Source organism: Streptomyces sp. NBC_00341 (assembly GCF_041435055.1).
In the GTDB taxonomy this organism is placed as follows: Bacteria; Actinomycetota; Actinomycetes; order Streptomycetales; family Streptomycetaceae; genus Streptomyces.
The window spans coordinates 4,969,971-5,024,372 of sequence record NZ_CP108002.1; the positions used below are offsets into that span (position 1 = coordinate 4,969,971).

General features: G+C 71.1%; 56 protein-coding genes and 1 riboswitch (2 of these 57 running past the window's edge). Of the genes, 27 read left to right on the forward strand and 29 right to left on the reverse strand.

All coding sequences use genetic code 11. The features are described from left to right. Positions 1-456 carry the 3' portion of an N-acetyltransferase family protein gene (locus OG892_RS22315; RefSeq protein WP_371630082.1) on the forward strand. The gene continues 21 nt to the left of window position 1, outside the view, so the window shows 456 of its 477 coding nt (coding positions 22-477); the start codon falls outside the window, past its left edge; the stop codon is at positions 454-456. 58 nt (positions 457-514) lie between these two features. Here the strand turns inward: OG892_RS22315 and OG892_RS22320 are convergent, their stop codons facing one another. Together OG892_RS22320 and OG892_RS22325 are read right to left on the reverse strand one after the other, a co-directional pair. Next, positions 515-1,516: a zinc-binding dehydrogenase gene (locus OG892_RS22320; protein ID WP_371630083.1), complete on the reverse strand. Its 1,002-nt coding sequence runs from the start codon at positions 1,514-1,516 to the stop codon at positions 515-517. Between the two features lie 64 nt (positions 1,517-1,580). Beyond that, the gene (locus OG892_RS22325; RefSeq protein ID WP_371630084.1) at positions 1,581-2,819 is read right to left on the reverse strand and encodes an NAD(P)-binding protein; all 1,239 of its coding nucleotides are present in this window, start codon (positions 2,817-2,819) and stop codon (positions 1,581-1,583) included. A 126-nt stretch (positions 2,820-2,945) separates the two neighbouring features. Between OG892_RS22325 and OG892_RS22330 the strand changes: the two genes are divergently transcribed. Then, positions 2,946-3,653: a pentapeptide repeat-containing protein gene (locus OG892_RS22330; RefSeq protein ID WP_073733004.1), complete on the forward strand. Its 708-nt coding sequence runs from the start codon at positions 2,946-2,948 to the stop codon at positions 3,651-3,653. A gap of 28 nt (positions 3,654-3,681) precedes the next feature. Here the strand turns inward: OG892_RS22330 and OG892_RS22335 are convergent, their stop codons facing one another. Both OG892_RS22335 and OG892_RS22340 read right to left on the reverse strand, forming a co-directional pair. Beyond that, positions 3,682-4,179 (reverse strand): hypothetical protein, encoded by a 498-nt coding sequence (locus tag OG892_RS22335; RefSeq protein ID WP_073733003.1) that lies wholly within the window; start codon positions 4,177-4,179, stop codon positions 3,682-3,684. Between the two features lie 54 nt (positions 4,180-4,233). Further along, positions 4,234-4,869, reverse strand: coding sequence for a TetR family transcriptional regulator (locus OG892_RS22340; RefSeq protein ID WP_371630085.1), 636 nt, complete (start codon positions 4,867-4,869; stop codon positions 4,234-4,236). Between the two features lie 94 nt (positions 4,870-4,963). Here OG892_RS22340 and OG892_RS22345 point away from each other — a divergent pair, with 94 nt between their 5' ends. Then, positions 4,964-6,004 carry an NAD(P)-dependent alcohol dehydrogenase gene (locus OG892_RS22345; RefSeq protein WP_371630086.1) on the forward strand — a complete coding sequence of 347 codons (1,041 nt, stop codon included), beginning with the start codon at positions 4,964-4,966 and terminating at the stop codon, positions 6,002-6,004. A gap of 105 nt (positions 6,005-6,109) precedes the next feature. Here OG892_RS22345 and OG892_RS22350 read toward each other — a convergent pair whose 3' ends face one another. After that, positions 6,110-7,060, reverse strand: a complete 951-nt coding sequence (locus tag OG892_RS22350) for an NADP-dependent oxidoreductase (protein ID WP_371630087.1) — start codon at positions 7,058-7,060, stop codon at positions 6,110-6,112. A gap of 83 nt (positions 7,061-7,143) precedes the next feature. On the opposite strand from OG892_RS22350, the gene OG892_RS22355 reads away from it, so the two are divergent. Together OG892_RS22355 and OG892_RS22360 are read left to right on the forward strand one after the other, a co-directional pair. Beyond that, a complete protein-coding gene (locus tag OG892_RS22355) occupies positions 7,144-7,716 on the forward strand; it encodes a TetR/AcrR family transcriptional regulator (protein ID WP_073732999.1) in 573 nt (190 codons plus the stop codon). 550 nt (positions 7,717-8,266) lie between these two features. After that, the gene (locus OG892_RS22360) at positions 8,267-9,097 is read left to right on the forward strand and encodes a hypothetical protein (RefSeq protein WP_371630088.1); all 831 of its coding nucleotides are present in this window, start codon (positions 8,267-8,269) and stop codon (positions 9,095-9,097) included. 22 nt (positions 9,098-9,119) lie between these two features. On the opposite strand, the gene OG892_RS22365 is transcribed toward OG892_RS22360, so the two are convergent. Beyond that, complete coding sequence (locus OG892_RS22365) at positions 9,120-9,431, reverse strand: hypothetical protein (RefSeq protein ID WP_371630089.1); 312 nt, start codon at positions 9,429-9,431, stop codon at positions 9,120-9,122. 180 nt (positions 9,432-9,611) lie between these two features. Here OG892_RS22365 and OG892_RS22370 point away from each other — a divergent pair, with 180 nt between their 5' ends. Next, positions 9,612-10,865 (forward strand): helix-turn-helix transcriptional regulator, encoded by a 1,254-nt coding sequence (locus OG892_RS22370; RefSeq protein WP_327338265.1) that lies wholly within the window; start codon positions 9,612-9,614, stop codon positions 10,863-10,865. A 14-nt stretch (positions 10,866-10,879) separates the two neighbouring features. Then, positions 10,880-11,245 (forward strand): hypothetical protein, encoded by a 366-nt coding sequence (locus tag OG892_RS22375; protein ID WP_327338266.1) that lies wholly within the window; start codon positions 10,880-10,882, stop codon positions 11,243-11,245. Between the two features lie 98 nt (positions 11,246-11,343). On the opposite strand, the gene OG892_RS22380 is transcribed toward OG892_RS22375, so the two are convergent. Then, complete coding sequence (locus OG892_RS22380; protein ID WP_371630090.1) at positions 11,344-11,994, reverse strand: response regulator; 651 nt, start codon at positions 11,992-11,994, stop codon at positions 11,344-11,346. A 34-nt stretch (positions 11,995-12,028) separates the two neighbouring features. Beyond that, entirely contained in the window at positions 12,029-13,276 is a 1,248-nt protein-coding gene (locus tag OG892_RS22385; RefSeq protein WP_371630091.1) for a sensor histidine kinase, read from the reverse strand. Positions 13,277-13,518: 242 nt separating this feature from the next. On the opposite strand from OG892_RS22385, the gene OG892_RS22390 reads away from it, so the two are divergent. The 3 genes from OG892_RS22390 (at position 13,519) to OG892_RS22400 (ending at position 16,236) form a co-directional block, all read left to right on the forward strand. Then, positions 13,519-14,076, forward strand: a complete 558-nt coding sequence (locus OG892_RS22390) for a heme-binding protein (RefSeq protein WP_328865985.1) — start codon at positions 13,519-13,521, stop codon at positions 14,074-14,076. Positions 14,077-14,100: 24 nt separating this feature from the next. Further along, positions 14,101-14,697, forward strand: coding sequence for an ankyrin repeat domain-containing protein (locus OG892_RS22395; RefSeq protein WP_371630092.1), 597 nt, complete (start codon positions 14,101-14,103; stop codon positions 14,695-14,697). Positions 14,698-14,871: 174 nt separating this feature from the next. Further along, positions 14,872-16,236 carry a M1 family metallopeptidase gene (locus OG892_RS22400; RefSeq protein ID WP_371631670.1) on the forward strand — a complete coding sequence of 455 codons (1,365 nt, stop codon included), beginning with the start codon at positions 14,872-14,874 and terminating at the stop codon, positions 16,234-16,236. 128 nt (positions 16,237-16,364) lie between these two features. Here the strand turns inward: OG892_RS22400 and OG892_RS22405 are convergent, their stop codons facing one another. Together OG892_RS22405 and OG892_RS22410 are read right to left on the reverse strand one after the other, a co-directional pair. Beyond that, positions 16,365-17,936 carry a M4 family metallopeptidase gene (locus OG892_RS22405; RefSeq protein ID WP_073732988.1) on the reverse strand — a complete coding sequence of 524 codons (1,572 nt, stop codon included), beginning with the start codon at positions 17,934-17,936 and terminating at the stop codon, positions 16,365-16,367. A gap of 292 nt (positions 17,937-18,228) precedes the next feature. Then, on the reverse strand, positions 18,229-18,804 hold the full coding sequence (locus tag OG892_RS22410) for a TerD family protein (RefSeq protein WP_073732987.1): 576 nt from the start codon (positions 18,802-18,804) through the stop codon (positions 18,229-18,231). Positions 18,805-18,987: 183 nt separating this feature from the next. Here OG892_RS22410 and arfB point away from each other — a divergent pair, with 183 nt between their 5' ends. Then, positions 18,988-19,422: an alternative ribosome rescue aminoacyl-tRNA hydrolase ArfB gene (gene arfB / locus OG892_RS22415; RefSeq protein WP_327338273.1), complete on the forward strand. Its 435-nt coding sequence runs from the start codon at positions 18,988-18,990 to the stop codon at positions 19,420-19,422. A gap of 50 nt (positions 19,423-19,472) precedes the next feature. Here the strand turns inward: arfB and OG892_RS22420 are convergent, their stop codons facing one another. Next, on the reverse strand, positions 19,473-19,979 hold the full coding sequence (locus tag OG892_RS22420; protein ID WP_073732985.1) for a flavin reductase family protein: 507 nt from the start codon (positions 19,977-19,979) through the stop codon (positions 19,473-19,475). A gap of 311 nt (positions 19,980-20,290) precedes the next feature. Between OG892_RS22420 and cdgB the strand changes: the two genes are divergently transcribed. Further along, complete coding sequence (cdgB, locus tag OG892_RS22425) at positions 20,291-21,940, forward strand: diguanylate cyclase CdgB (protein WP_073732984.1); 1,650 nt, start codon at positions 20,291-20,293, stop codon at positions 21,938-21,940. Between the two features lie 153 nt (positions 21,941-22,093). Further along, the gene (locus OG892_RS22430; RefSeq protein WP_371630093.1) at positions 22,094-23,131 is read left to right on the forward strand and encodes a CBM35 domain-containing protein; all 1,038 of its coding nucleotides are present in this window, start codon (positions 22,094-22,096) and stop codon (positions 23,129-23,131) included. Positions 23,132-23,225: 94 nt separating this feature from the next. Here OG892_RS22430 and OG892_RS22435 read toward each other — a convergent pair whose 3' ends face one another. The 5 genes from OG892_RS22435 to OG892_RS22455 all read right to left on the reverse strand — a co-directional run bounded on the left by OG892_RS22435 (position 23,226) and on the right by OG892_RS22455 (position 28,381). Further along, positions 23,226-24,077 (reverse strand): class II fructose-bisphosphate aldolase, encoded by an 852-nt coding sequence (locus OG892_RS22435; protein WP_327338276.1) that lies wholly within the window; start codon positions 24,075-24,077, stop codon positions 23,226-23,228. 76 nt (positions 24,078-24,153) lie between these two features. Next, positions 24,154-25,098 (reverse strand): 1-phosphofructokinase family hexose kinase, encoded by a 945-nt coding sequence (locus tag OG892_RS22440; RefSeq protein ID WP_371630094.1) that lies wholly within the window; start codon positions 25,096-25,098, stop codon positions 24,154-24,156. A 157-nt stretch (positions 25,099-25,255) separates the two neighbouring features. Then, a complete protein-coding gene (gene nagA, locus OG892_RS22445; protein WP_371630095.1) occupies positions 25,256-26,416 on the reverse strand; it encodes an N-acetylglucosamine-6-phosphate deacetylase in 1,161 nt (386 codons plus the stop codon). Beyond that, complete coding sequence (locus OG892_RS22450; protein WP_371630096.1) at positions 26,416-27,348, reverse strand: ROK family protein; 933 nt, start codon at positions 27,346-27,348, stop codon at positions 26,416-26,418. Before OG892_RS22450 ends, nagA begins: the two co-directional genes overlap by 1 nt. 124 nt (positions 27,349-27,472) lie before the next feature. Further along, positions 27,473-28,381, reverse strand: a complete 909-nt coding sequence (locus tag OG892_RS22455; RefSeq protein ID WP_371630097.1) for an SIS domain-containing protein — start codon at positions 28,379-28,381, stop codon at positions 27,473-27,475. Between the two features lie 316 nt (positions 28,382-28,697). Between OG892_RS22455 and OG892_RS22460 the strand changes: the two genes are divergently transcribed. The 3 genes from OG892_RS22460 to otsB all read left to right on the forward strand — a co-directional run bounded on the left by OG892_RS22460 (position 28,698) and on the right by otsB (position 31,312). Next, positions 28,698-29,915: an extracellular solute-binding protein gene (locus OG892_RS22460; protein WP_328868402.1), complete on the forward strand. Its 1,218-nt coding sequence runs from the start codon at positions 28,698-28,700 to the stop codon at positions 29,913-29,915. Positions 29,916-29,961: 46 nt separating this feature from the next. Continuing rightward, positions 29,962-30,234, forward strand: coding sequence for a DUF3263 domain-containing protein (locus tag OG892_RS22465; RefSeq protein ID WP_073732976.1), 273 nt, complete (start codon positions 29,962-29,964; stop codon positions 30,232-30,234). A gap of 220 nt (positions 30,235-30,454) precedes the next feature. Beyond that, positions 30,455-31,312 carry a trehalose-phosphatase gene (otsB, locus tag OG892_RS22470; protein ID WP_371630098.1) on the forward strand — a complete coding sequence of 286 codons (858 nt, stop codon included), beginning with the start codon at positions 30,455-30,457 and terminating at the stop codon, positions 31,310-31,312. Here the strand turns inward: otsB and OG892_RS22475 are convergent. Both OG892_RS22475 and OG892_RS22480 read right to left on the reverse strand, forming a co-directional pair. After that, complete coding sequence (locus tag OG892_RS22475; protein ID WP_371630099.1) at positions 31,289-32,680, reverse strand: trehalose-6-phosphate synthase; 1,392 nt, start codon at positions 32,678-32,680, stop codon at positions 31,289-31,291. The genes otsB and OG892_RS22475 overlap by 24 nt on opposite strands. A gap of 57 nt (positions 32,681-32,737) precedes the next feature. After that, positions 32,738-33,688 carry a glucosyl-3-phosphoglycerate synthase gene (locus OG892_RS22480; protein WP_073733186.1) on the reverse strand — a complete coding sequence of 317 codons (951 nt, stop codon included), beginning with the start codon at positions 33,686-33,688 and terminating at the stop codon, positions 32,738-32,740. Between the two features lie 152 nt (positions 33,689-33,840). Then, positions 33,841-33,967: riboswitch (SAM riboswitch) on the forward strand. 17 nt (positions 33,968-33,984) lie between these two features. Between OG892_RS22480 and thrC the strand changes: the two genes are divergently transcribed. The 4 genes from thrC to groL all read left to right on the forward strand — a co-directional run bounded on the left by thrC (position 33,985) and on the right by groL (position 38,159). Continuing rightward, the gene (gene thrC, locus OG892_RS22485) at positions 33,985-35,280 is read left to right on the forward strand and encodes a threonine synthase (protein ID WP_073732973.1); all 1,296 of its coding nucleotides are present in this window, start codon (positions 33,985-33,987) and stop codon (positions 35,278-35,280) included. Positions 35,281-35,312: 32 nt separating this feature from the next. Further along, positions 35,313-35,591 carry a MoaD/ThiS family protein gene (locus OG892_RS22490; protein ID WP_073732972.1) on the forward strand — a complete coding sequence of 93 codons (279 nt, stop codon included), beginning with the start codon at positions 35,313-35,315 and terminating at the stop codon, positions 35,589-35,591. A gap of 433 nt (positions 35,592-36,024) precedes the next feature. After that, the gene (locus tag OG892_RS22495; protein ID WP_003967346.1) at positions 36,025-36,231 is read left to right on the forward strand and encodes a cold-shock protein; all 207 of its coding nucleotides are present in this window, start codon (positions 36,025-36,027) and stop codon (positions 36,229-36,231) included. A 302-nt stretch (positions 36,232-36,533) separates the two neighbouring features. Further along, the gene (gene groL, locus OG892_RS22500) at positions 36,534-38,159 is read left to right on the forward strand and encodes a chaperonin GroEL (RefSeq protein ID WP_024494434.1); all 1,626 of its coding nucleotides are present in this window, start codon (positions 36,534-36,536) and stop codon (positions 38,157-38,159) included. Between the two features lie 135 nt (positions 38,160-38,294). Here groL and OG892_RS22505 read toward each other — a convergent pair whose 3' ends face one another. Beyond that, positions 38,295-39,584 (reverse strand): alpha/beta hydrolase family protein, encoded by a 1,290-nt coding sequence (locus tag OG892_RS22505; RefSeq protein ID WP_371630100.1) that lies wholly within the window; start codon positions 39,582-39,584, stop codon positions 38,295-38,297. Positions 39,585-39,822: 238 nt separating this feature from the next. Between OG892_RS22505 and OG892_RS22510 the strand changes: the two genes are divergently transcribed. Next, complete coding sequence (locus tag OG892_RS22510; protein WP_371630101.1) at positions 39,823-40,548, forward strand: GNAT family N-acetyltransferase; 726 nt, start codon at positions 39,823-39,825, stop codon at positions 40,546-40,548. 22 nt (positions 40,549-40,570) lie between these two features. Here the strand turns inward: OG892_RS22510 and OG892_RS22515 are convergent, their stop codons facing one another. After that, a complete protein-coding gene (locus tag OG892_RS22515; RefSeq protein ID WP_371630102.1) occupies positions 40,571-41,350 on the reverse strand; it encodes a sulfite exporter TauE/SafE family protein in 780 nt (259 codons plus the stop codon). Between the two features lie 95 nt (positions 41,351-41,445). Continuing rightward, positions 41,446-42,228 carry a GntR family transcriptional regulator gene (locus OG892_RS22520; RefSeq protein WP_371630103.1) on the reverse strand — a complete coding sequence of 261 codons (783 nt, stop codon included), beginning with the start codon at positions 42,226-42,228 and terminating at the stop codon, positions 41,446-41,448. A gap of 364 nt (positions 42,229-42,592) precedes the next feature. Here OG892_RS22520 and OG892_RS22525 point away from each other — a divergent pair, with 364 nt between their 5' ends. Both OG892_RS22525 and OG892_RS22530 read left to right on the forward strand, forming a co-directional pair. Beyond that, positions 42,593-43,015 carry an RICIN domain-containing protein gene (locus tag OG892_RS22525; RefSeq protein WP_371630104.1) on the forward strand — a complete coding sequence of 141 codons (423 nt, stop codon included), beginning with the start codon at positions 42,593-42,595 and terminating at the stop codon, positions 43,013-43,015. Positions 43,016-43,451: 436 nt separating this feature from the next. Continuing rightward, positions 43,452-45,440: a glycosyl hydrolase family 28-related protein gene (locus OG892_RS22530; protein ID WP_371630105.1), complete on the forward strand. Its 1,989-nt coding sequence runs from the start codon at positions 43,452-43,454 to the stop codon at positions 45,438-45,440. A gap of 104 nt (positions 45,441-45,544) precedes the next feature. Here OG892_RS22530 and OG892_RS22535 read toward each other — a convergent pair whose 3' ends face one another. The 6 genes from OG892_RS22535 to OG892_RS22560 all read right to left on the reverse strand — a co-directional run bounded on the left by OG892_RS22535 (position 45,545) and on the right by OG892_RS22560 (position 50,183). Beyond that, positions 45,545-46,114, reverse strand: a complete 570-nt coding sequence (locus OG892_RS22535; RefSeq protein ID WP_371630106.1) for a DinB family protein — start codon at positions 46,112-46,114, stop codon at positions 45,545-45,547. Positions 46,115-46,186: 72 nt separating this feature from the next. Next, a complete protein-coding gene (locus OG892_RS22540) occupies positions 46,187-47,035 on the reverse strand; it encodes a hypothetical protein (RefSeq protein WP_371630107.1) in 849 nt (282 codons plus the stop codon). A gap of 358 nt (positions 47,036-47,393) precedes the next feature. Then, complete coding sequence (locus OG892_RS22545) at positions 47,394-48,116, reverse strand: alpha/beta hydrolase (protein WP_073732961.1); 723 nt, start codon at positions 48,114-48,116, stop codon at positions 47,394-47,396. 227 nt (positions 48,117-48,343) lie between these two features. Further along, positions 48,344-49,075, reverse strand: coding sequence for a phosphotransferase (locus OG892_RS22550; RefSeq protein WP_371630108.1), 732 nt, complete (start codon positions 49,073-49,075; stop codon positions 48,344-48,346). Between the two features lie 32 nt (positions 49,076-49,107). Continuing rightward, a complete protein-coding gene (locus tag OG892_RS22555; RefSeq protein WP_371630109.1) occupies positions 49,108-49,821 on the reverse strand; it encodes a TetR/AcrR family transcriptional regulator in 714 nt (237 codons plus the stop codon). Positions 49,822-49,946: 125 nt separating this feature from the next. Further along, positions 49,947-50,183, reverse strand: coding sequence for an MbtH family NRPS accessory protein (locus OG892_RS22560; protein ID WP_073732958.1), 237 nt, complete (start codon positions 50,181-50,183; stop codon positions 49,947-49,949). A gap of 256 nt (positions 50,184-50,439) precedes the next feature. Here OG892_RS22560 and OG892_RS22565 point away from each other — a divergent pair, with 256 nt between their 5' ends. Beyond that, positions 50,440-50,844: a hypothetical protein gene (locus OG892_RS22565; RefSeq protein WP_073732957.1), complete on the forward strand. Its 405-nt coding sequence runs from the start codon at positions 50,440-50,442 to the stop codon at positions 50,842-50,844. Between the two features lie 18 nt (positions 50,845-50,862). Here the strand turns inward: OG892_RS22565 and OG892_RS22570 are convergent, their stop codons facing one another. Beyond that, a complete protein-coding gene (locus tag OG892_RS22570; RefSeq protein ID WP_371630110.1) occupies positions 50,863-51,849 on the reverse strand; it encodes a helix-turn-helix domain-containing protein in 987 nt (328 codons plus the stop codon). Positions 51,850-52,082: 233 nt separating this feature from the next. Here OG892_RS22570 and OG892_RS22575 point away from each other — a divergent pair, with 233 nt between their 5' ends. Then, on the forward strand, positions 52,083-52,820 hold the full coding sequence (locus OG892_RS22575) for a hypothetical protein (protein WP_371630111.1): 738 nt from the start codon (positions 52,083-52,085) through the stop codon (positions 52,818-52,820). A gap of 80 nt (positions 52,821-52,900) precedes the next feature. Further along, positions 52,901-53,290, forward strand: coding sequence for a VOC family protein (locus tag OG892_RS22580; protein ID WP_073732953.1), 390 nt, complete (start codon positions 52,901-52,903; stop codon positions 53,288-53,290). Here the strand turns inward: OG892_RS22580 and OG892_RS22585 are convergent. Then, complete coding sequence (locus tag OG892_RS22585; protein WP_073732952.1) at positions 53,287-54,066, reverse strand: NAD(P)H-dependent oxidoreductase; 780 nt, start codon at positions 54,064-54,066, stop codon at positions 53,287-53,289. The genes OG892_RS22580 and OG892_RS22585 overlap by 4 nt on opposite strands. Positions 54,067-54,206: 140 nt before the next feature. Between OG892_RS22585 and OG892_RS22590 the strand changes: the two genes are divergently transcribed. After that, on the forward strand, positions 54,207-54,402 hold the start of the coding sequence (locus OG892_RS22590; protein WP_371630112.1) for a helix-turn-helix transcriptional regulator. The gene runs 662 nt beyond the window's last position; only the first 196 of its 858 coding nucleotides appear in the window; it begins with the start codon at positions 54,207-54,209; the stop codon falls past the right edge of the window.

Sequence of the window (54,402 nt, forward strand, 5' to 3'; positions counted from 1 at the left end):
GCCGATGTCCCCGCCATCCACGCGATGGTCCGCGAGCTGGCCGACTACGAGAAGGCGCTGCACGAGGCGAACGCCACCGAGGAGCAGTTGCGCGAGGCGCTGTTCGGTGAGCGGCCCGCGGCGTTCGCGCACATCGCGGAGTCGGAGGAGGACGGTGAGGTGGTGGGCTTCGCGCTGTGGTTCCTGAACTTCTCCACATGGCGCGGGGTGCACGGCATCTATCTGGAGGACCTGTACGTGCGCCCGGACCGGCGGGGCGGCGGACACGGCAAGGCGCTGCTGGGTGAGCTGGCGCGGATCTGTGTGGAGCGCGGCTACGAGCGCCTGGAGTGGTCGGTGCTGGACTGGAACGCCCCGTCGATCGCGTTCTACGAGTCGCTGGGCGCCCGGCCGCAGGACGAGTGGACGGTGTACCGGCTGACGGACGGGGCGCTGGCGGAGCTGGGCGGGCGGTAGCGCCTCTCGTCCGGGCCGGGTTCGCGGGGCGGGCCGTAGGCAGGGCCTGTCGTCCGGATCAGGGGATGAGGACGACCTTGCCGGTGGTGCCGCGGGTCTCCAGGGCACGGTGGGCGGCGGCCGCCTCGGCGAGCGGGTAGCGCTGGACGGCGGGGCGCAGGCGGCCGGCCGCGGCCTCGGCGAGGGCGCGCGTCTCCATGGCGCGCAGGCCGCCGCCGCGCTGGACCATGGCGGGGCCGAGGACGTTCTGCGAGGTGATGGCGCGGGCGGTGAGTTCGTCCTCGGTGAAGGTGAGTGGCCTGCCGTCGTGGAGGTCCTGGCCGGACCAGCCGTAGACGATGTGCTGTCCGCCCTTGTCGAGGAGGTCGACGGCGGCGCGTGCGGTGGTGCCGCCGACGGAGTCGTAGACGACGGTGGCGCGGCGGCCGAGGGCGTCGAGGTGGGCACGGACCTGGCGGGGCCAGTCGGGGAGGGTGTAGTCGACGGCGAGGTCGGCGCCGTTGGCGCGGACGAGCCCGGTCTTGGCGGGTCCTCCGGCGAGGCCGATGACGTTGGCTCCGGCGTTCTTGGCGTACTGGACGAGCAGGGTGCCGATGCCGCCGGCCGCGGCGGTGACGAGGACGATCGACTCGGGTCCCAGCGGGGTGAATCCGAGGATGCCGAGGGTGGTGCGGCCGGTGCCGATCATCGCGACGGCCTCGGCGTAGTCGAGTCCGTCGGGTACGGGGTGGAGCTTGTCGGCCTCGGTGACGGTGAGTTCGGCATAGCCGCCGGGGGCGTTGCCGATGTGGGCGACGACGTGCCGGCCGAGCCAGTCGGGGTCGGTGCCCTCGCCGAGCGATTCGACGGTGCCGGCGATTTCGCGGCCGGGGACGGTGGGCAGCGGGGTGGGAGCGGGGTAAGGGCCGGTCATGCCCTCGCGCAGGGCGATGTCGAGCAGGTGTACGCCGGCGGCGCGGACGGCGATCCGGACCTGGCCGGGTCCGGGGACGGGGTCCTCGACGCGCTCGTAGGCGAGGTTCTCGGCGGGGCCGAAGGCGTGGAGGCGGACGGCGTGCATGGTGGGCTCCCCGGGGTGTCGGTGTTGGTGCCGGTGTCGGTTCCGGTGAGCCCACTCTTCGGCCTCAAGCGCGCTTGAGGTCAAGCGGTGTCCGGGAGGCGGAGGCGGAGGTGGCGGTCGAGGTGCGGTTGGCCGTGGTGCGGTGCTCGGTGGCCCGGAGGGCGAGGAGGGCCGCTTCGATGCCGCTGTTGAAGGAGACCTCGCTGAGCAGTCCGGGCGCGGCGACCTGGTCGCCCGCTAGGTAGACGCCGTTGCCCCGGTCGATGGCGGGGCGGTCGCGCCAGGTGGTGCCGGGGTGGTCGACGGCTCCGGTGCGGCCGGTGGCGAGGGCCTCGCGCCGCCACACGGTGCGCTCCCGCCAGCCCGGGTACCCGAGGTCGAGGAGTTCTTCGGCGCGGGCGGTTCCGGCGGACCGGGACTCGTCGGGGGCGATGGGGAACTGCCCCTGGAGGAGTTGTTCGCCCGCCGGGGCGAGGCTGTCGTCCTGCGCGGTGAACCGTTCGATCCAGCCGGGGGCGTCGAGGTCGGACACGGCGAACGCGTCGCCGCGCCGGGTGCGCAGGGCGAGGTCGATGAGGGCGGTGCGGCCGGAGGCCCAGGTGAGGGCGGGGTCGCGGAGGAGGGTGCGGGCGGCGTCCAGGGAGGTGGCGACGACGACCGGGCCGGTGCGGGCGAGGGCGTCGAGGGCGGCGGTGTCGATACGGGTCGCCGTCTCGATGCGGACGCCGAGGTTCCAGGCGCGGGACGCCATCCGGTCGATGATCTGCGCCCAGCCCCCGATCGGGTAGCGGGCCTCCGGCGGCAGCGCCCCGGCCCGGTGCAGCCGTTCCTGGACGAACGCGGCGGAGAGGCTGCCGGGGTCGTGGTGGAAGAGCGCGACGGCGGCGTAGTGGGCGGCGATGCGGGCGCCCTCCTCGCCGACCTGCGCGGTGGCCCAGGTACGGAAGTCGAGGTCGGCCGGGACCCGTGCGGCGCTGCGGCGGCTGAGCCGGAGGAGGGCGAGGGGCGGGGTGCGGCGCAGGGCGGAGCGGTGGCGGAAGCGGAGCCGGGTGGCTTCGAGGGGAGGGACGGCGGTGGTGGGGCCGAGGAGGTTGCGCCGGTCGAGCCAGGTCCAGTGGGGGCCGCGACGGTAGAGGGCGTGCGGTCCCTCGTTGGTGAGGTACGGGCCCTCCTCGGTGGTCCTGGCGCGTCCGCCGAGGGTGTGGTGGGCCTCGTGGACGGTCACCAGGGCGTCGGACTCGGCTGCGGTGATGGCTGCGGTGAATCCGGCGAGACCCCCGCCGATGATGTGGATGCGCTGCATGGTCCCCGTCTCCTTCGCTGGAGGTGCCTTCGCTGGAGGTGCCCTTCGCGTACATGACGGGTGGCGGGGCCGGGGTGTGACATCGGCGGGCGGGGCGTTGTCAGTGGGGTGCGTCACGATGGGGGGATGGTGCGCAGCAGCGGTAGTGGTCAGGGGAACGGCAGGGGCCGGGGCGGTAAGGACGGGGTCGCGGCGGCGCGGCGCCCGGAGGTGCGGCTTCCGCCGCTCGAACCGTACGGCGGCGAGGGCCTTGAGCCGGACGGGGATTACGACGGGGTGCGCTTCGAGTCCGTTGATCTGGCGGACGAGTCGGGCCCGGGTGCCCGGTTCATGGACTGTGCGCTGGAGGGCTGTGCGCTGGACCGTACGGAGCTGGTCAGGGCCCGTTTCATCGATTCGGTGCTGACGGGGGTACGGGGGGTGGGCACGGATCTCGCGGGGGCGTCGCTGCGTGACGTGGAGATCGTGGACGCGCGCCTGGGCGGGGTGCAGATGCACGGCGCGGTGCTGGAGCGGGTGCTGGTGCGGGGCGGGAAGATCGACTACCTGAATCTGCGGAAGGCGCGGCTGAAGGACGTGGTCTTCGAGGGCTGTGTGCTCTCCGAGCCGGATTTCGGTGGCGCGCAGCTGGACCGGGTGGAGTTCCGGGACTGTGTGCTGAAGCGGGCCGATTTCAGCGCGGTGCGGATGGAGTCGGTGGATCTGCGGACGGTCGCGGAGCTGGACATCGCGCGCGGGGTGGAGCGGCTGGCGGGTGCGGTGATCAGCCCGTCGCAGCTGATGGAGCTGGCTCCGGCGTTCGCGGCGCAGATCGGGGTGCGGGTGGAGGCGTGAAGCCGCCCCGAGGCCGGAAGGGGGCCGGTCAGAGGCGGGGGAAGCGGGCCTGGAGGTCCCAGACCACCGGGTTGTCCGCGAGGCCTTCGTGCATGTCGGAGAGGTCCGCGATCAGGTCGTGCAGGAAGTCGCGGGCCTCGCGGCGCAGCAGCGCGTGGTTGAAGGTGAGCGGTGCTTCCTCCGCGGGCATCCAGTCGGCCTCGACGTCGACCCAGCCGAAGCGGCGCTCGAAGAGCATCCGGTCGGACGATTCGGTGAAGTCGAGTTCCGCGAACTGGCGGCGGTGCGAGCGGTTGCCGCGCGGGTCGCGGTCGAGCTGCTCGACGATGTCGCACAGGGCCCAGGCGAAGTCGAGCACCGGCACCCATCCCCAGCCTGTGGATACCTCGCGGTCCTCCTTGGTGTCCGCGAGGTAGACGTCACCGGAGAACAGATCGTGGCGCAGGGCGTGGACGTCCGCCCGGCGGTAGTCGGTCTGCGGGGGATCGGGGAAGCGCCGGGAGAGGGAGTAGCCGATATCGAGCACGGTTCGATGGTGTCATGCCCGGCGTGTCGCTCCTGCCGGTGGAGGCGGCGGCGGTCACGCGGGGGACGCGTTGCCCCCGTCGGCCGTGGTGGCAGGGGTGGCCCCGTCGGCCGCGGCGGCGCGCCGGACGCAGTCGCGGAGCAGGGCGCGACGCCGCTCATGGACGTCATCGGGTTCCTGGCCGGTTGCCGCGTAGACGTTGCTGACCGGTGACCAGGCCATGGACATGGCGATGACCATGGCCATGATGTCGAACGGGTCGCCCGCGCGGACCCGCCCGGCGGCCTGCGCCTCGGCGATGGCCGTGAGCTTGTGGTCGTGGTAGTCCTCGCGGGTCTCGACGAGGTGCCCGTCGGGCCGGCGCTCCAGCCGTGTCCACGTCGCCAGCCGGATGAGGTCGGGGCGGCGCAGGTATTCGTCGTAGAGACGGACGGCCCAGTCCGCGAGATCGTCGGCGTCGATGGGCACGACGTTGGTGATGCGCTCCAGCGAGCTGAGGAAGATCGCGTCGAAGAGCCGTTCCTTGTCACCGAAGTAGGCGTAGAGCTGTGCCTTGTTGGTGCGCGCCGCCGCCACGATGCGTTCGATGCGCGCCCCGGCGATGCCGTGCTCGGCGAACTCTTCGGTGGCGGCGTCCAGGATGCGCTGGTAGGTCGCGGCGCCTCGCGAGGTCGGGGGCAGTTCCGGCATGACCGCACTCTATCAAACAGAACAGTTTGTTTGCTTTGGGGTGCGGACGCGCTTACGCTGCGACAGACAGAACAGTCTGTTTAAGGAGTCAGGTATGCGCATGACCACCGGATGGCAGGCGGCCGGCCCGACGGCGCTGCGGCGCGTGCCGCTGGCCCGCCGAGAACTGCGCCCGGACGACATCGCGGTGCGGGTCGACTACTGCGGCGTGTGCCACACCGACCTGCACGCCCTGACCGCCTACGACCCGGATGCGGAAGCGCCCCTGGTGCCCGGTCACGAGTTCACCGGTGTGGTGACCGGGGCCGGCCCCGAGGTGACCGCCTTCTCGGTCGGCGACCGGGTCGCGGTGGGCAACATCGTCGACTCGTGCGGCGCGTGCGCCATGTGTGAGGCCGGACAGGAGAATTTCTGCCACTCCTTCCCGACCCTGACCTACGGCGGCGCCGACCGGCAGGACGGCACGACCACCCTGGGCGGCTACTCCCGCGAGTACGTCGTGCGCGACGCCTTCGCCTACCCGCTCCCCTCCGGCCTCGACGCGGCCGCGGCCGCCCCGCTGATGTGCGCGGGCGTCACCGTCTGGGAACCTCTGCACTCCCTGGGCGTCGGCCCCGGCAGCCGAGTCGCCGTCGCCGGGCTGGGCGGCCTGGGGCACCTCGCGGTCAAGATGGCCGTGGCACTCGGCGCGACCACGACCGTCATCAGCCGCACCCAGGACAAGCGCGACGACGCCCGCAAGCTCGGCGCCCACGACCTCATCGCGTCCACGGACGCCGGGCGGATGGCCGAGGCGCGCGACACGTTCGACGTCGTCATCGACACCATCTCCGTCCCGCACGACCTCGCCCCGTATCTGAAGCTGGTGGCGATGGACGGCACCCTCAGCCTCCTCGGGTACCTGGGCCCCGTCACCGTCGAGGCCATGGACCTGCTCATCGGCCGCAAGAAGCTCAGCTCTGCGGGCAGCGGGGGCCGTCCGGCGACAGCCGAGATGCTCCGGTTCTGCGCCGACAACGGCATCGCCGCCGACGTCGAGGTGCTCCCGTCGGCACAGGTGGACACGGCCCTGGACCGCCTCCGGCGGAACGACGTCCGCTACCGCTTCGTGCTCGACATGTCCGACCTGGACTGATCCGACCTGGACTGGAGGGAATCGGCGCACGCGCGGGACGCCCAGTACTCCAGGACTCCAGGGGGTTGCATGGACGCCTTTCGCCTGACCAGGCCGGCAACGCGATCACAGGACGAGCATGAGTTTGCCGCCGGGGCGGCGGGACTGGCTGAGCTCGGCCGCTTCCTGGATCCGGTCGAGGGCGTAGGTGCGGGCGACCGGTACGACCAGGATGCCTTCGCCGGCGAGCCTGGCGAACTCGTTCATCTGGTCGTAGCGGATCTCGGTGGTGATCCGGACGCCCAGTTCGGCTGCGGCGGCGAAGTCCGAGACGGTGAGGACACGGTCGGGATCCCCGGTCAGCTCGATCAAGGCCGGTAGCGAGCCGCCGGCCGGACTGGGCCGGTCGGCGCGGTCGATCCGGCCCCCGGTCGGCGCGGTGTCCAGGGCACGGTCCACGGGGCCCGGGGTCAGTGCGCTGACGCGTTCGGCCATGCCCTCGCCGTAGGTGGTCACCTGGGCGCCGATCCCTTCCAGGGCGGCGGCCCGAGTCGGCCCGGCTGTGGCGATCACCCGAATACCCCGGTGCAGCGCGAAGCGCACCGCCGCCTCGCCCACGGTGGTGCCCGCGCCGTGGACGAGCAGCAGCTCACCCGGCTGGACGCCGAGGTCGTCGAGCGCGCGCCACGCCGTCTCGGCCGCCATCGGCAGCGCGGCGGCCTGCTCGGCGGTCACGCCCTCGGGAATGTGTGCCCAGGCCGGCATCAGCGCGTACTCGGCGGCGCCGGCCGTCGGGCCGTCGAAGGTGGCCGGGCCGAACACGCGGTCGCCGACCTGGACGCCGGTGACACCCTCGCCGAGCGCGTCGACGGTGCCCGCGACCTCAAGGCCGAGCCCGCGCGGCAGCGGCGGCAGATGGTCGGCGAGGAGACCGTCGACGACGTGCCAGTCGGCCGGTGTCAGGCCGCATGCCCGCACGGCGATCCGGATCTGGCCGGGTCCCGGCTCCGGCTGTGGGACGTCGCGGAGCACGATCACGTCGGGGGAACCGAACCGGTCGAATTGCAGAGCCTTCATGACGATCTCCCAGCTGATGACAGCATCTGTTGTCATTGACCGTACCAGCTGATGACAGCTCCTGTTGTCGTACTCTGGTGGGTATGCCACGATGGGAATCCGATGCACAGGGCCGGCTCGAACGCGCGGCGCTCGAACTGTTCGAGACGCAGGGGTTCGAGCGCACCTCGGTCGCGCAGATCGCAGGCGCCGCCGGTCTGAAGGAGCGTTCCTTCTACCGCTACTTCCCCGACAAGCGGGAAGTCCTCTTCGCCGGCAACGAACTTGAGGCCCACCTCGTCGCCCAGGTCGAGGCGGCCGACCCGGGCCTCACCCCGATCGAGGCGCTGCTGACCGCACTGGGCACCGCCGAGGAGATCTTCCGCCCACGCGAGTTCCTGCTGCGCCGGGGAAGAGTGATCGCCGCCAACCCGGCACTGGCCGAGCGCGATCTGATCAAGCTCGCCGACATCGCCGACGCGCTGGCGCCGGCGCTCGAACGCCGCGGCGTCGAGCCCGGCAAAGCGCGCTTCATCATCGACATGGTGCTGGCGATCCACCGGCGCGCCATGCCCCGCTGGCTCGCCGAGCCGGACACCACCCTCGCTCAGCTCATGGCCCAGGCCACCGCCGAACTGCGCGAAGTGGTCGCGCCGCCGGCTCCGACGGTCCGTTGAGTCGGCCGCAGAAGAGGAGCAGCGCCCACCGGGCCCACCGCGACCCACCCCAGCGGGATCGGCTGGGGCGAGTTCAGTCACAGGGGTCGACAGTAGGGCGCGCGACCGGCGTGTAAAGCACGCTTTACATATGAGGAACAGGGTCAGAGAACTGCGGTCTGTGCAGGGGCTCTCGCGGCGGGTCCGTGGGGGTGCTGCGCCAGCGGATGTGAGCACCAGACCGGCGCGGCATGATCCGCCGGTCACCCCCTAACCGCAGCTCACGCTCGGGGCTCAAGCGTCGAGTTCCGAGCGCTCTTTCAGTGGAATGGGTGGAGGGATTGAATGCCCACCCGCCCTCCCTGCCTTGAGGGTTGACTTTTCGCGATCGACTTGCCACGGAGGGTAGCCGCGCTCTAGCGTCAGCAGAACCAAGACGGCCCCCGTCGGTGCAGAAACACCTAACGGGGGCCTGACCACTTCGATCGTCAGGACCGATCTGATGGCTGTCAGCCAGCTTAGTGCTGCCCCCTCTTCTGTGGCCGTACCCCGGCCCACGCTTGATCACCCGATGGTCAGTCCCGGGTACGGCAAGCGTTCGGCGCCCGGTCAACGTCCGCGCACCGAGCACGATTTCGCCCACCTCCTGCCCCGTGACGCCGCCGTCGCCGCGTACATCGACGGCCTGTGCGACGGTGCCGACATCTCCGTGAAGACCCTCGCCAAGACGCTCCCGTACGGCCAGTGCGCCCTGCGCACCACGCTCAACCGGCTCCAGGAAGCGGGTCACCTGCGCCGGGGCAGCGAGTGCATCGCGACGGAGGAGGCGCTGCTCTGGGTCACCCGGACGTTCTTCTCCCGCACCTGGCACGACGACGACTGGTGGGACACCTTCATCCGGGGCGACGTACCGCAAGAGCAGGCGCGGGCAGCCCAACGTCCGACCCGTTCGAGGTCGTTCATCCTGCTGGCCGCCCTCGGACGCAACACACCCGCCCTCACCCTCTCGCAGGCGGACTGCGTGGCCCTGGAACCACAGGTCACCGAGTGGTTCGAGCGCGGCGCCACCGAACCGGAAGTCCTGCACGCCCTCACCGAAGGCCTGCCCCCACGCATCCACCACGCCGCCGCACTCCTCCGCCGACGCCTGCACGACAAGCTGCCGCCCGTCCGCGAAGCCTCCCCCACCCCCCGCGTCGTCCTGCGCACCCTGGAATGCCGCGAATGCCGCGCCCCCGGCAACGCGTCAGCCATGCCCGGCGGACTCTGCACCACCTGCCGAGGCACCACCCCCGCCACCCCCAACGGCCCCGTCGGTGCCGTACCCGACCACGGCGTACGAGCCAGGATGAGCGCCGTACGCGCCGGACTCGTACCCCGCGCCGAGCGCGGACACCGGTGACGCCGGACGGTCTTCAGCCGAATCACCCCTTCAGGGCGTCTTCCCAGGTGTGCTGCTCGGCGTGGCCGGCGAACAGACAGCAGCCCTCACCGTCGGGACCTGGGGCGACCACCGGGCAGTCCGGCAACACGACAAGCTCGGCCTCGTCCGTCCCGTGCCAGCGGAGCCACAGCGCGGTCCCGTACGCGCAGGTGTCGGTGAGGAGACCGAAGTGCTCACCCTCGTGCGCGGACAACTGACACTGCACCGCCCTGTCGACGTACGTGGCGCCCGACTTCTCCAGCGCCTCCCGCGCCAGGTCGATGGGCACCCGGCGCCAGTGCGCGCAGCGCATCACGACTTCCCCTCGTCTCTCGTCGTCATGACCGAACTCCTTTGTGAATCTCGCTGCTCGTCCGGGGCAACATCCAGGAAAGCGCGCGAAGTCGGAGGTCTCCACGGCATCCATGCGGCAGTCTTGACGCAGGTCCGTGGACGGGCTCTGAAGGCCCCGAAATCGCGGGAAGGGGGCGCAATGGGACTGGCGGAACGACGCAGGACCCTGGGCTACAGTCAGGAGACGTTGGCCGAGTCACTCGGTGTGGACCGCACTACTGTCGGACGCTGGGAAAGCGGCAAATCCGCTCCTCAGCCGCCCCAGCGAAGGCCCTTGGCCACCGCCCTCGAAGTCAGCCTCCAAGAGCTGGACGCTCTCCTGGCGCCGCCACGAGCCGCAGACCGGGCGGCCGCAGGACACCAGTTCAGTGACCCCCCGAGCGCGGGAGACCCCGACGAAATGATCCGCCGCGAATTCCTCCGCATACTGACTGTCAGCGGGGTATTTGCCACCCTGCCGGTCGAGGAGGCCGAGGCCCTCACCGAGGGCGTCCGCCGGGGGGCGCCAGCCGACTTCGCACGCATGAACAGCCATCTCTGGCAGGTGTACCAACTGGCCCGCTCCAAGGGCTCCGTGTACCCCGTCATCCGTGACCAGCTGACGACACTCAACGAGGCATTGGCGGGCCACCGTGGAAGCGCGCGCCCCCTTCTGAACGCGGCCTCCGACCTCTTCCAGTTGGCCGGAGAGGTCGCGTTCGACAGCAACCGGTACGCCGACGCAGCGGCGTCCTACTCGCTCGCGGCATCGATCAGCAAGGATGCCGAGGCGTACGACCTTTGGGCATGCGCGCTCGTTCGCCACGCTTACGTGGACATGTCCGAGCAGTGCTACCACCACGCGGCGCAGCTGCTCGACGCGGCCGAGCGACTGGCCGGCCGGGGGGACAACAACCTCTCGACTCGGTATTGGGTCGCTTCCGTCCAAGCCGAGGCATACGCCGGCCTCGGCGACCTGGACGCGTGCGAGCGTGCGATGGACCAGGCGGAGACCGTCCGCGATCTCACCGCGGACAGCGTCAACGGTGGGTGGCTTCGGTTCGATGGTGCGCGGCTGGCCGAGGAACGGGGATCGCGCTACGTACAGCTCGGCCGTCTCGACCTGGCGGAGAACGCCTTGAAGGATGCCCTGGAGCAGGCGGCCCTGGCATCCGGGCAGTCGTACCGGCGACGCGGAGCAGTGCTCACCGACCTGGCCGCCATCGGCGCGAAGCGGCAGGACGTCGAGCAAGTTGTGGCGTACGGCAGGGAAGCCATCGGCCTGGCCCGAGCCTCCGCGTCCGGGTACGTCGCCCGTAGACTCCAAGCCCTGTGCGACGAGTTCGGTCCTTTGAGCCGCGACCACCGCGTGGCGGAGCTGGGGGCGGAGATCGCCATGCTGAGCACGCCGTGACGAGAGGGGTAGGCATGCCGCAGACCGAAGGTGCACGACTGTTCCGGGAAACCTGGATCGCGGGGGTGCAGCAGCACTTTCCCGGGGAGCCGAAGGCCGGCTATGTCATCCCGTGGGAAGACACCCCGCAGTGGGAGCGCGAGGCCGCAGGCTCGGTCTACGAGCAGGTCCGGCAGTTCGTCGAGATCAGTGGTGGCCACACGTCGAGGCTGTCCCGCGAGCAGAAGAGCCGATTCGTCGCGACGTGCTGGACGGCACAGATGTTCAAGCACTTCGAGGAGCCGAAGCCGGGCTACGTAGCGGACTGGCCCGACCTGCCGTCCTGGCAGCAGGAGACGGACGCCGACATCTTCGAAGCCATCGAGAAGGCGTGCAGCTGATCATCGCTAGATGCCGGTGGGGGCAGAGCGCCCACCGATGGGCTTCTCCACGGGGCACGCCGGACGGCCCTCAGCCCTCAGCCCTCAGCCCTCAGCCCTCACGGCAGCAGCCGTTGCTCCTTCGCCACGGCTACCGCTCCGGCGCGGGTGTCGACGTCGAGCTTGTCGTAGATGCGGCCCAGGTGGGTCTTGACGGTGGCCTCGCTGATGAACAGGGCGCGGGCGATGTCGCGGTTGCCCAGGCCCCGGGAGAGCTGGCCGAGGATGTCGCGTTCGCGGTCTGTGAGGGTGGGCAGCGGCTTGCGCATGCGGGCCATGACGCGGCTGGCGACGGGCGGCGAGAGCGTGGTGCGGCCCTGGGCGGCGGAGCGGATCGCGGCGAAGAGCTCCTCCGGGCGCTCGGCCTTCAGCAGGTAGCCGGTGGCGCCGGCCTCGATGGCGCGGGTGATGTCGGCGTCCGTGTCGTACGTGGTGAGGACCAGGACGTGGGCGCTTTCCGTGCCCGCCACGATCCGCCGGGTCGCCTCGACGCCGTCGATGCCCTCACCCAGCTGGAGGTCCATCAGGACGACGTCGGGGGTGAGCCGGGCGGCCAGGGCGACGGCCTCCTCGCCGCTGCCGGCCTCGCCCACGACCTCGATGTCCGGCTCGCTGCCCAGGAGGGCGAGGAGCCCGGCGCGTACGACGGCGTGGTCGTCGCAGAGCAGGATGCGGACGGGTGTGGGGACGGGCGGGTGCGCGGCGGTCATGCGGGGTCCCGGTTCGGTGGGGTGAGGGCGGGGGTCATGCGGGGTCCCTGGGGGTGAGGGCGGCGGACGGTCCGTCGGTGAGGGGGACCGCGGCGGTCACCACGGTGCCCTCGCCGGGCGCGGATTCGATGGTGAGGCTCCCGCCGAGCTGACGCAGCCGGGCGCGCATCGCGGGCAGCCCGTGCCCGCGCACCCCGCCCGGCTCCCCGGTGTGCGCGGCGGGCGCGAAGCCGTGGCCGTTGTCCGCGATGTCGAGGACGATCCGGTCGTCGAGGTGGGTGAGGGTCAGCGCGGCCTCGGTGGCGCCCGCGTGCTCGGTCACGTTGGCCAGGGCGCCCTGGGCGATCCGCAGCAGCGCGGACTGCACCCGGTCGGGCAGCGCGGTGGCGGGTGCGCCCTCGACGTGGCAGCGGACGGTCAGCCGGCCCTGCGCCTGCGCGGTCTCGCGGGCGGCGAGCGCGTGCAGCGCCGCGTCCAGGCCGCCGCCCTCCGCCAGGTCCGCGGGGGCCAGGTCGTGGACGAAGCGGCGGGCCTCGGCGAGGTTGCGCTCCGCGATGCCGGTGGCGGTACGGATGTGGCGGCGGGCGGTCGCCGGGTCGGTGTCCCAGGTGCGGTCGGCGGCCTGGAGCAGCATCTGCTGGCTGGAAAGGCCCTGGGCGAGGGTGTCGTGGATCTCCATGGAGAGCCGCTGGCGCTCCGCGAGGGTGCCCTCGCGCCGTTCGGTGGCGGCCAGCTCGCGGCGGGTGCGCAGCAGGTCGTCGATCAGCTCGTTCTGCGTGGCGGCCTGGCGCTGCATGTGGACGAAGACGGCGGTCGCGACGGCGGCGACGGCGGGCGGGGCGAGGATCAGGTTCGGGTCGAAACCGTCGGCCAGCCGCAGTTGCGCGGCGACGACGAACAAGGTGAGGAGCGCGACCAGGGCGAGCGCGGCGCGCGGCGGCAGGATGCGTAGCCCGGTGTAGAAGAGCGGCACCGCGCACCACGCGAAGCTCGGCGCGAGGACGACCAGCACCATCCACACGGCGACCAGCGCCCCCAGCCAGAGCAGGCTGCGCGGTGTCGGGCGGGAGCCGAGCACCGGGCCGATCACGTACAGGGCGGCCAGCGCGACGGACAGCCCGATGATCCACGGGGTGCGGGCCTCGCCGGGGTGGCGCAGCAGGAACCGGGTCAGCGAGGCACCCAGGAGCAGGAAGAACGCGGCGTGCATGAGCAGGGAGAGGCCCCGGGTGTCGTCCTCGGCTCGGCGGGTGCCCTGCGCCGAGCGGCTTCGCCGCTTCACCTCTCACCACCTTCTCCCGGCCGTGCCCCCTACCGCGCACCGCTGCTGACCTGCGCGGACATTCCATCGTCACCCTGATCGGCCGCCGCCGCATCAACCGATCGGCCGATGGGGCCGTCAGCCGTACCGCGCGCGGTGTCCAGCCGGTACGCCGACCGTACGGCCACGGGTCCGGCCGGAGCATTGATCTCAGAACGCAGGAACACCCACGGCCACCCACGGCCACTCCGGAGGAGCCCACCATGAAGAAGATGTCGCTGCGCACCCGTGTCCTGACCGGCGCCGTCGCCGCCGCCGCGCTCGGGGCCGGCACCCTCGGTGCCGTGTCCGCGAACGCCTCCGCCCCGGCCGCCGCGCCCGCCGCCGCCGTCAAGGCCGACACCGCGAACCGGAACCTCCAGCAGTCCACGCACCTGACCGTGGACGCCGCGTCGAAGGCCGCGCAGGCGGCCCTGGACGCGGCGGAGAAGGAGCACCAGAAGGTCGCCGTCTCCGTCGTCGACCGCAACGGCAACACCATCGTCACCCTGCGCGGCGACGGCGCGGGCCCGCAGGCGTACGAGTCCGCCGAGAAGAAGGCGTACACCGCCGTGTCCTGGAACGCGCCCACCTCCGAGCTGGTCAAGCGGCTGGCCCAGACCCCGAACCTCAAGGACATCCCTGGCACCCTGTTCCTCGCGGGCGGCGCCCCGGTGCAGGTCAAGGGTGCTCCGGTCGCGGGCATCGGAGTGGCGGGGGCGCCCAGCGGCGACCTCGACGAGAAGTTCGCCCAGGCCGGCGCCGCCGCCCTCGCCAAGTAGCCGGACCGGACACAGGAGAGACACATGAACGCCCTCGATCAGAAGCTGCTCGACGCCGCACGCGCCGGCGACACCGGTTCCGTGCGGACCGCGATCGAGGGCGGCGCCCGGGTGGACGTCCGCGACGAGGAGCTGCGCACCCCGCTGCTCCTGGCCGTCCACGGGGATCACGTCGAAGCGGCCCGGCTGCTCGTCGCGGCGGGCGCGGACCCCGACGCGCAGGACCGGCGCGAGGAGAGCCCCTGGCTGGCCACGGGCGTCACCGGCAGCGTCCCGATGCTGCACGCGCTGCTGCCGGCCGGGCCGGATCTCAAGCTCCGCAACCGGTTCGGCGGCATCGCGCTGATCCCGGCGAGCGAGCGCGGCCATGTCGCCTACGTACGGGAGCTGCTCAGGGTCACCGACATCGACGTCGACCACGTCAACCGGCTGGGCTGGACGGCGCTGCTGGAGGCCGTGATCCTCGGTGACGGCGGCCGGGCGCACCGGCAGATCGTCGAGCTGCTGCTGGCGGCGGGTGCGACGCCGGGGCTGCCGGACGGCGACGGGGTCACGGCCCTGGAGCACGCGGAGCGCCGAGGCTTCGCGGAGATCGCGGCGCTGTTGCGGGACACCCGATGAAAGCCGTCACGCGGTCGGCACGGTGCCGGCATCCCCCTACTCCGACATTCCGCACATAGGATTATCGGTGTGGATCACGGCTTCTCGAGACGCGGCACGGCCCGCACGCCCCGCACTGCCCGCAGATCCAGACCCTCCAGGGCCACGCCCGCCAGGGTCAGGACCGCCGTCCTGCTGCTCGCCCTCGCTCTTCTCGCCCCCGCCTGTACCGGCGGGGTGGAGGGAAAACCGGGCGCCCCCGGGGTGCGCGACCCGTACTTCCCCAAGCTCGGCAACGGCGGGTACGACGTCACGCACTACGACCTCACGCTCGATGTCGACCCGGACGAGCAGACGCTGCGGGGCACCGCCGAGATCACCGCGCGCGCCACCCAGGACCTCAGCTCGTTCAACCTCGACCTCGACGGTCTCACCGTGGACTCCGCGACCGTGGAGGGCAGGCCGGCCGCCGTCAACCGGGCGGGCAGCGAGCTGACGCTGCGTACGGACCCGAAGGCCGAGGACCGGCTCCGCGAGGGCGAGACGTTCCACACCGTCATCCGCTACTCCGGCTCCCCGAAGACCATCACCGACCCGGACAAGTCGGAGGAGGGCTGGCTGCCGACCGACGACGGCTCCCTCGCCCTCGGTGAGCCGACCGGCTCGATGGCCTGGTTCCCGGGCAACAACCACCCGAGCGACAAGGCCACGTACGACATGCGGGTCACCGTCCCCAAGGGGCTGACGGCGGTCTCCAACGGGGTGCAGGCCGGTCCGCCGACGACGGAGGGGGGCCGCACCACGTACCGCTGGCACACAGCCGAGCCCATGGCGAGCTATCTCGCGGTCCTGGCCGTCGGCCGGTTCGAGACGAAGACGTCCACGATGGCGGGCGGCATCACGGTGTTCACCGCCGTGGACCCGGAGTCGGCGGAGGCGAGCGCGCGGACCGTGGCCCGGGTGCCCGAGGTGGTGACGTGGGAGGCGGAGCACTTCGGCCCGTACCCGTTCTCCGCCACGGGCGCGATCGTCGAGCGCAAGGGCGACGCCGGGTACGCGCTGGAGACACAGAACCGGCCGTTCTTTCCCGGGCCGCCGAGCGTCGGGCTGCTGGTCCACGAGATGTCGCACCAGTGGTTCGGCGACTCGGTCACGCCCGCGAGCTGGCGGGACATGTGGCTCAACGAGGGGCCGGCGACCTACGCGGAGTGGCTGTGGGAGGAGGAGAAGGAGGACACCCCGGCCCAGGAGTCGTTCGACGAGGCCTACGCGGACGACGACAACTGGGCCTTCCCGCCCGCCGATCCGCCGTCCGCGGCCAACATCTCCGACCCGCCGGTCTACGGGCGGGGCGCCATGGTCATCCACAAGATCCGCGAGGCGGTCGACGACGACAAGAAGTTCTTCGCGCTGCTCGCGGGCTGGACGAAGGCCCACCGGCACGGCAACGCGACGACGGCGGAGTTCGCCGCGTACGTGGAGAAGGCGACCGGCCTGGATCTGACCGGGCTGTGGAAGAAGTGGCTGTACGGCAAGGACCGTCCGGCCGCGGACGACTGACGGGTCGGTCGTGGCTGTGCGGCAAGGACCGTCCGGCCGCGGACGGCTGACGGGTCGGTCGTGGACATACGGCAGGAGCCGGCCCGCCGCGGACGGCTGACCGGCTCCCGGGAGCAACGGAGTTGGAGTTACTTCACGTTGACGCCGGTCCAGGCGGCGTCGACGGACTTCAGCTCGGCGCTGTCCGCGCCGTAGAGGTCGGTCGCGGCCTTCTCGGTCGCGGTGCGGGCGGCCGCGTAGTCGGTGGAGGAGGTCATGTACTCGGAGAGGGCCTTGTACCAGATCTGGATGGCCTTGTCCCGGCCGATGCCGGTGACGGTGGAGCCGTCGGAGGTCGGGGAGTCGTAGTCGACGCCGTTGATGGTCTTCGCGCCGCTGCCCTCGGCCAGCAGGTAGAAGAAGTGGTTGGCGACACCGGACGAGTAGTGCACGTCCTCGTTGCCGACGCTGCTGTCCCAGTAGTCGGCCGAGCCGCCGTCCTTGCTCGGCTGGTCCATGTAGCGCAGCGGGGTGCCGTCGCCGTTGATGTCGATCTTCTCGCCGATGAGGTAGTCACCGACGTCGGTGGCGTTGTCGGCGTAGAACTCCACCGAGGTGCCGAAGATGTCGCTGGTCGCCTCGTTGAGGCCGCCGGACTCACCGACGTAGTCGAGGTTGGCGGTGGACGAGGTCAGCCCGTGGCTCATCTCGTGCCCGGCGACGTCGAGGCCGGTGAGGGCGCTCTTGTTGTCGGCGCCGTCGCCGTACGTCATGCAGAAGCAGCTGTCGTCCCAGAAGGCGTTGACGTACGCGTCGCCGTAGTGGACCCGGGAGTACGCGGCCTTGCCGTCGCCCGCGATGCCGTCGCGGCCGAGCACGTCCTTGTAGAAGTCCCAGGTCTCCGCGGCGCCGTAGTGGGCGTCGACCGCGGCGGTCTGGCGGTCGTTGCCGGTGCCGTCGCCCCACGTGTCGTCGTCGTCGGTGACCAGGTCGCCGGTGCCGCTCTCGCCCTGGTTCAGGTCGTACGTCTTGTGGCCGCCGCGGTCGCCGTCGGTCAGCTCGAAGCCGGAACCGGACGCGGTGGTGGACAGGTCCACCTTGCCGCTGTACTGGCTGTTGCCGACGCCGGCGGTCTCGATCTCCTCGTAGCTCTGGAGGACCTTGCCGGTGGTGGCGTCGGTGATGACGCGCTTGCGGCTCGGCGTGCCGTCCTTCTGCACCCCGGTCTTCACGGATTCGAGCGCGAGGACGGGCTTGCCGCTGCCCGCCCAGACCACCTTGCGGGCGCCGGCCAGCGTCTTGATCTTCGCCGTCGTGGACGGCACGGATATCTTGGCGTTCGTCGCCTTGGTGACGCTCTTGAGCTTGCCGTTGCTCGCGGTGTGGGTGACGAGGTCGCCGCCGATGACGGGCAGTCCGGCGTAGGTGCGCTCGTAGCGGGTGTGGACGTTGCCCTTGGCGTCCTTGATCACGTCACGGGCGATCAGCTTCTCCTTGCCGCCGAGCTTCAGCGTGGCGGCGGTCGAAGAGGCGCCGGTCTGGGCCGACTTGATGGCCGTGGTGCGCGCGGCGGCGGCGCTGAAGGCGGGGGAGGAGGCGGAGGAGCCGTTGTCGGCGGCGGCCGGCCGGGCGTTCGCGGTACCGGTCTGTACTCCGACGACGACCATCGCGGCCACGGCGGCCAGGGCTGCGGCGCGACGGGTGTTCATGTGGGGGGTCATGGGTTCTCCGTTGCTCGTTCCGTGGGGGGTTACGAGCGGAGAGCGTGCCACCGAATGACCGACATTGACGGTGTACCAACAATTACCTCACAATTCTTTGACCAGTTCTTGTCCGACTGGGGTGCGTTCATGTCCGCTATCCGGCGGACTTCCATCGGTTGGGCAAAACCGCGTGTCGTGCGCCCCGTTGGGCGTGATCGGTGGTACGGCGATCAGTGGTGTGCGGACGCGCCGGAGCCCCCGGCCGCAGGACGTTCGGCCGGGGGCTCCGGTGAAGCGGTGGGACGGAGCGTCAGAGGGTGACGCCGAAGTCCTGGGCGATGCCGCGCAGGCCGGAGGCGTAACCCTGGCCGACGGCGCGGAACTTCCACTCGGCGCCGTTGCGGTACAGCTCGCCGAAGACCATGGCGGTCTCGGTGGCGGCGTCCTCGCTCAGGTCGTAGCGGGCGATCTCGGCGCCACCGGCCTGGTTGAGGATGCGGATGTAGGCGTTGCGCACCTGGCCGAAGTTCTGGCTGCGGGTCTCGGCGTCGTAGATCGACACCGGGAAGACGATCTTGTCGATGTCGGCCGGCAGGCCCGCCAGGTTGACGGTGATCTGCTCGTCGTCGCCCTCGCCCTCGCCCGTGACGTTGTCACCGGTGTGCACGATGGTCTGGTCCGGCGTCGCCTTGTTGTTGAAGAAGACGAAGTGACCGTCGGAGAAGACCTTCCCGGCGGTGTTGACCGCGATCGCGGAGGCGTCGAGGTCGAAGTCCGTGCCGGTGGTGGTACGGACGTCCCAGCCGAGGCCGACCGTGACGGCGGTGAGGCCGGGGGCCTCCTTGGTGAGGGAGACGTTGCCGCCCTTGGACAGGCTTACTGCCATGGGAAGTCCCTTTCATCTGTCGTGTGCGGGCTTCGTGTCGTCACGAAGCTACCGTCACCCTCCATAACGCGGACAAGGGACCGAGAGGTTCCTTCCGCCTTTGCTTTCTTTACCGAACGGTCCCGGGGCGCGGTCGCGCGGCCGTCGTAAAGAAGGTGACGAACACCCGGTGGGCCAGGGAACATGGGTGTCATGTCCGGGCCCTATGTCATCCGCGGTGCGGTCTCCCTGCCGGAGGCCGAGCTCATGTGGCGTTTCTCGCGGTCCTCCGGGCCCGGCGGGCAGCACGTCAACACCACCGACTCCCAGGTCGAGCTCCGCTTCGACCTCGCGGCGACCGAGTCGCTGCCGGAGGTGTGGAAGGAGCGCGCCCTGGAGCGGCTGGAGGGCCGGCTGGTCAACGGGGTGGTGTCGGTCCGCTCCTCCGAGCACCGCTCGCAGTGGCGCAACCGCGAGACGGCCGCCGTACGGCTCACCTCCCTGCTGGCGGAGGCCACGGCGCCGCCCCCCAAGCCGCGCCGCAAGCGCAAGATCCCGCGCGGCATCAACGAGCGCAGGCTGCGCGAGAAGAAGCAGCGCGGCGACACCAAGCGCGGCCGCTCGGGGCGCGACTGGTAGAGCCGGGGGTCGAGGCGCTGAGCGGTCAGCCCGGCAGAGGCGCTGAGCGGTCAGCCCAGCTGCCGGTAGCGCCCCCGGAAGTACGTCAGCGGGCCGCCGTCCTGGGTCGGCAGCTGCGCACTGAGCACCCGCCCGATCACCAGCGTGTGGTCACCCGCCACGACGCGCTGCTCCGTACGGCACTCCAGCGTGGCGAGCGCGCCCCCGGCCAGCGGCGCCCCCGTGATCTCCCCGCGTACATAGGGGATGTCCTCGAACAGCAGCCGGTCGCTGATCCGGCCCTTCATCGCGAACCGCCCGGCGATGTGCCGCTGGCTCTCCGACAGCACGGAGACCGCCCACAGCGGCTGCTCCGCCAGCAGGTCGTCCATCCGTGAGTCGTTGCGCAGGCTCACCATGACCAGCGGCGGGTCCAGCGAGACGGACATGAAGGCGGTCGCGGTCATGCCGACGTCCTCGCCGCGCCCATGCTCGTCGAGCGGCGGCTCCTGGGCGGTGACCAGCACCACGCCGGCGGCCAGTCGGGCAAGGGCACCACGGAACTCGTCGTTGCTCACCCCCTCAGCATGGGGGACGGGCCGGGAACGCGGGGCGGGGGGCTTTGTCTGCAACACACCGGGCACGCTAGTCGTGCGGGGGCCGGCGGCGCATCGGGCCAGGGAACCAGCCAGGTCCTAGGACCCGGCGGAGAGCTGGAGGTAATCCTTTACTATCTGTTGTGACTTGTCTCACAGAGCGCGATATTTGTTGACCCTGTGTACCGGGTGCACAGCTCACTGTGATTCAGTGGCCGTGACACTGCAGTAAGTACGTCAAGTACGCCGATATGAAACCTGGAGTGCTGTCGAGGTCTCGGGGAGTGCGAGCGATGGAGGCCGAGTCGGAGCCGTACGTCCGTCTTGCGACGATGCGGCAGCTGCACCAGGCCGTGGCCGATCTCAACACGGCGCGGAGCCTGGCCGACACGCTGCAGACCGTGGCCGACGGAATCGTCGCCGGGCTCGGCTACGAGCTGGCCTGCGTCAACCTCGTCCGTCCCGACGGTGACCTCGTCGTCGCCGCCTTCGCCGGGAACAGCGCCGCGGAGGCCCTGATCACCGGACGCGTCGGCTCCCGCACCTCCTGGGAGCGCCGGCTCGCCATGGGCGAGATATGGGACGAGCTCCGCTTCATACCGCACACCGACGGCTGGGTCCTCCTCGACGACGACGTCCCGCAGTGGCACACCGAGGGCCCCGAGCCCCGCTTCGAGGACGAGTGGCACCCCCAGGACCGGCTCTACGCCCCGATGTACGCCTCCGGCGGCGGCTCCGACCTCCTCGGCGTCATATCCGTCGACCGCCCCCGCAACGGCCGCCACCCCGGCGCCTGGGGCCGCGAGGCCCTCCAGATGTACGCCTCCCAGTCGGCCATCGCCATCAGCAACGCCAGGCTCCGGGCCAACATGCAGCGCGCCCTGGTCCGCCTGGAGCGGGAACAGCAGGCGCTGCGGGCCAGCGAGGAGTCCTTCCGCCAGGCCTTCGAGTACGCCCCCAGCGGCATGGCCATCGCAGAGATGGGCGGCGACCAGCACGGCCGGCTGCTGCGCACCAACGACGCCCTGTGCCGGCTGCTCGGCCGCCCCGCCTCCGTCCTGCGCCGCTACTCCTTCGCGGACCTGGTCCACCCCGAGGACATCGGCACCCTGCTCCGCACCTCCGCCGAGGGCGGCCGCGCCGAGCTGCGGCTGGGCCGCCGGGACGGCACCTACCTCTGGGTCTCGCTGCGCAACTCCGTCGTCGCGGACACCGCGGACGGGCCGCGCTTCCTGCTCACCCACGTCGAGGACATAGAGGAGCGCAAGCGCCACGAGCTGAACCTCGCGCACCGCGCCTCGCACGACGCGCTCACCGGCCTGCCCAACAGCGCCGAGCTGCGCTCCCGGCTCAGCGCCCGGCTCTGCGAGCGCCCGCACGCGATGGCGTCCACCGACGTACAGGCGCTGGACGCGGCGTACGGCGATGTGGACGAGGCCCGGCTGCACGGCTTCCCCGCCGACGGCTTCGACGCCGGGACGGCCGTCGGCCCGTACGACCACCATGTGCATTCCGTCGCACCCGACACCGGGCAGGACGACGGCTCGAAGGGCCTCGCGGTCCTCTTCTGCGACCTGGACGGCTTCAAGTCGATCAACGACCGCTTCGGCCACCACACGGGTGACGCGGTCCTCATCGAGGTCGCCCGCCGGCTCACCACCTGTGTCCGCGACGGCGACACCGTCGCCCGGCTCGGGGGTGACGAATTCGTCGTGCTCGCGGACGGGCTGGGCTCGGCGGACGCCGCGGACCTGGCCGTACGCCTTCGTAACGCCATTATTCCGCCCATTCGGGTCGACGGCCGGGCGGTCCGCGTCGGGGCGAGTTTCGGCATCGGCTGGGCCTCCTGCGGCATGACCGCGGAGGAAGTGCTGCGCTCCGCCGACCAGCGGATGTACGTCGAGAAGCGGTCCCGCTCGAAGGTTCACCGCAGGGCCGGCTGACGTTCGCCGAGGCGTTGTGCGCGTACCCCGCCCCGGTCCCCGCCGCGCGTCCGGCAATTCTTGGGCTGGTCCGTTCGGGGTAGGCTCGGCCGGTCGGCGTGGGCTGACGGTATACGGCGAGTGGCCGACGACATGGTGAGGAGTGACCCAGGGATGGCCGGGAACAACGGCGCGAGCACACCCGAGGACGACGACCCGTTCGGCTACCTCTACGAGGACGGGCGGGCGGCCGGCGCGCAGCCGCCCGGTCAGGGTGGGCAGGGGGGCTACGGCTATCCGGGTCCCGCCGCGCAGCGCGGCGTGCCGCGTACCTCGTACAACCAGGTGCGTACCGTCGGTGAGCGCCAGTACGGGCAGCAGGTGCCGCAGCAGGGGGCCTACGGCTACCCGCCGCAGGCGCAGAACAACGCCCAGTACGGGCAGCAGCAGGGCCAGTACGCACAGCCGCAGGGCCAGTACGGGCAGCCGAACGCGCAGTACGCGGCCCCGGAGACGTACCCCGGCGCCCCGACCTCGCAGGTCCCGCACCAGGGCGGCCGGGGCAACGGCGGCGGTCCCGGCAAGGGCGGTCCCAACACCAAGGGCCTGCTGATCGGTGCGATCGCGGTCGTCGCGGTCGTGCTCATCGGCATCGGCGCCGCCCTGATGACGGGCGACGGCGACAAGGACAAGAAGAACGACGACGCGGCGTCCTCCTCCTCCGGCGTGGCCGGTGAGGTCGAGGAGTCGCCGAAGCCGCAGCAGTCCAAGAGCTCCGAGGCGCCTCCGGAGCTCCCGAAGCAGGACGCGGTGTCGCTCAAGCTCGGCGGCACGGCGGCCGTGGAGAAGAGCGTCAAGGGCGCCGAGGGCCCCGGCGGCGCCTATGTTTCCGGTTTCAACGCGGTCGGATCCTCCGTGACGTGGCAGGCCGCGATGGAGAAGGCCGGTGCGTACCGTCTGACGGTGCGCTACGCGATCCCCGGCAAGGACGCCAACGCAACGTTGACGGTCAACGGGAAGCCGAACTCGCAGCCGATCGGGCTCAAGGACTTCGTCCATTCCTCGGACCCGAACTGGGAGAAGAACTGGCAGACCACCTGGGCGCCCGTCGACCTCGTCAAGGGTGAGAACGAGATCAGCATTTCGTGCCAGGACGGCAACCAGTGCGACGTGATCCTGGATTGGCTGGAGGTCACGCCGGCGAATGGTTAGCCCATGACGGGCGAACCGCTTGTGGCCTCTCCTGGGTCCGAACCCGGGAGAGGCCACATTTGTATGTTTCGAGCTGAGTGACCTGCGTGGCTGCTCAGCCCATCAGGGCCAGGAAGCCGGCGACCGTCGCGGCCATCGCCTCGCGGCCCGGCGCGATGTACTTGCGCGGGTCGACGCCCGTGGTGTTCTCGGCGAGGTAGGACCGTACGGCCCCGGTGAACGCGGTGTTCAGCGCCGTGCCCACGTTGATCTTGACCATGCCGGAGGCGGCGACGGCCTGGCGGATCTCTTCGTCCGGGACGCCGCTGGAGCCGTGCAGCACCAGCGGGACGGGGACGGCGTCGCGCAGCCGGCCGATCAGCTCGTGGTCCAGGGCGGCGGTGCGCTCGGTCATGGCGTGCGAGGAGCCCACCGCGACGGCCAGCGCGTCGACACCGGTCGCGGCGACGTAGGCGGCGGCCTCCGCCGGGTCGGTGCGGACGCCGGGGGCGTGGGCGTCGAGGGGGGCCTCGCCCTCCTTGCCGCCGACCTTGCCGAGCTCGGCCTCGATCCAGATGCCACGCTCGTGGCCCCAGGCGACGGCTTCCGCGGTGGTCCGCACGTTCTCCGCGTACGTCAGCTTGGAGGCGTCGAACATGACGGAGCCGAAGCCCTCGTCGTGCGCCTGGTGCAGCAGCTCCACGGACTCGACGTGGTCGAGGTGGAGGGCGAGCGGGACGGCGGAGGTGCGGGCGACGGCGGCGGCGGCCGCCGCGATGGCGGAGAGCCGGCCGCCGTGGAACTTCACGGCGTTCTCGGAGATCTGGAGGATGGCGGGGGCCCCGGCCCGCTCCGCGCCGGTGGCGATGGCCTCCGCGTGTTCCAGGGTGATGACGTTGAAGGCGGCGATCCCGCGTCCCTGGGCCTGGGCGGCGGAGACGAGTTCACCGGTACTGACGAGCGGCATTGCTGACCTCTGTTGATTCCTCGGGCCCGGTGGGGGCCCGTGAGGGGCCCGGTGGGGTCCGGTCTGGGCGCGGCGCTCAGGCCGCTCCGTCTGCGTGTTCCTCGATGGCGACGCGCGGCAGCAGCTCCTCGTAGGCCGCGCGGTCGAAGTCACCCGCGGTGGGGGCCAGCACGGTCGCCGTCGACAGTGCCACCGCCCGTCGCAGCCGGTCCGGCCAGCTCAGGCCCTCGACGAGGGAGGAGAGCAGTCCGGCCACCGCGGAGTCGCCGGCCCCGGTCGGGTTGCCCTTGACCGCGGCCGGCGGGGACGCCCGCCAGCTGCCGTCGGGGGTGACCGCCAGCATGCCGTCCGGGCCCAGTGAGGCGATCACCGTGTGCGCGCCGCGGCGGCGGGCGTCGCGGGTGGCGCGGGCGGGTTCGCGGGAGCCGGTGAGCTGGGCGAGCTCGTCGGCGTTCGGCTTGATGAGGTCGGGGCGGGCGGCGATGCCCCGGCGCAGCGGTTCGCCGCTGGTGTCCAGGAGGACCGGGACGCCGGCGGCGCGGGCCGGCCGGATCAGTTCGGCGTAGGCGCCGACGTGGATGCCGGGGGGCAGGCTGCCGCACAGGGCGACCGCGTCGGCGCCGGTGAGCAGCTTCTCGTAACTGCGGAGGAAGGTGGTCCACTCGTCGGCGGTGACGTGCGGGCCCGGTTCGTTGAACTGGGTGGTGTCGCCGGTGGTCCCGTCGACGACGGCCAGGGTGCGGCGGGTGTCGCCGGCCACCGGGACGAGCGCGTCGGTGAGGCTCGCCCGGCCGGCCGGGAGGTCCGCGAGCAGTTGCCGCAGTACGGAGCCGGTGGCGCCGCCCGCGAAGCCGGTGACGACGCTGTCGTGGCCGAGGGCGGTGAGGACCCGGGCGACGTTGATGCCCTTGCCGCCGGGCCGCTCGGAGAGATCGGTGACCCGGTGGCTGGCGTGCGGGACGAGGGCGGGAACGCCGTACGTCAGGTCGAGTGCCGTGTTCAGCGTGACCGTGAGGATCACCTCGGCCGCCCCCTCGATACGTTCTGTGCGCGGATGCCGTTGCGGAACCCGCTGTTCCTGGTTGTTTCGCGGACGATCATGCCAAAGAGCCGGCGGCGGGCCCAGACCCGGGGGACAACCGCCGTCTCTTCGTTACGTTCTGTCCTGGGGTCTGTCGTCAGACCGCCACGGGCACCGGCTGGACGACCCACTCGCCCTTGCGCATGACGCCCTTGAGCGCGAAGTCGGCGTCCAGGACGACCAGGTCGGCGTCCTTGCCCGGTTCCAGCGAGCCGACCCGGTCGTATACGCCGAGCAGCCGGGCCGGGTTGGCGGAGATCGACTGGACCACGTCACCGACCGGGATGCGGTCGACGGTCACGGCCCGGTGGAAGGCGGTGTCCAGGGTGAGGGTGGAGCCGGCGATGGAGTTGCCCTCGACGAGCCGGGCGACGCCGTCCTTGACCTCGACGGCGAGCGGGCCCAGCTGGTACTGGCCGTCACCGAACCCGGCCGCGTCCATGGCGTCGGTGATCAGGGCGACGCGGTGGGCGCCCGCGTGGTGGTAGGCCAGCTGCAGGGCGGCGGGGTGCAGGTGCGTGCCGTCGTTGATCAGCTCGACCGTGATCCGCTCGTCCTCCAGGAGGGCGGCGATCGGGCCGGGCGCGCGGTGGCCCAGGGGCGGCATCGCGTTGAAGAGGTGCGTGGCGACGGTGGCGCCCGCGTCGATCGCCTCGACGGTCTGCTCGTACGTGGCGTCGGTGTGCCCGATCGCGGCGATGACGCCGTGCTCGGCGAGCAGCCGTACGGACTCGATGCCGCCGGGCAGTTCGGTGGCGAGCGTGAACATCTTCGCGGTGCCCCGGGCGGCGTCCATCAGCTTGCGGACCTCGGCCGGGTCCGGGTGGCGCAGCAGGCCCTCGCTGTGCGCGCCCTTGCGGCACGGCGAGATGAAGGGGCCCTCGAAGTGGATGCCGGCCAGCTCGCCCTGCTCGACGAGCTCGGAGAGGATGCCGGCCCGTCCGGCGAGGAAGTCCATCTCGCCGGTGACGGTGGAGGCGACCAGGGTGGTGGTGCCGTGCTCGCGGTGGGTGCGGACGCCGGTGAGGACGTCCTCCACGGTGCCGGAGGTGAAGGAGCCGCCGCCGCCGCCGTGGTTGTGCATGTCCACGAAGCCGGGGACGATCCAGTGGCCGGACAGGTCGAGGCTCGGCGCGTCCGGTGCCGGGCCGTCGGCGATGCGGGTGCCTTCGATGACCACCCTGCCGTTCTCGACGGTGCCGGTGGGGAGTACCACCCGGGCACCTGCGAGAACTGTGCTGTCTGCGCGTCCGGCCATCAGGCGGATACCTCCGTGGAGAGAAGATCCCAGGCGAGCAGCCCTGCGCCCAGGCATCCGGCGGTGTCCCCGAGAGCCGCGGGGACGATGTGGGGCAGCTTCTGGAACGTGACGCGTTCCTCGACGGCCGCACGGAGTGGTGTGAACAAGGTTTCCCCCGCCTCGGCGAGACCGCCACCGATGATGAGCGTGCGGGGGTCCAGCAGGGTGAGCGCGGTGACGAGCCCGGCGGCGAGGGCGTCCACGGCGTCGTGCCAGACCGCGAGGGCCGCCGGGTCGCCCGACTCCACGGCCTTGGCGCAGTCCGCCGCGTCGGCCTTCGGGTCGCCGGACGCGGCGGCCCAGGCGCGGCTGACGGCGGCCGCCGAGGCGAGCGTCTCCAGGCAGCCGCGCTGGCCGCAGCTGCAGTCCGGGCCGTCCGGGCGGATCACGATGTGGCCGATCTCGCCGGCCGAGCCGTGGGCGCCGGCCTCGATGGAGCCGGCGATGCCGATGGCCCCGGCGATCCCGGTGCCCAGCGGGATGAAGACGAAGCGGTCGGCGCCCCGGCCCGCCCCGATCCGGCCCTCCGCGAGTCCGCCGGTCCTGACGTCGTGGCCGAGGGCGACCGGGACGCCGCCGAGCCGCTCACCGAGCAGCCGGCGCATGGGGACGTCGCTCCAGCCCAGGTTGGCGGAGTAGAGCGCGACGCCGTTCTCGGCGTCGACGATGCCGGGTACGGCGACACCGGCGGCGAGAGCGCTCTCGCCGAAGTGCTCCTCGCCGTACACGCGCAGATCCGCCGCGAAGGTGAGGATCGACTCCACGACCGCGTCGGGTCCGCGCTCTCTGCCGGTCGCGCGCCGTGCCTCGTAGAGCAGGGCGCCATCGGCCCCGACCAGTGCGGCCTTCATTCCGGTGCCGCCCACATCGAGGGCGATGACGTGTTTCACGGGAAACAGTTTCGCCCGACGGACCCCAAAAGGTCTAGTCCACTATCGCTGTTTGTTGCGCATCCATACAAAATCGGCCCGCAACCGCGCGGCAATCCGCCGTGAACGCGCCCCGCGTGCGCCCTCAGCCCGGCAGGATCACGCTGCGCGACAGATTGCGCGGGTGGTCCGGGTCGTAGCCCTTCGACTCCGCGAGCGCCACCGCCAGCCGCTGGGCCCGGATCAGATCGGCCATCGGGTCGGCGGCGGTGCGCGCCACGAGCGTCCCGCCGACCCCCGCGACCTCGCCCGCCAGCCCCTCTGGCAGGGCGCCGAACACCCAGGCCACCCGGTTGGGGCCGGTGATCGCGATCGGGCCGTGCCGGTACTCCATCGCCGGGTAGGACTCCGTCCAGGCGCCCGCCGCCTCGCGCATCTTCAGCCCGGCCTCCTGCGCCAGCCCGTAGGTCCAGCCGCGCCCCAGGAACGTCCACTGCTCGGCCGAGACCACCGCCTCGTCCAGCGGCTCCGTCACCGCCAGCTCCGCGTCCACGGCGGCCTCGGCCACCGTCTTCACGCCCGCCGGGAGCGGCCCGGACGCTTCGAGGCCGGCCCGCAGGAAGGCGAGCGCGGTGGTGGCGAACCGGGTCTGCACGACCGACTCCTCGTCGGCCCAGTCCAGGACCGCCACCGTGTCGGCGGCGTCCATCACCGGTGTCTTGGGGTCGGCGGTCAGCGCGACCGTCGGCGTCTTCCCGCGCAGCTCGGCCAGGAGCGCCAGCACCTCGCTCGTGGTGCCGGAGCGGGTGATGGCCACGACCCGGTCGTAGGACCGCCCGGCCGGGAACTCCGAGGAGGCGTACGCGTCCGTCTCGCCCTGCCCGGCCGCCTCGCGCAGCGCGGCGTAGGCGATGGCCATGAACCAGGAGGTGCCGCAGCCGGTGACGGCGACCCGCTCGCCCGGACGCGGCAGCCCCTCGGCCACCGCGCCCGCCTCTGCGGCACGCCGCCAGCAGCTGGGCTGGGTGGCAATTTCTGATGCGGTACGGGACATGCGGTACGGCTCCTCGCGGGGTGGGCGCGTATAAAGGTCTGGACCATTAGGGCTGTCGGAGGGTTAAGGGCCTTGTGCCGGGCCCCGGTTGACCGAGACCTACTTAGCAGTCACTCCGCGTCCCGTGCAATGCTGCTGCGTTGCCGAAGCGATACCGGGGTGGTGTAGACCTCCTCGGAGACGGTGGGGCAAAATCGCAGCTCATCCGGAGTGCCCCACGCCGACGTGGGTGGAGCGGATGGCGCGATCGACAAGGACGGACTGGGCTGTGCAGCGGCGTTACTTGGGACTGACGGCGGCTGTCGCCGCCTTGGGGATGACGGTGGCGCTGTCGGGCTGCGGCGGCGGGAGTGGCGGGGGAGACGTCACGCTGAAGCTGGTCGCGGCCGATTACGGCACCGGCGAGGCGAACAAGTCGGACAAGTACTGGGACGGTGTCGCCCGGAGCTTCGAGGCGTCCCACCCCGGCATCAAGGTCGACGTGACCGTCCTGCCGTGGACGGACATCGACCGCAAGGTCGCGGAGATGGTGAAGGCCGGAAAGGCCCCCGACATCGCGCAGATCGGCGCGTACGCGGACTACGCCAAGGCCGGGAAGCTCTACTCCGCCGACCAGATGCTCAGCGTCCGCACCCAGGCCAACTTCCTGCCGGTCCTCGCGGACGCGGGCCGGGTCAGCCAGATCCAGTACGGGCTGCCGTTCGTGGCCAGCACCCGGCTGCTCTTCTACAACAAGAAGCTCTTCGGCCAGGCCGGCCTCGACGCCCCGAAGACCTGGAGCGACATCGCGGGTGACGCCGCCGCGCTCAAGCAGCGCGGCGTGAAGTTCCCGTTCGCGCTGCCGCTGGGCCAGGAGGAGTCCCAGGCCGAGACGCTGATGTGGCTGCTCAGCGGCGGCGGTGGCTACACCGACGACGTCGGCTCGTACAACATCGACTCCGAAGAGAACATCAAGACGTTCGACTGGCTGAAGTCGAACCTCGTCGACAAGGGCCTCGTCGGCCCCGTCGCCCCCGGCAAGCTCAACCGGGCGAAGGCCTTCGCGGCGTTCACCGACGGCGACGTCGGCATGCTCAACGGCCATCCGACGCTGATGCAGGAGGCCCAGAAGAAGGGCGTGGACGTCGGCATGGTGCCGCTGCCCGGTATCACCGGGCCGAGCACCAGCTCGATGGGCGTCGCCGACTGGATCATGGGGTTCAAGCAGAACGGTCACCGCGTCGAGACGGGCAAGTTCTTCGACTTCATGTTCAGCGACAAGAACGTCATCGACTTCGCGGACACCTACGACATGCTGCCGGTCACCGACAGCGCCTCGGCCGCGATGGAGGCCGACCCCAAGTACAAGCCGCTGTACAAGTTCCTGGACGCGCTGCCGAACGCGCAGCTCTACCCGTTCGGGAAGACGTCCTGGGCCCAGGCCAGCGAGTCGATCAAGAAGAACATCGGTGAGGCGGTCGAGCCGGGCGCGAAGCCCGAGAGCGTACTGGGGCGCATAGCGCAGGAGTCCACGGCGGCGGAGAGCGCGGAGTAGCGGGCGGCGGTCCGCAGGTCACGGCCCGCGCAATATATTGGCTGATATGACCGCCCTCCCCCCGGACACCCCCGACGAGCCCGCCCCGCCCGCTGCCGGCCTCTCGGACCGGGACCGCGCGGTGCTGGCGGTCGAGCGGCAGTCGTGGGCCGGGCCAGGGGCGAAGGAGCGGGCGATCCGGGAGCGGCTCGGCATCTCCCCGACCCGCTACTACCAACTGCTGAACGCCCTGCTGGACGACCGGCGGGCGCTGGAGGCCGACCCGGTCACGGTGAACCGGCTGCGGCGGGTGCGAGAGGCTCGGCGGGGGCGGCGGTGAGGGCCGGGGGCGGCCGGCCACGGAAGCGCGGCAGCACCCGGGGGCTCCGCCCCCGCACCCCCGCGCCTCAATCGCCGGCGGGGCTTGATCTGCCGGCCTCTTCGAGTGGCAGCACCGGGGCGGTCGGCCGTTTCCAGCCCCTCCGGCGATTGAGGAGCGGGGTGCGGGGCAGAGCCCCGGTCGGCCCCGCGCGCAGGCCACCGCCTATAGGCTCGGGCGCATGGGCAGCCACCCGCACACCCCATCCCTGCCGATCCCGACGACCCCCGCCGGACGGGAGGGCCTCGCCGCTCTCCTGGGCCGGCCCGACCGCGCCGTCATCGCGCTCGATTTCGACGGCACCCTCGCAGACATCGTGCCGGACCCCGAACAGGCCCGCGCCCACCCCGGGACCGTCGAGGCGCTCGCCGCACTCGCACCCCGGGTCGCGTCGATCGCCGTGATCACCGGCCGCCCGGCCGGCGTCGCGGTCCGCTACGGCGGCTTCGCCGGGGTCGCCGGACTGGACCACCTCGTCGTCCTCGGCCACTACGGCGCCGAACGCTGGGACGCCGTCTCCGGCACCGTCCACACCCCCGCCCCGCACCCCGGCGTCGCCGCCGTGCGGGCCGAACTGCCCGGCTTCCTCGACAGGTTCGACTCCTGGCGCGGTACCTGGATAGAGGAGAAGGGCCAGGCGCTCGCCGTCCACACCCGCCGCGCCGAGGACCCGCAGGCCGCCTTCGAAGCGCTGCGCGGCCCCCTCGGTGAGCTGGCCGCCCGGCACGGCCTGATCGTCGAACCGGGCCGGATGGTGCTGGAGTTGCGTCCCTCCGGCATGGACAAGGGCGTCGCCCTCACCCAGTACGTGCGCGAGACGGGCGCCGAGTCCGTGCTGTACGCGGGCGACGACCTGGGCGACCTGGCCGCGTTCGCCGCCGTCGAGAAGCTCCGCACCGAGGGCCCCGACGGCACCCCCGGCCTGCTCATCTGCAGCGGCGAGGCGGAGGTGCCGGAACTGGCCTCGCGTGCCGATCTGTTGCTGTCGGGCCCCGGAGCGGTCGTCGGCTTCCTGTCAGCCCTGGCGCAGCGCCTCTAGCTGGTCCAGGAACCACTGCTGCGGCGGCAGCGCGGTGGCCGCCTCCGCCAGCCGCTCCGTGCGCTCCGCGCGTTCACCGTCCGCCATCGTCAGCGCCTCGTGCAGGGCGTCGGCGGTGGCGGACACGTCGTACGGGTTCACCGCGATCGCGTCGTCGCCCAGCTCCTCGTACGCCCCCGCCTCCCGCGACAGCACCAGCGCGCAGCCGTGGTCAGAGACGACCGGGACCTCCTTGGCGACCAGGTTCATGCCGTCCCTGATCGGGTTGACGAGCGCCACGTCGGCCAGCCGGTACGCCGCCAGCGAGCGGGCGAAGTCGTCCTTGACGTGGAGCACGACCGGGGTCCAGTCCGCCGTGCCGTGCTTGGCGTTGATCTCGTCGGCGACGCGCTGCACCTCGGCCGTGTACTCCCGGTACACCGCGAGGTCCTGCCGCGAGGGGTAGGCGAACGCGACGTGGACGACGCGGCCGTGCCACTCGGGCCGTTCGTCGAGCAGGGCCCCGTAGGCGAGCATCCCGCGGACGATGTTCTTGGACAGCTCCGTGCGGTCCACCCGCACGATGGTCTTCCGGCCGGGGCCCACCTGTTCGCGCAGCGCCGCCATCCGCTCGTCCACGTCCGGCTCGTGCGCGCGCCGGCGCAGGAAGTCCGCGTCGGCGCCGAGCCCGTGCACGCCGATCCGGGTGTGGCCGGTGCCGCCCAGGATCTCCGTGCAGCAGCTGATGAAGGCGTCCGCCCAGCGGCGGGTCAGGAAGGCCGCCCGGTCGGCGCCGAGGATGCCGCGCAGCACCTGCTCCGCGATGTCGTCGGGCAGCATCCGGAAGTAGTCGACGGGCGCCCACGGGGTGTGCGAGAAGTGGCCGATGCGCAGGTCGGGGCGGAGCTCGCGGAGCATGCCGGGCACCAGCACCAGGTGGTAGTCCTGCACCAGGACCGCCGCGCCCTCGCCCGCCTCCTCCGCGAGCGCCTGGGCGAAGGCCCGGTTGTAGGTCTCGAAGGACGCCCACTGACGCCGGAACTCCGCGTCGAAGACGGGCTCCACGGGGGTCTGGTAGAGCAGGTGGTGGACGAACCAGAGCACCGAGTTCGCGATGCCGTTGTACGCGTCGGCGTGCACGTCCGCGTCGATGTCGAGCATCCGTACGCCCGGCTCACCGACGCCGCGCCGCACCGCCTCGCGGTCGCCGTCACCGAGCGCGGCGCAGACCCACATCTTGTCGTCCACCGCGCTCAGCCCCGAGACGAGCCCGCCCCCGCCCCGTTTCGCGTCGAGCGAGCCGTCCTCGTTCAGTGCGTACGAGACCGGACCGCGGTTGGACGCGACGAGTACCTGGGCGGCGGGCTGGGGGGCGTGCTCGGAGACCATGCGCGGAATCTAGCCCGATCCCGAACGGTCCAAACGTGCGTGCGGCCGCGGCCTGTCTCAGGCGGCGCGGCGCGAGACGTACTCCTCGATCTCGCGCATCGGCGGCCGCTCCTGGGTGTCCACCGGGTAGGTGCGCGGTACGAAGCCGTTCTCGCCGCGCTCGAACTGGGTCAGCTCCGGGCGCACCAGATGGCCGCGGGAGAGCCGCAGCGACGCGGTCCGGTAGATGGCCGCCGCCATCCGGCCGAGCGCCCGGCCGTCCTGGTGGCGGTGTTTGCGGACGCCGACGTCGACCTGGGCCAGCGCGTCCAGTCCGACCGTGTGCAGGGCGTCGACGAGCAGCCCCAGCTCCACCCCGTAGCCGACCGGGAACGGCAGCTGTTCGAGCAGTGAGCGGCGTACGGCGTACTCGCCGCCCAGCGGCTGGACGAAGCCGGCCAGCTGCGGCCAGTGCAGATTGAGCAGCGGCCGTGCCACCAGTTCGGTGACCCGCCCGCCCTGGCCCGCGGTGTCCCCGAGCGGACGGTCGTACATCGCCTTGACGAACTGCACGGAGGGGTCGGTCAGCAGCGGGCCGACGATGCCGGAGACGAAGTCGGCCGAGAAGTCCTTCAGGTCCGCGTCGATGAAGCAGACGATGTCACCGCCGGTCACCAGCAGTGACCGCCACAGCACCTCGCCCTTGCCGGGGACGGCCGGCAGCCGGGGCAGGATCGCGTCCCGGTGGATCACCCGGGCGCCCGCCCGGCGGGCCAGCTCCGCGGTGTCGTCGGTGGAGCCGGAGTCGATCACCACGAGTTCGTCGACCAGCCGGACCTTCTCCATGAGCTCGCGCCGGATCGTCCGGACGATGTCCCCGACCGTCGCCGCCTCGTTCAGCGCGGGCAGGACGACACTCACGCTCCCCCGGCGCGGGTCGCCGCTCCTGGCGGCCAGGAGCTGCTCCAGCGGGCGGTCGGCGCACGACCAGGAACGCCTGGTCAGCCAGCGTTCGACCTCTTCCAGCACGGTCGATACTCCCTGTATGTGATCCATCTCGCGGTTCGGACGACTATCTCAACAGTCCGGTGCTTCGGTTACAGTCTGAACAACGCAGATGGCCGTGGCATGCCGGGGTCCATCTGCCGATAAACGCCTGGATCGATGGTCCAGTGCCATAGCGCTCATCCAGAGGGACAGAGGGAACGGCCCGTTGAAGTCCCGGCAACCATCCCGCCGACCGCGAGGTCAGGTGGGGACGGTGCCAATTCCGTCTTGTGGCGAAATGCGTCACAAGGAAGATGAGGAGAAAGGGCCTCGCCATCATGGCTGTTGAGACTGTTGCAGCACCTACCGAATCTTCCGTGGACCTCGGTCCCGCCGCGGCACTTTCCTGCCGCGAGTGCGGAGAACGATTCCCGCTCGGTCCGCTTTTCGCCTGTGCGACCTGTTTCGGGCCGCTCGAAGTGGCGTACGACCTGCCGACCGGCTCCCCGGACGAGCTGAAGAAGCGCATCGAGGCCGGACCGGACAACATCTGGCGCTACGCGCCGCTGCTGCCGGTCCCCTCCGACGTCGCGGACAAGCCCAACATCAACCCGGGCTTCACCAAGCTGGTCAAGGCCGACAACCTCGCCCGTGAGCTGGGCGTCACCGGCGGCCTGTACGTCAAGGACGACTCCGGCAACCCGACGCACTCCTTCAAGGACCGCGTCGTCGCGATCGCCGTCGAGGCCGCCCGCGCCTTCGGTTTCACCACGCTCTCCTGCTCCTCCACCGGCAACCTCGCCGGTGCGGTGGGCGCCGCCGCCGCCCGCGCCGGTCTGCGCTCCTGCGTGTTCATCCCGCACGACCTGGAGCAGGGCAAGGTCGTCATGGCCGCGGTGTACGGCGGTGAGCTGGTCGGCATCGAGGGCAACTACGACGACGTCAACCGGTTCTGCTCGGAGCTCATCGGAGATCCGCTCGGGGAGGGCTGGGGCTTCGTCAACGTCAACCTCCGCCCGTACTACGGTGAGGGCTCCAAGACGCTCGCGTACGAGATCTGCGAGCAGCTCGGCTGGCGGCTGCCCGACCAGATCGTCATCCCGATCGCGTCCGGCTCGCAGCTCACGAAGATCGACAAGGGCCTCCAGGAGCTGATCAAGCTCGGCCTGGTCGAGGACAAGCCGTACAAGATCTTCGGCGCCCAGGCCGAGGGCTGCTCGCCGGTCTCCACCGCCTTCAAGGCCGGTCACGACGTGGTCCGCCCGCAGAAGCCGAACACGATCGCCAAGTCCCTCGCCATCGGCAACCCGGCCGACGGCCCCTACGTCCTGGACATCGCCCGTCGTACGGGTGGTGCGGTGGACGACGTGAACGACGAACAGGTCGTCGACGCGATCAAGCTCCTGGCGCGCACCGAGGGTATCTTCGCCGAGACGGCGGGCGGTGTGACGGTGGGCGTGACGAAGAAGCTGATCGAGGCCGGCCTGCTCGACCCGACGCTCACCACCGTCGTCCTGAACACCGGTGACGGCCTCAAGACGCTGGACGCGGTGGCCGCCACCTCGCAGGCGACGGCGACGATCCGTCCGAGCCTGGACGCCTTCCGCGCCGCCGGCCTCGGCACCGCCAGCTGATCCCACCCGAGACTCCAGGAAGGGCACCCACCATGAGCGTCAAGGTCCGTATCCCCACCATCCTCCGCACCTACACGGGCGGTCAGGCCGAGGTCCCGGCAGAGGGCGCGAACCTCTCCCAGGTCATCGAGTCCCTGGAGAAGGACCACCCGGGCATCGCCGCCCGCGTCCTGGACGACCAGGGCAAGCTCCGCCGCTTCGTCAACGTGTACGTCAACGACGACGACGTGCGCTTCGAGGGCGGCCTGGAAGCGGTCACCCCGGACGGTGCGGGAGTCTCGATCATCCCGGCCGTCGCCGGCGGCTGCTGAGCCCCGGGACCCGAGCGGTCCCACTGCACCGAGTCACCTGAATTGCCCTCTCCGCGACGGAAGCGGAGGGGGCAATTCTGCATGGTTGAGCGCGGTAGAGTGTGGGAAGCCCCCTCCGCTGCCCGTGCCCCCCGCATATGAGAATGCGCCTGGCCACGACAAGATGCAGCCAAAGTACCTGAGCCTCTTGCGCCATAAGTCGCCTTTGCCTGGCCCGACTTGCCCTGGAATCTCATGAATTCCTCATATTCGGGTGATCGGTGCGCCGCAGAATTCTCGTCCGATTGACCTGTTGCAGAGGGCAGTTGGGCAGATACATTCGGCCGCGGTCGACGCGTTCCGGCGCACGCACCCTCTCCTGTCGGAGGGTGAGTTCTGACCCGGGCCCGCGAAGTGCGGTCCTGTGCAAGGGCCAGTAATAGGGGAGTTAGGCATGGCTCAGGGCACCGTCAAGTGGTTCAACGCGGAGAAGGGGTACGGCTTCATCGCGGTCGACGGTGGTGCGGATGTTTTCGTCCACTACAGCGCGATCCAGATGGACGGATACCGCACCCTCGAAGAGGGTCAGCGAGTTGAATTCGAAATCTCGCAGGGCCAGAAGGGGCCGCAGGCGGACATGGTCAAGCTCGCTGTCGGCTGAGCTCGGCACGGTCGGCCAACGACACTACTCACGCACGGAGGGCCCGTACCCCTGGGGTACGGGCCCTCCGTGCGTCCCGAGGCGCGCGCCGTCGTCCGTATCCGGAGGGCGAAGCTTGCACTCTCGGGGGTCGAGTGCTAATCATTGGGCTTAGCACTCTCCGGGTGAGAGTGACAGAAACTTGGACCGGGCCGGTGAGGCCCGCAGGTCTGCCGGGGCAAGGAACCGGCAGGCGGCAGGCCGTCCGTCGCGGGCGCCACTCGGTCCGGAGAATCCACCCCTGTCCGGGAGGACCACTTCATATGGCCAAGATCATCGCGTTCGACGAGGAGGCCCGGCGCGGTCTTGAGCGCGGCATGAACCAGCTCGCCGACGCCGTCAAGGTCACCCTCGGCCCCAAGGGCCGCAACGTCGTCCTTGAGAAGAAGTGGGGCGCCCCCACGATCACCAACGATGGTGTTTCCATCGCCAAGGAGATCGAGCTGGAGGACCCGTACGAGAAGATCGGTGCGGAGCTGGTCAAGGAGGTCGCCAAGAAGACGGACGACGTCGCCGGCGACGGTACGACCACCGCCACCGTTCTCGCCCAGGCGCTCGTCCGCGAGGGTCTGCGCAACGTGGCCGCGGGTGCCAACCCGATGGCTCTCAAGCGGGGCATCGAGAAGGCCGTCGAGGCCGTCTCCGCCGCCCTCCTGGAGCAGGCCAAGGACGTGGAGACCAAGGAGCAGATCGCTTCGACCGCCTCCATCTCCGCCGCTGACACCCAGATCGGCGAGCTCATCGCCGAGGCCATGGACAAGGTCGGCAAGGAAGGCGTCATCACCGTCGAGGAGTCCCAGACCTTCGGTCTGGAGCTCGAGCTCACCGAGGGTATGCGCTTCGACAAGGGCTACATCTCGGCGTACTTCGCCACGGACATGGAGCGCATGGAGTCGTCCCTGGACGACCCGTACATCCTGATCGTGAACTCGAAGATCAGCAACGTGAAGGACCTCCTTCCGCTGCTGGAGAAGGTCATGCAGTCCGGCAAGCCGCTGCTGATCATCGCCGAGGACGTCGAGGGCGAGGCCCTGTCGACCCTGGTCGTCAACAAGATCCGTGGCACCTTCAAGTCCGTCGCCGTCAAGGCTCCGGGCTTCGGTGACCGCCGCAAGGCCATGCTCGGCGACATCGCCATCCTCACCGGTGGCACCGTCATCTCCGAGGAGGTCGGCCTCAAGCTGGAGAACGCCGGTCTCGACCTGCTCGGCCGCGCCCGCAAGGTCGTCATCACCAAGGACGAGACGACGATCGTCGACGGCTCCGGTGACAGCGACCAGGTCCAGGGCCGCGTCAACCAGATCCGTGCCGAGATCGAGAACTCCGACTCGGACTACGACCGCGAGAAGCTCCAGGAGCGCCTCGCGAAGCTGGCCGGCGGCGTGGCCGTCATCAAGGCCGGTGCCGCCACCGAGGTCGAGCTCAAGGAGCGCAAGCACCGCATCGAGGACGCGGTGCGCAACGCCAAGGCCGCCGTCGAGGAGGGCATCGTCGCCGGTGGTGGCGTGGCTCTGCTCCAGGCCTCGGCCGTCTTCGAGAAGCTGGAGCTCTCGGGTGACGAGGCGACCGGCGCCAACGCCGTCAAGCTGGCGCTGGAGGCCCCGCTCAAGCAGATCGCCGTCAACGGTGGTCTTGAGGGTGGAGTCGTCGTCGAGAAGGTGCGCAACCTGCCGATCGGTCACGGCCTCAACGCCGCGTCCGGCGAGTACGTCGACATGATCGCCGAGGGCATCATCGACCCGGCGAAGGTCACGCGCTCCGCTCTGCAGAACGCCGCGTCCATCGCCGCGCTCTTCCTCACCACCGAGGCCGTCATCGCCGACAAGCCGGAGAAGGCCGCTGCCGGCGGCGCCCCGGGCGGCATGCCGGGCGGTGACATGGACTTCTGATCCTCACGGATCGGTAGTTCTGGCACAGCACCACAGCACCACAACGCCGGCCCCCGGGGATCGCTCCCCGGGGGCCGGCGTCGTCCGTGCGTCCGCTACGGCGGGCTACGGCGGGCTATGGCGGGCTACGGCGGGCTACGGCGTGAACACCATCTCCGGGAAGCGGTCGGAGGGGCCGTGCAGCAGGCAGTCGTCGTGCCCGCGCAGCCACCGCCCGAAGAACGACGCCGCGTACGCCCGGCTCGCGGCCGCCGCCCGGTCCGGCCGTACCGTCCCGACCGCCGCCGCCGGTCCGCCGTCCGGCTGCGCGCCCTGCCGGGCCAGCTGCGGCAGCAGCAACTCGGCGTCGGTGTAGGAGGCGTGGCGCGAGCCGGTCAGGGTGACGTCCGCCCGCCAGCCCCGGGTGTTCTTCCAGAACGCCGCCCAGGACGGCTGCTGCCGGTAGTCGCCCGAGCCCTCACCGGCCGTCCCCATCAGGAGCAGCGGCCGGTCAAGACCGTCCGTGGCCACCGTGCTCAGCCGGCTGCCGTCCGGCAGCGCGCCGCCCACGTAGTCCAGTTGCCCGTCCATGTTGATGCCCGCCTTGATCCGCCGGTCGTCGTGCATGGTCTGGGCCGCGGTGAAGCCGCCCGCGGAGTGGCCGAACATGCCGGTCCGGCGCAGATCGAGTACGTCCCCGAAGCGCGTCCGGTTCAGTTCCGGGAGCCGGTCGAGCACGAACCGGGTGTCGGCCACCCGGACCGCCATGACCTTGCGCAGCAGGGCGCTGATCGCGTCCGGATCGCTGGGCGGCGCCCCGTCGAAGATCCGCATGGTGGCGAGGCGCCCGTCGGGGAACTCCACCTCGGTCGCCTCGTAGGTGTGGTCGATCGTGACGACGGCGTACCCGTGGCTCGCCAGATCGTCGACCAGGGCGGTGTTCCAGGTGCGCGGGTCGCCCAGCCCGCCGGAGTACAGCACGACGGGCAGCCGCCCTGCCCGCGCGGCGACCGGGGCGTCGCGGCGGGCGTGGCTGAGCGTGGCGCCCCAGTCGACGGACCCGGGCGCCATCCCCAGGTTCAGCGCGGCGGCCCCCTCCGCTCCGCCGAAGTGCGCGGCGGCCGCGGCCGTCATCTGCGGCTCCCGCCGCCCGGAGCCGCCGGGTGCGGCCGGATAGCGGACGCTGATCATCAGCTCGCGGCGCGCGTCGGTGCCCGGCAGCCAGGGCTCGGTCCGGTCCCGGTCGACGAGGTGCAGCACGGTGGAGCCGACCTCGAACGGCCCGGTGGGCCGGGGCAGCCGCGCGGTCGGCAGCGCGGTGCGGGACCGCCGCCCGCCGGCCGCGTAGGACGGGATGGCGCCGGTGGCCAGCAGGGCGGACGCGGCGAGGGCGGCGGTGAGGACCTGCCGGCGGTTCTGGGTACGGGCACGCGGGACTGCGGACACCTGGAACTCCCCGTTCGGGCGGCGCCGCGCGGCACGGTCTCCTGTGTCGCGTGGTGCGCGGTACGTGTGCGAACGCCTCCACGATGCCGCGCGGGGCCCGCCCAGCGCGTGATACCCAGGTGCTCATTCGGCGGCGGGGCGGCTGGCACCGGGGTAGGGGATGGGCCGGGGCCGCCACGGCGGCCGGTGGGACGAAATTCCGGGTCGGCCACTGAACACGCGTGGCAGGATCGGGCCCATGCCGATGGACGCGTTGCTGCTCGTAGCCCGGGGGCTGTGGGAGGAACTGGCCGGGGTGCCGGTGTCGTTCGCGCCGACGGGCGGTGTGAGCGTGGTGGTCTCCGCGGAGTCGGGGCTGTGCCCGGCCGGCTGGGTCGGCGTGGTGGCTCTGGGCGGATCAGTACTCGTAACCGTGCCGGACAGGAGCGCCGCCGCGCTCGTCCGTGACGCCCCGGCCGGGCTGTGGACGGAAGCCGTCGTGGACGAGGCGCTGGTACGGGAGGCGCTGCCCGTGGCCGGGACGCTCGGACCTGCGGCCCTGTCGTACGTCTCGCCGGAGGGATTCCGGCCGGTGCGGGCCGGTGTGCTGCCGGTGGAGCAACTGCCCGCCGGACAACCGGAGCTGCGGCGGCTGGAGGCGGCAGCCGGTGACACGGACGCCGGGGAGGCCGGGCTGAGTGGGATCACGTCACCTGTCTTCGTGGTCCGCGAGCGCGGTGAGGTGGTCGCTGCCGCCGGCTACGAAGTATGGCCGGCCCGGACCGCTCACCTCAGTGTCCTGACGGCTCCGGCGGCGAGGGGGCGGGGGCTGGCGCGGGTGACGGGTTCGGCGGCGGTCGCACACGCGCTGGCCGCCGGGCTGCTGCCGCAGTGGCGTGCGCGGCCTCCCGCGTCCCGGCGGGTCGCGGCCGCACTGGGCTTCACGGAACTGGGTTCCCAGTTGAGCATCGAGCTCGACCGGTAGGCGCGGACCCGTACCGCGTGCCTCAGGAGTGGAACGCGAGGTACGGGGCCAGGGCCAGGAGCATGGCGGCCATGGCGTATTTGAGGCGGCGGGCCGGGACGGAGCGGGCGATGCGCCAGCCCACGAGCACCCCTACCAGTTCCGGTATGCCGACCACCGCGGCCAGGGTCCAGTCGATGGAGCCGTGCTGGATGTAGCCGATGGTGCCCACGCTCGCGATCACCACGGACTGCGCCTGCGCGGCGGCCAGCGCGGAGAGCACCGGGAGCCCGCAGACGACCAGGAGCGGCACGCTCAGCATCGGTCCGCCCAGGCCGAAGAGGCCCGCCGCGACGGCCACCGTGACCCCCACCGCGACGGTGAGCGCGAGCGGTACGCGCACCGGGTCCTCGGCCGCCCGCGAGGTCGCCGTGCGGCGTTCGCGGAGCCACACCAGCAGGCCGGTCACCGTGACGGCGCACGCCAGCAGGATGCCGAACAGCCGCCCCGAGACGTGGGTGTTGAGCAGTACGCCGACCGGGGTGCCGACGAGCGCGCTCGCGGCGAGGACCCAGGCGGTGCGCCGCGTGACCGGGTCCTTCAGCTGTCCGGACCTGGTGTAGGCGGCGGTGCCGAGGACGCCGGTCGCCACGTGGGTGACGATGGCGGTGCCCGCGACTCCGGCCGGGGTGAGCCCGGTCAGCAGGAACATGCCGATGGTGGGCAGCACCCCGCCCGGCCCGATCGCGGTGATCCCGATGCCTCCGGCGAGGCCGAACAGGGCGAGCAGAACCAGGGTGAGGGTGTCGGGGGTCCAGGGCATGGCGGTGCCTCCGCGGGCGGTGCAGGGGTGGGTGAGCGGCGTCGGTCGGGGGCGTCTCGGCCAGGGGGCTCGGGGTGGTGGGCGCGGCGTCTCGGTCAGGCGGCGGGCGTGGCCGGGGGTGGTGCGGCGCCCCGGTGGAGCAGCGTGTGCAGGGCGAACCGGTCGGCCCGCACCCGCAGGGACTCGGTGTCCACGGGGCGGCCGTCGGCGAGCCGGGTGAGGCGGTCGATCACGAACAGGGCGGCTCCGGCGGGGATGTGGAGGAGGCGCGCGGTGTCGGGTTCCGCGGTGACGGCGTGCACGGTGATCTCGGCGCTGCCGAGCCGGGTCCCGGTGGTCTCCTCGATGAGCGTGAAGACGTCCCGGTGGGCGAGGTCGCAGTCGAGGAGGGGGCGCCCGATGTCGGGGGCGAGCCAGGTCGAGTCGACGGAGAGCGGCCGGCCGTCCAGGCTGCGCAGCCGCTCCAGGTACACCGCCTCGGAGCCGTCGGGCAGTTGGAGCCGCTCGGTGACCGCCTTCGGCGCGTACGGTACGAGCCGGGCCGCGCGCACCGTGTTGGCCACGGTGCCGTAGTCGACGAGGGTCTCCGCGAGGCCGGTGAGGCGGTCGAGGCCGTGCCCGTACTTCGCCGTCACGATCTGGGTGCCGATGCCCCGTCTGCGGGTGATCAGCCCTTCGTCGCGCAGCAGTCCGAGGGCCTGTCTGATGGTGTTGCGGGAGGTGCCGAGCAGCTGGCCGAGGGCGCGTTCGTCGGGCAGCATGCCGTCCTCGTAGCGGCCGGAGGTGATCCGCTGGCGCAGGGTGTCCGCGATCTGCCGCGCACGTTCGGCGCGGGGCAGCGGCTGCCTCTCCCGGCGCGGGGGCTGTGCGTCACGCATGGGGTGTCCCATCGGGTGGCTCACCACCTCCTCTCGGCCCTCACGCTACCCGGCGAACACCCCGTGCGACGTTACGCCGAAGTTACGCCACCCAGGCTGACCTGCGAAAACGCCTGAGCTGCGGGTTTGCGTCGAACTCGTCGCGCTCCGCCGGTCCGGGTGGTCAGCGCGCTCGCGTGCCGGGGGCGGTGAGGGCCCGGACCAGCGCCCTCTTCCGGGAGCCGGGGCCGGCTGTTCGAGGGGGACACCGATCGTTCCTGGACGTTGTGGAAGGTTTTTTGGCCAAAGGGGCCGGCCTGCGGGCTGTGGCGGGCCCGGGGTCGTTGTGCCCGGGGTCTATTGATCACCTTATGAGGAGAGATTCGTGGCTGTTTTTACTGCCGCTCTGGTGGCCCGTCACAGCGGCAAGGCCGTGTCCGTGATCGCGGCGGGGACCGAGGACGGTGCCGAGGTCGTCCAGTGGACCGACAAGAACAAGACCAACCAGCACTGGAACCTCGTAGCGACGACCGGCGGTTACTACCACGTCATCGCCGTGCACAGCGGCAAGGCGCTCTCCGTCACCGCGTCGGACCTGGAGGACGGCGGGACCGTCGTCCAGTGGACGAACAAGAACAAGACCAACCAGGAGTGGAAGCTCGTCCAGAAGGACGACGGCTACTTCGCCCTGGAAGCCCGCCACAGCGGCAAGCTCCTGTCCGTCCTCGGCGAGGACACCGCGGACGGCGCGAGGCTCGTCCAGTGGACCGACAAGGACAAGCCCAACCAGCACTTCCGCCTCGCCTGATCAGTACCCACGGAGCCCTGTCGGCGGTCGCCGACAGGGCTTTGCTGTGTCCGGGCCGGCTGCGGACACCGAGGTGCAGGGTCTGGTACGGGCGGGTGTCCGATCGCACCGTGATCCTTCTCAGCGCCCCCCGTGCTGATGCTCCCCGGGGCCGGGCACGTGAGATCCCGCAACGAAACGCACTTCATGCGCAAAAATCTTACGAAGATCTGTACTTGAACAGCAATACGACGGAAACCTCTCGCAGGAGTCTTGTGGGCCGTGATGTGCGGGTCCTACTGTCGCCTCACCTCCCCGGCGGCCACCCCGGGCCGCCCCGGCCGCGCCTCAGAGAAACGGGCCTGCGATGTCACGGAAGATCACCGGCACTGAAGTGAGCCCGCGAAGACCGCGAAGCCTGCGGCGGACAACGCGGTACGCGGTGGCGGTCGCCTCGATGACCGCCGCCGCAGTCGGCCTCGGCGTGCTGACGGGCGCACCCGCACCGGCCGCCCAGCGCACCCCCGCCACTGCCACCCCCGCCACCGCCTCCCCCGTCACCCGCGCCGCCCTCGATCCGGCGCTCGTGGCGGGCCGGGGCGCGGACGTGCCGTTCGTCGAGCAGGAGGCCGAGAGCGCCGCGACCAACGGCACGGTCATCGGCCCGGAGCGGGCCGCGTACACGCTCCCCGCCGAGGCGTCCGGCCGCAAGGCGGTCAGCCTGGAGCCGGGTCAGCACGTCGAGTTCAGGCTGCCGCGCGCCGCCAACGCGATCACCGTGCGCTACAGCATCCCCGACGCCCCGAACGGCGGCGGGATCACCGCACCGCTGGACGTCGCGGTGAACGGCAGCAAGCGCTCCACCATGACGCTCACCTCGCAGTACTCCTGGCTGTACAACCAGTACCCGTTCTCCAACGACCCGGGCGCCGGGCTGCTCCACCCGGACTGGTGGATCACCGAGTGCTCCTGCGTACCCAGCGAGACGACCCCGGCCCCGGTCATCGCCAAGCCGTACCGGCCCAGCCACTTCTACGACGAGCAGCGCCTCCTGCTCGGCCGTACGTACCGCGCGGGCGACACCGTACGGCTGACAGCCCCGGCGGGCAGCCGGGCCGCGTCCACGACGATCGACCTGCTGGACTCGGAGCTGGTCGGCCTCCCGCGCATCGAGCTGCTCGCCGCCAACGTCCTCGCCTTCGGGGCCGATCCCACCGGCCGCCGCGATTCGGCGGCAGCGATCGACAAGGCCATCGCCTTCGCCAAGCGCACCCACCTCAAGGTGTACATCCCGCCGGGCACGTACCAGGTGAACCGGCACATCGTCGTGGACAACGTCACGATCGTCGGCGCGGGCAACTGGTACACGAAGATCAAGGGCCATGAGGTCGCCCTCGACACTCCGGCCGCCGACGGCTCGGTCCACACCGGAGTCGGCTTCTACGGCAAGGACGCGGCGGACGGCGGCAGCCGCAACGTCCACCTGTCCGGCTTCGCCATCGAGGGCGACGTACGCGAGCGCGTCGACACCGACCAGGTCAACGGCATCGGCGGCGCGCTCAGTGACTCGACCATCGAGGGTCTGCACATCAGCCACACCAAGGTCGGCATGTGGTTCGACGGGCCGATGAAGAACCTGCGGATCACCGGCAACACCATCGTCGACCAGATCGCGGACGCCATCAACTTCCATACGGGCGTCACCGATTCACGCGTCGCCCACACCTTCGTACGCAACTCCGGTGACGACGGCCTCGCCATGTGGTCCGAGAAGACGGCGAACGCCCGCAACACCTTCGACCACAACACCGTTCAGACCCCGGTCCTGGCCAACGGCATCGCGATCTACGGCGGCACCGACAACACCGTCTCGAACAACCTGGTGGCCGACCCGATCAGGGAGGGCAGTGCGCTGCACGTCGGCTCCCGCTTCGGCGCCGAGCCCTTCGCCGGAAAGCTGAACCTGACGGCCAACACCACGGTCCGCGCGGGTACGTACGAGCTCAACTGGAACATCGGCCTCGGCGCCCTCTGGATCTTCGCCCTCGACAAGAGCATCGACGCGGACATCCGGGTCACCGGCAACAACTTCCTCGACAGCACCTACAACGCGATCATGCTGGTGTCCGACTGGGCGGTGAAGGACCAGTACGTCATCAAGGGCGTCCACTTCAAGGACATCAAGGTGGACGGCACCGGCACCTCGGTGCTGAGCGCCCGCGCGGCGGGCGGCGCCACGTTCGAGAACGTGGACGCGCGCAACGTCGGCGCGGTCGGCGTCAACAACTGCGGCTCGTTCAACTTCCCGTCCACGGGCTCGGAGTTCGCCCTGACGGACCTGGGCGGCAACGACGGCGACTGGCTGGCCCCCTGGCTGCTCCCCAACACGATCACCTGCGACGACCGGCCGGCCGTCGTCCCGCCGCCGGCGCCGGGAACGTGGTGACGGCGGGAGCGTGGTGACGGCGGGAGCGTGGTGACGCCGGACGGCAGGCAGGAGAACCACTGACGACCGGCTGGGCCGCCCACTCCCCGGGACGGCTCAGCCGGTCACTGCCCCACCCGCCCGTCGACGCACTCGCGCAGCAGGTCGGCGTGGCCGCAGTGGCGGGCGTACTCCTCGATCCGGTGCACGAGCAACTCCCGTACGGCGATGCCGTCCTGGCCCAGTCGGGTGCCCAGCTCCGGGTGCCCGTACAGGGCGGCGTCGGCTGCGGCCTGTTCGCGGGCTAGGTCGGCCCAGGCGGCGTCGACCACGGCCGGGTCCGCGACGGCTCCGTCGAAGTCCGCGTCACGCTTGCCGTAGAGCTTCGGCCTCGGTTCGCCGTCACTGATCCAGTTGAGCCAGTCCCGCTCGACCTCGGCGAGATGCCGTACGAGGCCGAGGAGCGACATGCTCGACGGAGGAACGGCCCTGCGGGCCAGCTGCTCGGCGTCCAGCCCCTCGCACTTCATCCGCAGGGTGAGGCGGTAGTCCTTCAGGAAGTCCTGGAGGGTGGCCAGTTCACCGTCCGGGCTGACTCCTTCGCTGTTGCGGGGGTCGTCGTCGGGGTCGGCCCACATGTCGGGGTAGACGGTGGCCTGGCTCCATCGTGCGGGTTGGTCGCTCATGCGTGTCATGGTCGTCTGCGAGGACCCGCGACCGCCAGTGGTTTGCCGCCCGGTCCGTGCTGCCCGGTTCGCACCCGCCGGTCAGTCCCTTCCGGTCCGCCCGGCCCGCTCGGCGCGGGGTACGAGTCCGGCACGTACGGCGTTCATCCTGGCTCGTACGCCGTGGTCGGGTACGGCACCGACGGGACCGTTGGGGGTGGCGGGGGTGGTGCCTCGGCAGGTGGTGCAGAGTCCGCCGGGCATGGCTGTCGCGTTGCCGGGTGCGCGGCATTCGCGGCATTCCAGGGTGCGCAGGATGACGCGGGGGGTGGGGGAGGCTTCGCGTAGGGGTGGGAGTTTGTCCAGGAGGCGTCGGCGGAGGAGTGCGGCGGCGTGGTGGATGCGTGGGGGCAGGCCTTCGGTGAGGGCGTGGAGGATTTCCGGTTCGGTGGCGCCGCGCTCGAACCATTCGGTGACCTGTGGTTCGAGCGTCACGCAGTCCGTCTGGGAGAGGGTGAGTGTGGGTGTGTTGCGTCCGAGGGCGGCGAGCAGGATGAACGAGCGGGATCGGGTGGGCCGTTGGGCCGCCTGACCCTGCGCCTGCTCTTGCGGTACGTCGCCTCGGGTGAACGCGTTCCACCAGTCGTCGTCGTGCCAGGTGCGGGAGAAGAACGTCCGGGTGACCCAGAGCAGCGCTTCCTCGGTGGCGATGCACTCGCTGCCCCGGCGCAGGTGGCCCGCTTCCTGGAGCCGGTTGAGGGTGGTGCGCAGGGCGCACTGGCCGTAGGGGAGCGTTTTGGCGAGGGTCTTCACGGAGATGTCGGCACCGTCGCACAGGCCGTCGATGTACGCGGCGACGGCGGCGTCACGGGGCAGCAGGTGCGCGAAATCGTGATCGGTGCGCGGACGTTGGCCGGGCGCCGAACGCTTGCCGTACCCGGGACTGGCCATCGGGTGATCAAGCGTGGGAACAGGGGCGGGCGCAGAGGAGAGGGCGGCACTAAGCTGGCCGACAGCCATGAGATCGGTCCTGACGATCGAAGTGGTCAGGCCCCTGTTCGGTGTTTCCGCACCGGCGGGGGCCGTCTTGGTTTCGCTGACGCTAGAGCGTCGCTACCGTCCGTCGCAAGTCGGTCACAAATGGTCAAGTCGCCGGTCAGGGTGGGTGGGTGGGTATTCAGACCCACCCACCATTCCGCTGAAAGAGGGCTCGGAGCTCGACGCTTGAGCTCCGGGGGATTTCTCCAGGAGCGACACCCTGCCCGGCCGGGCGGACCCGGCGGCCTACCGCCCTACCGCCCTACGCCGGTCACTTCAGGTTCCGGGCGAAGAACCGGGCGGCGTCCTCCGTCTCGAACCAGGGCGTGCCGGTGTGCCCGCCCATGTTGGCGTGCAGGGTCTTCTCCTGGCTGCCGAAGGCGTCGAACAGGTCCAGGACCGGCTGCCGTTCCATCCCCGCGTCGTCCCACTGGAGCAGGAACTGAAGCGGCAGGGTGAGCTGCCGGGCCTCTTCGCGGACGACGCCGGGGACGAAGCCCATGCCGAAGAAGACGGCGGCCGCGATGCGCGGCTCGACCAGCGCCAGCCGGATGCCGATGGCGGTCAGCCCCTCGTACCCGACCGGCCCGCCGATCTCGGGCAGCGCGAGAAGGGCGTCCAGGGTGGTCCGCCATTCCGGGACCGCCCCTTCGACCAGGGGGATGAGGAGCCGGTCGACGATCTCGTCGACCGGTTCGCCGGCCTGCAACGCCCGGCGCAGGTCGGCCCTGGTCTGCTCGTCGTCGGCGGAACGGGGCCGGTCACCGTGGCCCGGCGCGTCGATGGCCGCCACCGCGAAGCCGTGCTCCGCCGCGTAGTAACGGGCCCGCGCCACCAGCCGGGGAAGCCGCTTGTGCAGGCTGCCGGGGTGACCGATCAGGATCAGCGGGGCGGGTGCGGACCCGGAGGTCCACAGGAGACCGGGAATCTCGCCGAGGGTGAATTCGCGTTCGAGGACGCCGTCGTCGAGGCGCTGCTCAGAAGTGAATCGCATGGTCGTGCCTTTCGGGAGTGCTGCTGAACGGCGCTCCCGGACGACCTATCGCCCGACCGTGACCCCGGAGGAGAGCACCCATGTCAGTTCTGTGTTCACGGGTACCACCTCCTCGTTCTCTCGCACGGCCTCCGCGAGATTAGCCGTGGCGGCCGCGGGTCGGCAAACAGGTTTCTCCCGCAGAGCGCACCGCGGCCCACCGCGCCGCTCCCGGCCGTCCCACGCGCTCACCGCAGCGAACGTTCCAGCGCACCCCGGTGATCGGAGACCCACTGGAAGGCCGCCCGGACCTCGCGCACCGCCCCTGCCTCCCGGAGCCGGGCCATGGCGGCGTCACCCGCATCGGCCTGGGCGTCAATGCCCCGCCAGCACCGGTCCTGCCACCACAGAATCGTGGACACGAGCGGTTGCCGGTCCGCCAACGCGTAGCTGTCGGCGATCAGCCTCATGCGTCGCGCCACCTGCTCGACGTCGGTGACCGAAGGGCCCAGATCGAGGTACTGCCAGCAGACATGGGCGATGTCGTGGATGCGTGCGCCCGGTGCCGCCAGGTCCCAGTCGATGAAGGCCGTCGGCCGAAGCCGGCCGCCGTACGGCTGGTAGACCGTGTTCTTGGGCGACAGGTCGTTGTGGCACACGACCTCGTGGTCTCCGGCCAGCGGGGTGCCGGCCGTCAGGTCGTGGAACTCCCGCACGAGCCGGGCGACCGCCACCAAGTTCTCGTCCGACGACACGGCAGCGGGTTGGTTCGGCTCCCACGCCACATGGCCGTCGAGGTATCCGAGGACTTCACGGCCTTCGTCGTCCACACCGAGATATCGCGGGGCACCGCTCCAGCCCCTGGCTTCGAGCAGCTTCAGCAGATCGCCCACGAACTCCGCCGAGGCCGGACGGCGCACCGTGTCCCCGACACGGACGACCGTATTGACGAAGCCCCCGGGCAAGGACGGCTCAGGCATCCGTTCCGCTGCCTGACCGCCGTCTCCGACGCTCACGCCTCGTCCCGTCGGTCCGAGGCGTCCTCCGTGGGTAGGGGGGTGTCGCGGATGCCGTTGATCAGGGTCGCGATGCCCCACGACATGCGCTGCTCCGCCGTGCCGGAGACCAGGTGCGTGGCGAGGTCCGCGATGTGCGGGTGGGTGCGGTCCGAGGTTCCGTGCAGGGTGTCCGTGAGGGAGTCCCACACGGCCTGGGTGTCGGCGGACTGGTCCCGCGTCGCCTGCTCCGCCGCCGTCGCGGTCGTGTACTGGAACAGCAGGTCCACGCCCCAGGCCGCCTGGGCGGGTGCGATGCCGCCTTCGTCGAGGAGGGCGAGAAGCGACTCGATCAGCCGGAGGTAGTGCGCGCCGCTGGGCTGGATCACCAGTGCGGCGCGGGCCAGGCCGGGGTGCGCGAAGAGGGTGTTCGTGTACGAGGTGAGCAGCCCCTCCAGCCGCTCGCGCCAGTCGCCGTCATCCTTGACCCGCAACGGCTCCAGCAGCTCGTCGAGGATCGCCGCGTGCAGCTCGGCCGTGTTGGCGACGTACACGTAGAGCGAGGCCGGACCCGTGTCCAGCTCCTGCGCCAGGCGGCGCATGGTCACCTTGGCCAGGCCCTCGGACCGCATGATCCCGACCGCCGTGGCCACGATCCCGTCCCGCGACAGCGCGGGCTTGGCCGGTCTTTCGCGGCGGCTGCGTCGGGGCTGGTCGGTGTCGGATCCCATACGGCACACCGTAACGAACGGGTATGGGGCGAACAAGTTCGAAACGAACGCGTTCGTAGTGGCCATATGGAGCCCTGACTTCCCTCGTGCCCGTCGGCCCCCGAAGCCCGACGGGCACGACGGGTTCAGTCCCCGGAGGTGGCCTCTTCCATCCGTCGGCGCAGGCTCAGCGGGCGCATGTCCGTCCACACCGTCTTGATGTGCTCCAGGCACTCGGCCTTGGTGCCGGCCGTGCCCTCCTGGCGCCAGCCGGCCGGGGTCTCCCGGCCCTCCGGCCAGAGGCTGTACTGCTCCTCGTCGTTGACCACCACCAGGTAGGCGCGGTCGTCCTCCTGGTCGTTCCAGCTCTCGTCGCTGCTCACGCCGTCTCCTCATCGCTCGTCGGCCGGTTCGCCGACCCGTTGAACGACATGGCGGGGTGTTGCGTCACGGACCTCATGAGCACCTGCGGATTCAGGGCACTCAGTCCCAAGCACCTGGCACGGAGAGCCAACGCTTCGCGATCCGGCCCCTGTCATCGTCCGTATGTGAGCGGTACCGGCCGACAGCACATAGGCCGGTGTCCCCCGTCTGCCGACCGGTACACGGGATACGCACGGTCAACAGGAGGAAGTCATCATGATCACGAACAGGCGCGTCGCGGCGGCACTGATCAGCGCGGCCGCCGCCCTCACGGCCCTCACCGTCCCTGCCCACGCCGGTACGCCCAGTGGCGGCGCACAAGCGCTCTCCTGCTACGGCAGCGCCCGCAGCTACACGGGCGAGGCGGGCACCGGTGCCAATGACAACGCGCACTGGCCCAAGCGCGGCCAGTGGACCAAGGTCAAGGGCAACTGCGACGACATCAACATCAAGACCAACTACACGCGTTCCGTGCGCGTCTGCACACACAGCAAGTGCCACGGATGGGTCACCGCCCCGAAGGGGAAGTGGACGGTCATCTTCCCCGACTCGACCAAGAACGCCGAGTACTACCTGCAGTTCAAGGGCGTGAACGCCAGCACCGGCCTGATCGCGGACTGACCGGCCCGAGCATCGTGCCTACGGGCGGGGCCCGCGCCTGCCGGGCCCCATGCCCAGGTGACGGTATTCGCTGGGGGGCATGCCGTACGTGGCACGGAAGACGCGGGTGAAGTCCGCCGCGCGGGGGAAGCCCCACGCGGCGGCGACCGCGTGGATGGGGCGGGCGGCCAGCGCGGGGTTGGTCAGGTCGCGCCGGACACCGTCGAGCCGCTGCTGGCGGATCCAGGCGGTGACCGTGGCGCCCTGGCGCTCGAAGACGCGGTGCAGGGTGCGCAGGGAGATGTGGTGGGCGGCGGCGATCCGGTGCGGCGTCAGCCCGGGATCGCCCAGGTGCTGCCGGACGTAGCTGTGGATGCGGGTGGCGAGCGCCTCGGGATGGGCCTCCGGCGGGGTCGTCTCGTCGAGGTGGTGGGCGAGCAGCGCCGCCGTCAGATCGAGGGTCACCACCCCGAGCCGCTCGGCGTCGGCGGGCCCGCAGGCGGCGGATTCGGTGGTCAGCCGGGTGAGGAACTGGGCGAGGAGCGCGCCGAGTCCCGCTCGCCCGGAGAACGGCAGCGTGAGTAATCGGTCCGCGGCCGCCCTGGGCAGGGGCAGCATCGCCTGGGGGAAGAGCACTTCCATCATGGTGACCGGCTCGTGCTCGGTGCCCATCCTGGTGCGCAGGGGCAGTGAGGTGCTGGACAGCATCAGGTCGCCCGCGCCCAACTGGATCTCCCGGCCGGCGTGGACGGCACCGGCTCTGCCGCGCTGGTGGAAGGTGAGGTTGTACAGCTCCGGATCGGACCGCCGGATCAGCCTCGGGGTGCGGTCCGAGCGAAGAGCCGGGTAGGTGAGGGCGAACACACTCACCGGGCCCAGGCCCAGCACCCGTAACGTCGCCCGGAAGTCGTCGGTCTGCTCGGAATCCACCACGTTGGGCGCGTGGCTGTCGCATGCCATGTCCCGCCAGCACGCGAACCGTTCCGCCTCCGGCAGCTCCTGCCAGCGGAACACCGTCTCGTCCACGTCTCCCCCTTCGGTGGCACGTCATCAGAGCCGGACAAAAGCCAGCAAACTCGTGGAAGGCCTTGAACACAAGGGAGCGAAAGAGCACTTGGCGGGGACTGACTCCACGCGGGCGTACGGTGGCGAAGCCCGGGAACCGTCACGCGCGGGTGCCTGCTGCCGTCGCCGTCCGGCCCCTCTCGTATCGTCGTGTCGCCGGAGACACATCCGGGCGTAACGGGGAGGGAAAGCGCATGGCGTTCGGGAGGAACCGGCAGGTCGAGCCCTTCGAGCCGGAGCACTGGGACGCGATCACCCAGTTCACGGTCGGCCGGATGATGCGGCGCACGGTGCGGAAGTCGACGCGGGGCGAGGGCGCGCACGCGGTGCGGTTCATGAGGATGCGCGGGGGCGACGAGTACATGGTCCCCGGCGTCTACATCGTCCCCGAGGACCCGGCCGTGGCGCTCGCCAAGGGCGGGTTCCGGCTCTTCGAGGACGAGGCCGCCCGGCAACTGCTGTGCACGGTGCTCCCGGACGGCTCCGACCGCTACCGGGTGTCGGACGCCGCGGGGCGGGATCTCGGCTCGGTCCGCCGCACCCCGGTCACCAAGCGGTTCAGCCAGCACGGCCTGTGGCTGGAACAGCCCGGCCACCCGGCGATCGTGGCCCCCCGCAACTGGGCGAAGGGCGGCGCGAAGGCCTCCCTGGGGCGCGGGGTGGGGCATGTCGTCGAGGGCGTCGTCGACTCCGTGCTGTCCTTCGGGTCGGACGAGACGGCGGGCTCCGAGGGGGGCCTGACGCCGCTGGTCTGGGTGCTCGGAGCGGACGGGGCAGACGAGGCGCACGGGCAGGAAGTGCTGACCTTCCCGCGCAGCACCCACGGCGACCGCTGGTACTTCATCAAGCACGGCGGCCCGCTCGACAAGCGTCTCGCGTTCGCCCTGGCCGTGGTGCGTGAGAGTGAGATCTTCCGCGCCGACCAGCGCTGAGCGGGGGCCTGTCAGAGGCGGGTGCCACGATTCAGGGGCGAGCGCCGTGAGCCGACCACCCCTATGCACCGGGAGCACCCATGAGGATCCACCTGACCAGCGTCTTCGTCGACGACCAGGAGAAGGCCCTGCGTTTCTACACGGACGTGCTGGGCTTCGTGAAGAAGCACGACGTACCGGTCGGCGCGGACCGCTGGATCACCGTGGTCTCGCCGGACGCCCCCGACGGGACCGAACTGCTGCTGGAGCCCAACGGCCATCCGGCGGTGAAGCCGTACACGACGGCCCTGGTCAAGGACGGCATCCCGGCCACCTCCTTCGCCGTGGACGACGTGCACGCGGAGTTCGACCGGCTGCGCGGACTCGGCGTGCGCTTCACCCAGGAGCCGGCGGAGATGGGCCCGGTCACCACCGCCGTCCTGGACGACACCTGCGGCAACCTGATCCAGATCATGCACACGGGGTCCTAGCGGTCCAGGTGTATGGCGAACCCCGTGCGGTTCGCGGGCTCCAGGCCCTCCTTCAGGTGCAGCGAGGGGATCTCGTAGTCACCGAAGTTCTGCCGCCGGAACGGGATCGGCTCGGTCGACTCCAGGGTGAGCAGGCGCTCTTGCCATGCCTTGGCGGCGTCCGCGTACTCCTCGCCGTTCATCCGGTCCGTGCCGTGCAGCACGAACGGCGGGAGCACCTCGATGCCCGGGTAGAACAGGACGCCGTGGTGGATCGGGAACAGCAGGTCGTCGATCGGGCCGTTGATCCCGCGAGCGGCGTAGTGCGCCTCCGGGCCGCCGACGGTCACCGAGAGCAGGGCCCGCCTGCCCGCGAGGGTGCCCTCGCCGTAGCGATCGCCGTACTTGGTGGCGCTGTGCTCACCGACGCCGTACGCGAAGTGGTACGTGAACACCCGGTCCACCCACCCCTTCAGGATCGCGGGCATCGAGTACCACCACAGCGGGAACTGGAAGATGATCGTGTCGGCCCACAGCAGCTTCTCCTGCTCGGCGCGCACGTCCGGGGTGAGCGTCCCGGTGTCGAAGGCCCGGCCCGAGTCCCGGGCGACCTTCAGCGGGCTGGAGGCGGCGGGGCCGTAGTCCGAGGCGTCCGCGACCGCCTTCCAGTTCATCGCGTACAGATCACTCACCCGCACCTCGTGCCCCGCCGCTTCCAGAGTGGACACCGCGAGGTCCTTCAGTGAGCCGTTGAGCGACTGCGGCTCCGGGTGGGCGTGGACGATCAGCGTCTTCATGGCAGTTCCTCCGGATCGGTTGCCCCCGATTCTGGGCGCCGCGGCGCCCGGTGTTCAGGGGCGCTTCTTCCGTCGGACCGGACTTCCTGGTATCGGCAGGGCCACCCTCCCGGGGCGCCCGCGTGGCCATACTGGAGGACATGGACGATCTCGCAGGCTTCCTACGGACCCGTCGCTCCCGCGTCGACCCGGCGTCCGTCGGCATCACCGTCGACAGCCGCCGCCGGGTCGAAGGGCTGCGCCGCGAAGAGGTCGCGCACCTGTCCGGTGTCAGCGTCGACTACTACGTACGCCTGGAGCAGGGCCGCGCGACCCAGCCCTCCGAGCAGGTCCAGG

Coding starts and splice junctions, on each gene's coding strand:
- OG892_RS22340 (WP_371630085.1), bottom strand. CDS start 4,869: ATGCCGGAACTGCCCCCGACCTCGCGAGGCGCCGCGACCTACCAGCGC.
- groL (WP_024494434.1), top strand. CDS start 36,534: ATGGCCAAGATCATCGCGTTCGACGAGGAGGCCCGGCGCGGTCTTGAG.
- OG892_RS22380 (WP_371630090.1), bottom strand. CDS start 11,994: ATGACCGCCGCGCACCCGCCCGTCCCCACACCCGTCCGCATCCTGCTC.
- OG892_RS22565 (WP_073732957.1), top strand. CDS start 50,440: ATGATCACGAACAGGCGCGTCGCGGCGGCACTGATCAGCGCGGCCGCC.
- nagA (WP_371630095.1), bottom strand. CDS start 26,416: ATGGCCGGACGCGCAGACAGCACAGTTCTCGCAGGTGCCCGGGTGGTA.
- OG892_RS22390 (WP_328865985.1), top strand. CDS start 13,519: ATGAAGAAGATGTCGCTGCGCACCCGTGTCCTGACCGGCGCCGTCGCC.
- arfB (WP_327338273.1), top strand. CDS start 18,988: ATGGGTGTCATGTCCGGGCCCTATGTCATCCGCGGTGCGGTCTCCCTG.
- OG892_RS22355 (WP_073732999.1), top strand. CDS start 7,144: ATGCCACGATGGGAATCCGATGCACAGGGCCGGCTCGAACGCGCGGCG.
- OG892_RS22490 (WP_073732972.1), top strand. CDS start 35,313: ATGAGCGTCAAGGTCCGTATCCCCACCATCCTCCGCACCTACACGGGC.
- OG892_RS22510 (WP_371630101.1), top strand. CDS start 39,823: ATGCCGATGGACGCGTTGCTGCTCGTAGCCCGGGGGCTGTGGGAGGAA.
- OG892_RS22350 (WP_371630087.1), bottom strand. CDS start 7,060: ATGAAGGCTCTGCAATTCGACCGGTTCGGTTCCCCCGACGTGATCGTG.
- OG892_RS22455 (WP_371630097.1), bottom strand. CDS start 28,381: ATGTCCCGTACCGCATCAGAAATTGCCACCCAGCCCAGCTGCTGGCGG.
- OG892_RS22535 (WP_371630106.1), bottom strand. CDS start 46,114: ATGACACGCATGAGCGACCAACCCGCACGATGGAGCCAGGCCACCGTC.
- OG892_RS22360 (WP_371630088.1), top strand. CDS start 8,267: ATGGTCAGTCCCGGGTACGGCAAGCGTTCGGCGCCCGGTCAACGTCCG.
- otsB (WP_371630098.1), top strand. CDS start 30,455: ATGGGCAGCCACCCGCACACCCCATCCCTGCCGATCCCGACGACCCCC.
- thrC (WP_073732973.1), top strand. CDS start 33,985: ATGGCTGTTGAGACTGTTGCAGCACCTACCGAATCTTCCGTGGACCTC.
- OG892_RS22465 (WP_073732976.1), top strand. CDS start 29,962: ATGACCGCCCTCCCCCCGGACACCCCCGACGAGCCCGCCCCGCCCGCT.
- OG892_RS22430 (WP_371630093.1), top strand. CDS start 22,094: ATGGCCGGGAACAACGGCGCGAGCACACCCGAGGACGACGACCCGTTC.
- OG892_RS22320 (WP_371630083.1), bottom strand. CDS start 1,516: ATGCACGCCGTCCGCCTCCACGCCTTCGGCCCCGCCGAGAACCTCGCC.
- OG892_RS22460 (WP_328868402.1), top strand. CDS start 28,698: ATGACGGTGGCGCTGTCGGGCTGCGGCGGCGGGAGTGGCGGGGGAGAC.
- OG892_RS22555 (WP_371630109.1), bottom strand. CDS start 49,821: ATGGGATCCGACACCGACCAGCCCCGACGCAGCCGCCGCGAAAGACCG.
- OG892_RS22395 (WP_371630092.1), top strand. CDS start 14,101: ATGAACGCCCTCGATCAGAAGCTGCTCGACGCCGCACGCGCCGGCGAC.
- OG892_RS22515 (WP_371630102.1), bottom strand. CDS start 41,350: ATGCCCTGGACCCCCGACACCCTCACCCTGGTTCTGCTCGCCCTGTTC.
- OG892_RS22405 (WP_073732988.1), bottom strand. CDS start 17,936: ATGACCCCCCACATGAACACCCGTCGCGCCGCAGCCCTGGCCGCCGTG.
- OG892_RS22435 (WP_327338276.1), bottom strand. CDS start 24,077: ATGCCGCTCGTCAGTACCGGTGAACTCGTCTCCGCCGCCCAGGCCCAG.
- OG892_RS22345 (WP_371630086.1), top strand. CDS start 4,964: ATGCGCATGACCACCGGATGGCAGGCGGCCGGCCCGACGGCGCTGCGG.
- OG892_RS22365 (WP_371630089.1), bottom strand. CDS start 9,431: ATGCGCTGCGCGCACTGGCGCCGGGTGCCCATCGACCTGGCGCGGGAG.
- OG892_RS22325 (WP_371630084.1), bottom strand. CDS start 2,819: ATGCAGCGCATCCACATCATCGGCGGGGGTCTCGCCGGATTCACCGCA.
- OG892_RS22375 (WP_327338266.1), top strand. CDS start 10,880: ATGCCGCAGACCGAAGGTGCACGACTGTTCCGGGAAACCTGGATCGCG.
- OG892_RS22580 (WP_073732953.1), top strand. CDS start 52,901: ATGAGGATCCACCTGACCAGCGTCTTCGTCGACGACCAGGAGAAGGCC.
- OG892_RS22495 (WP_003967346.1), top strand. CDS start 36,025: ATGGCTCAGGGCACCGTCAAGTGGTTCAACGCGGAGAAGGGGTACGGC.
- OG892_RS22540 (WP_371630107.1), bottom strand. CDS start 47,035: ATGGCCAGTCCCGGGTACGGCAAGCGTTCGGCGCCCGGCCAACGTCCG.
- OG892_RS22410 (WP_073732987.1), bottom strand. CDS start 18,804: ATGGCAGTAAGCCTGTCCAAGGGCGGCAACGTCTCCCTCACCAAGGAG.
- OG892_RS22575 (WP_371630111.1), top strand. CDS start 52,083: ATGGCGTTCGGGAGGAACCGGCAGGTCGAGCCCTTCGAGCCGGAGCAC.
- OG892_RS22370 (WP_327338265.1), top strand. CDS start 9,612: ATGGGACTGGCGGAACGACGCAGGACCCTGGGCTACAGTCAGGAGACG.
- OG892_RS22545 (WP_073732961.1), bottom strand. CDS start 48,116: ATGCGATTCACTTCTGAGCAGCGCCTCGACGACGGCGTCCTCGAACGC.
- cdgB (WP_073732984.1), top strand. CDS start 20,291: ATGGAGGCCGAGTCGGAGCCGTACGTCCGTCTTGCGACGATGCGGCAG.
- OG892_RS22475 (WP_371630099.1), bottom strand. CDS start 32,680: ATGGTCTCCGAGCACGCCCCCCAGCCCGCCGCCCAGGTACTCGTCGCG.
- OG892_RS22530 (WP_371630105.1), top strand. CDS start 43,452: ATGACCGCCGCCGCAGTCGGCCTCGGCGTGCTGACGGGCGCACCCGCA.
- OG892_RS22330 (WP_073733004.1), top strand. CDS start 2,946: ATGGTGCGCAGCAGCGGTAGTGGTCAGGGGAACGGCAGGGGCCGGGGC.
- OG892_RS22520 (WP_371630103.1), bottom strand. CDS start 42,228: ATGCGTGACGCACAGCCCCCGCGCCGGGAGAGGCAGCCGCTGCCCCGC.
- OG892_RS22585 (WP_073732952.1), bottom strand. CDS start 54,066: ATGAAGACGCTGATCGTCCACGCCCACCCGGAGCCGCAGTCGCTCAAC.
- OG892_RS22550 (WP_371630108.1), bottom strand. CDS start 49,075: ATGCCTGAGCCGTCCTTGCCCGGGGGCTTCGTCAATACGGTCGTCCGT.